At 72.5% G+C, this 42,312-nt stretch carries 25 protein-coding genes and 3 tRNA genes (1 of these 28 running past the window's edge); 16 read left to right on the forward strand and 12 right to left on the reverse strand.

Annotated elements, in window-relative coordinates; genetic code table 11:
* The 6 genes from GVV75_RS05165 to GVV75_RS05190 all read right to left on the reverse strand — a co-directional run.
* Positions 1–382: the 5' end (the start) of an ABC transporter ATP-binding protein gene (locus GVV75_RS05165; protein ID WP_159717948.1), read on the reverse strand. 791 nt of this gene lie to the left of the window's left edge; only the first 382 of its 1,173 coding nucleotides appear in the window; the start codon lies at positions 380–382; its stop codon lies beyond the left edge, outside the window.
* A 70-nt stretch (positions 383–452) separates the two neighbouring features.
* Positions 453–2,225, reverse strand: a complete 1,773-nt coding sequence (locus GVV75_RS05170) for an ABC transporter permease (RefSeq protein WP_159717950.1) — start codon at positions 2,223–2,225, stop codon at positions 453–455.
* Positions 2,226–2,258: 33 nt separating this feature from the next.
* The gene (locus GVV75_RS05175; protein WP_159717952.1) at positions 2,259–3,311 is read right to left on the reverse strand and encodes an ABC transporter substrate-binding protein; all 1,053 of its coding nucleotides are present in this window, start codon (positions 3,309–3,311) and stop codon (positions 2,259–2,261) included.
* Between the two features lie 130 nt (positions 3,312–3,441).
* Entirely contained in the window at positions 3,442–4,152 is a 711-nt protein-coding gene (locus GVV75_RS05180; RefSeq protein WP_159717954.1) for a response regulator transcription factor, read from the reverse strand.
* Positions 4,149–4,991, reverse strand: a complete 843-nt coding sequence (locus tag GVV75_RS05185) for a sensor histidine kinase (RefSeq protein ID WP_159717956.1) — start codon at positions 4,989–4,991, stop codon at positions 4,149–4,151. Before GVV75_RS05185 ends, GVV75_RS05180 begins: the two co-directional genes overlap by 4 nt.
* A gap of 708 nt (positions 4,992–5,699) precedes the next feature.
* Positions 5,700–6,590 (reverse strand): fructose bisphosphate aldolase, encoded by an 891-nt coding sequence (locus tag GVV75_RS05190; RefSeq protein ID WP_159717958.1) that lies wholly within the window; start codon positions 6,588–6,590, stop codon positions 5,700–5,702.
* Between the two features lie 307 nt (positions 6,591–6,897).
* Between GVV75_RS05190 and GVV75_RS05195 the strand changes: the two genes are divergently transcribed.
* The 4 genes from GVV75_RS05195 to GVV75_RS05210 all read left to right on the forward strand — a co-directional run bounded on the left by GVV75_RS05195 (position 6,898) and on the right by GVV75_RS05210 (position 12,883).
* On the forward strand, positions 6,898–7,527 hold the full coding sequence (locus tag GVV75_RS05195; protein ID WP_159717960.1) for a hypothetical protein: 630 nt from the start codon (positions 6,898–6,900) through the stop codon (positions 7,525–7,527).
* 317 nt (positions 7,528–7,844) lie between these two features.
* A complete protein-coding gene (locus GVV75_RS05200; RefSeq protein WP_159813785.1) occupies positions 7,845–9,956 on the forward strand; it encodes a hypothetical protein in 2,112 nt (703 codons plus the stop codon).
* Positions 9,957–10,079: 123 nt separating this feature from the next.
* A complete protein-coding gene (locus tag GVV75_RS05205) occupies positions 10,080–11,618 on the forward strand; it encodes a hypothetical protein (protein ID WP_159813787.1) in 1,539 nt (512 codons plus the stop codon).
* Positions 11,619–12,040: 422 nt separating this feature from the next.
* Positions 12,041–12,883, forward strand: coding sequence for a glycosyltransferase (locus GVV75_RS05210; protein ID WP_159813789.1), 843 nt, complete (start codon positions 12,041–12,043; stop codon positions 12,881–12,883).
* On the opposite strand, the gene GVV75_RS05215 is transcribed toward GVV75_RS05210, so the two are convergent.
* Both GVV75_RS05215 and GVV75_RS05220 read right to left on the reverse strand, forming a co-directional pair.
* A complete protein-coding gene (locus GVV75_RS05215; protein WP_159813791.1) occupies positions 12,834–15,056 on the reverse strand; it encodes a hypothetical protein in 2,223 nt (740 codons plus the stop codon). The genes GVV75_RS05210 and GVV75_RS05215 overlap by 50 nt on opposite strands.
* Positions 15,057–15,221: 165 nt before the next feature.
* Positions 15,222–17,876: a hypothetical protein gene (locus tag GVV75_RS05220; RefSeq protein WP_159813793.1), complete on the reverse strand. Its 2,655-nt coding sequence runs from the start codon at positions 17,874–17,876 to the stop codon at positions 15,222–15,224.
* A 206-nt stretch (positions 17,877–18,082) separates the two neighbouring features.
* Here GVV75_RS05220 and pheA point away from each other — a divergent pair, with 206 nt between their 5' ends.
* Complete coding sequence (gene pheA / locus GVV75_RS05225) at positions 18,083–19,018, forward strand: prephenate dehydratase (protein ID WP_159717970.1); 936 nt, start codon at positions 18,083–18,085, stop codon at positions 19,016–19,018.
* A gap of 22 nt (positions 19,019–19,040) precedes the next feature.
* Here the strand turns inward: pheA and GVV75_RS05230 are convergent, their stop codons facing one another.
* On the reverse strand, positions 19,041–20,009 hold the full coding sequence (locus GVV75_RS05230; protein ID WP_159813795.1) for a diacylglycerol/lipid kinase family protein: 969 nt from the start codon (positions 20,007–20,009) through the stop codon (positions 19,041–19,043).
* Positions 20,010–20,038: 29 nt separating this feature from the next.
* The gene (locus GVV75_RS05235; protein WP_159813797.1) at positions 20,039–20,986 is read right to left on the reverse strand and encodes a LysR substrate-binding domain-containing protein; all 948 of its coding nucleotides are present in this window, start codon (positions 20,984–20,986) and stop codon (positions 20,039–20,041) included.
* A gap of 321 nt (positions 20,987–21,307) precedes the next feature.
* Here GVV75_RS05235 and serS point away from each other — a divergent pair, with 321 nt between their 5' ends.
* The 8 genes from serS (at position 21,308) to GVV75_RS05275 (ending at position 30,820) form a co-directional block, all read left to right on the forward strand.
* Positions 21,308–22,585, forward strand: a complete 1,278-nt coding sequence (serS, locus tag GVV75_RS05240) for a serine--tRNA ligase (protein WP_159624389.1) — start codon at positions 21,308–21,310, stop codon at positions 22,583–22,585.
* On the forward strand, positions 22,582–23,772 hold the full coding sequence (locus GVV75_RS05245; protein WP_159813799.1) for an HAD family hydrolase: 1,191 nt from the start codon (positions 22,582–22,584) through the stop codon (positions 23,770–23,772). Before serS ends, GVV75_RS05245 begins: the two co-directional genes overlap by 4 nt.
* 134 nt (positions 23,773–23,906) lie before the next feature.
* Positions 23,907–25,301, forward strand: coding sequence for an ABC transporter substrate-binding protein (locus GVV75_RS05250; RefSeq protein ID WP_159813801.1), 1,395 nt, complete (start codon positions 23,907–23,909; stop codon positions 25,299–25,301).
* 116 nt (positions 25,302–25,417) lie between these two features.
* Entirely contained in the window at positions 25,418–26,773 is a 1,356-nt protein-coding gene (locus GVV75_RS05255; RefSeq protein ID WP_159813803.1) for an AGE family epimerase/isomerase, read from the forward strand.
* 180 nt (positions 26,774–26,953) lie between these two features.
* Positions 26,954–27,039 (forward strand) — tRNA-Ser (locus tag GVV75_RS05260).
* An 84-nt stretch (positions 27,040–27,123) separates the two neighbouring features.
* Positions 27,124–27,210, forward strand: a tRNA-Ser gene (locus GVV75_RS05265).
* A 1,569-nt stretch (positions 27,211–28,779) separates the two neighbouring features.
* Positions 28,780–28,855: transfer RNA gene (locus GVV75_RS05270), tRNA-Arg, on the forward strand.
* 519 nt (positions 28,856–29,374) lie between these two features.
* Positions 29,375–30,820: a GuaB1 family IMP dehydrogenase-related protein gene (locus tag GVV75_RS05275; protein ID WP_159624397.1), complete on the forward strand. Its 1,446-nt coding sequence runs from the start codon at positions 29,375–29,377 to the stop codon at positions 30,818–30,820.
* Positions 30,821–30,896: 76 nt separating this feature from the next.
* Here the strand turns inward: GVV75_RS05275 and GVV75_RS05280 are convergent, their stop codons facing one another.
* On the reverse strand, positions 30,897–32,147 hold the full coding sequence (locus GVV75_RS05280) for a PLP-dependent transferase (protein WP_159813805.1): 1,251 nt from the start codon (positions 32,145–32,147) through the stop codon (positions 30,897–30,899).
* A 439-nt stretch (positions 32,148–32,586) separates the two neighbouring features.
* On the opposite strand from GVV75_RS05280, the gene GVV75_RS05285 reads away from it, so the two are divergent.
* The 3 genes from GVV75_RS05285 (at position 32,587) to pulA (ending at position 41,662) form a co-directional block, all read left to right on the forward strand.
* Entirely contained in the window at positions 32,587–37,878 is a 5,292-nt protein-coding gene (locus GVV75_RS05285) for a S8 family serine peptidase (RefSeq protein WP_159813807.1), read from the forward strand.
* A gap of 100 nt (positions 37,879–37,978) precedes the next feature.
* A complete protein-coding gene (locus GVV75_RS05290) occupies positions 37,979–38,686 on the forward strand; it encodes an AAA family ATPase (protein WP_201288716.1) in 708 nt (235 codons plus the stop codon).
* Between the two features lie 126 nt (positions 38,687–38,812).
* Positions 38,813–41,662, forward strand: coding sequence for a pullulanase-type alpha-1,6-glucosidase (pulA, locus tag GVV75_RS05295; protein WP_159813809.1), 2,850 nt, complete (start codon positions 38,813–38,815; stop codon positions 41,660–41,662).
* A gap of 195 nt (positions 41,663–41,857) precedes the next feature.
* Here pulA and GVV75_RS05300 read toward each other — a convergent pair whose 3' ends face one another.
* Positions 41,858–42,031, reverse strand: coding sequence for a hypothetical protein (locus GVV75_RS05300; RefSeq protein ID WP_159624406.1), 174 nt, complete (start codon positions 42,029–42,031; stop codon positions 41,858–41,860).
* Between the last annotated feature and the right edge of the window lie 281 nt (positions 42,032–42,312).

The following is a 42,312-nucleotide window of genomic DNA, read 5'->3' on the forward strand; positions in this document are numbered from 1 at the left end:
TGGTCCGGCGCAGTTTGAGCCCGTAGGCGATGTTCTCGCGCACGCTCAGGTGGGGGAACAGGGCATAGGACTGGAAGACCATGGACATGGGCCGCTTGTTGGGCGGCAGGGACACCATGTTCTGGCCATCGAGGACCACCTGGCCGGAGGTGGTGTCCTCGAATCCGGCGATCATGCGCAGCGTCGTCGTCTTGCCGCAGCCCGAGGGCCCTAGCAGAGTGACGAACTCTCCGGGGGCGATGTCGAGGCTGACGCCGTGAACGGCGTAGACATCCTTGCCCCGGTTGGAGAAGACCTTGACGACGTCGCGCAACTCGAGGTGGCCGGTGGCGGCGGGGCCGCCCTTGGGGCCGGGCGCGGAGGGTGTGGACTGTGTGGGCATGGGGAGCCTCCTTGGCTCGATGTGCTCGTAGGGGATGCGGGGCGGGGCCGGTGCGGCCGCTTGGCCGGCTCTAGCCGGCGTCGCTGCGGGCCTGGCCAGCGCGGCCCCGCATGAGGAGGTTGAGGCCGCCGATGACGGTCATGACGATGACGATGAGGATCGTGCAGAAGGCGAAGGCGTTGCCGAAGCGTCCGGCGTCGACCTCCGCGAGGATCTGGGAGGTCATGATCTTCGTGTGCGGCGTCGTGATGAAGATGATCGGGGACAGCGTCGTCATCGAGCGCGCGAAGGCGTAGACCAGGCCGGTGAGGAACGCCGGCCGGATGAGCGGCAGGGTGACGCGTCGGAAGGTCTGCGCGCCCGAGGCGCCCAGCGACGTCGAGGCCTCGTCGATCGCCTTGTCGATCTGGTGGAGGGAGGCGATGCCGGAGCGCTGGCCCGCGGGCATGGAGCGCGCCGTGTACACCATGACGATCGCCAGGGCGCCGCCCATGACGGCCCCGCCCCCGGCCAGCGGCGGGATGATGTTGGCGCCGAACAACGCCACCGGCTTGTTGAAGGTGACGAGGTAGCCGATGCCGAGGACCGTGCCCGGAACGGCCAGTCCCAGCATTCCGAGGAAGTCGACGATCCCGGCGCCGCGACGCATGCGCACGACGACCAGCCAGGCCACCAGCATCCCCAGCAGTCCCGCCACCGGGGTGGCCAGGAGTGCCAGGATCGTGGTGTCGACGATGGCGTCATTGCCGATGCCCGAGAGCACGTAGTCGAAGTGCCGCATGGTGAAGGCGTTGTTGACCCCCAGGATCTCCACGAAGCCGCCGACGACGACCGCGGCGTAGATGGCCACCACGAGCGCCAGGATCATCCCGCTCACCGCCAGCAGCGGTACGCGGGCTGGCCCGCCCAGGAGCTTGAAGGAGCCGGCCGGCTTACCGGTCACTGTGACGGTGGAGGCGTGCTTGGACCAGTACCGCTGCACCAGGAAGACGAGCAGCGAGGGGACGAGCAGCGCGAGGGAGTAGGCGGCGCCGGCCGCGGTGTTGTACTCGCCGGTGATGGCGATGTAGGCCCGCGAGGCCAGCACCGTGAAGTCCCCACCGATCACCAGGGGGTTGGCCAGGTCCGCGATCGCCTCGGTGAACAGCAGAAGGAAGGACGCGCCCAGGCCCGGCACGAGCATCGGCAGGGTGACCGTGCGGAACACCGTCCAGCGTGAGGCGCCGAGGGATGCCGCCGCCTCCTCCATGGCCGGGTCGAGGCTGCGCAGCATCCCCGCCAGGTTCATGTAGGCCACCGGGAAGAAGGACAGCACGAGCACGAGCGTCAGGCCGTTCAAGCCGTAGATGTTCCAGTGCTGGCCGAGCATCTGGGTGGAGATGATGCCGTTGCGCCCGAACAGGGTGATGGCCGCCGTCGCCACCGCGAAGGGCGGGGAGACCACGGGCAGCAGGCAGATGAGGTGGAAGAGCCGCTTGCCGCGGAAGCGCACCCGAACCTGCACATAGGCCAGGAGGAAGCCCACGAGTGTCCCGACGGCGCCCACGACGACTCCCATCAGGAGCGTGTTGAGCACGGTGGTGCGATTCGCCGACGAGCTGACGATGACCCGCAGCACGGCCATGCCCTTGGCGGACACGGCCTCGCCGAGGATGCGGCTCAGCGGCAGGAGGACCAGGGCGATGAGGGCGGCCAGGACGACGACGAGGATCGCGATCGTCACGGGGTCCTGCTTGACGCGGGTGCGGGCCCGCCGCCCCGCCGATGCCTGGCCGCGGGAGGCAGGATCGGCTGGGGCCGCGGGAGCGGCGCCCCCGGGGGAGGGCAGAGTGATGGCAGTCATAGTGATGTCCTTATGCAGATGCTGACCGCGCCGTCACTCCTTGGGGGCGGCGGCGATCTCCTCGTCGAAGCGGGCGGTGAGCTTCGACTTCGCCTTGGCGGCCGCTGTGAAGTCGTAGTCGACGAGGCTGAGGGAGGCCAGATCCACGCTCTTGTCGCTCACGGTGGCCTCCGGGTTGGTCAGCGCCTGGTAGGAGCCCACGGTCTGCCCGATGTTCTGAGCCTTGGCGGAAATGGCCCAGTCGATGTACTTCTGCGCCGAGGTCTTGTGCTTCGAGCCCGCCACCAGGGCGACACCGCCGACCTCATAGCCCGTGCCCTCCTTGGGGAAGGAGACGACGAGGTCGCTCATGCCCTCTTCCTGGTACTTCACGCAGTCGTGGGAGAAGACCAGCCCGACGGCGACCTCCCCGCGCCCGGCGATCTGCCCGGGGGCGGTGCCCGACTTGGAGTACTGGAGGACGTTGTTGTGCATCTTCTTCATGTAGTCCATGCCGGCGTCCTCGCCGCCCAGGCGAGTGGCCTGCGTCCACAGGGTGGTGAACGCGGTGCCGGAGGTCGAGGGGTGGGCGGTGGAGATCTGGCCCTTGAGGGCGGGGTTGAGGAGGTCGTCCCAGGACTTGGGGACCCCCACCCCGAGCTTGTCGAGCTGGGTCTTGTTGGAGCAGAAGCCGAGCGCGCCGATGTACACGCCGGTCCAGTTGCCGTCGGCGTCCTTGTACCGGGCGGGGATCTTCTCGGCCTCGGGTGACTTGTAGGGCTCGATGAGCCCCTGGTTCACGGCCTCCCCGTAGCCGTCGACGGGGCCGCCATGCCACGCGTCGAACTCGGGGCTGTCCTTGGCCGAGGCCAGGCGGGCCACCGTTTCACCGGAGGACAGGCGCACATAGGTGGCCGGGATGCCGGTGTCGGCGGTGAAGGCCTTGGTCCAGGCCTGGCACAGGTCCTCCATGGCGCCGCAGGCGATGGTGATGGGGCCATCGCCGTCGCCGCCCGAGGCTGAGTCGGTGGTGCCCGCGCATCCGGCAAGGCTGAGGCTCGCGGTCAAGAGAGCAGCGGTGGTCGCGCGGCGGAGAGGGAAGCGCATGGGGTTGCCTTTCTGTTGTCAGCGGCGCCTCATTGCGCCGATCGGATTCATCATGCTCCGTGAGCGCAATCACGATCCATGCCTTGACGATCACGGATGGTGACAGTGCTGTCATGCGCGCCGCCATGCCTCACGCGTCGTCGAGCCGGGGCATGAGGTAGCCGCGCCCGCGCGCGGAGATGACGATCTCCGGGCTGATGCCCCGGGCCTGGAGGTGACGGCGCAGGCGGTAGACGGTGGTGCGCACCATCTCCCTGCCCCCGGAGTCGTCGCTCGTGTCCCAGACCTCACCGAGTAACTCCTGCCAGGTGACGACCGTGTCATGGTGGCGGGCCAGCGCCGCCAGCAGCCTGGCCTCGGTGTCCGGCAGTGGGATGGAGCGCCCCGCCCAGGAGACCCGGCCGGTGAGCGTGGAGACCCGCAGGGGCCCGTTCTCGATCGCCTCCGGGCCCGCCCCTGTGCGCCGGGTGACCGCCCGGGCCCGGAGGGCGAGTTCCCGGGGGGAGAAGGGCTTGGTCACGTAGTCATCGGCTCCAGCCTCTAGCCCGGCGATCCGGTGGGGCTCGTCGCCCAGCGCCGTCAGGAGGATGACGGGCGCTCCGATCCCCGCTGCCCGGATGCGGCGGCACAGCTCCACGCCGCTAGCGCCGGGGAGCATGACGTCGAGGATGACGAGGTCGATGGCCTGATTGGACAGGATCGCCCAGGCCTCCTCGGCGCTGGAGGCGCTCAGGCAGCTGAAGCCCTGGGTCTCCAGCGCGAAGGTGATGATGTAGACCATCTGCGGCTCGTCGTCGACGATCAGCGCGGTGAGCGATGGCGGGGTCGGGTGCGAGGTCACGACGGCTGGCCCTCCTTCGGTGGTGCGTCGCGGCGCAGGGGGAGCGAGAGGTAGACGGTGGTGCCCTTGGCCATGATCGTGTCGATGAGGACGCCGCCCTCGTGCGCCTCCATGATGCGCTGGGTGACGAGCATGCCCAGGCCCGCGCCTCGGCTCGCCGGGGCAGCCAGGGGGTTGGTTGTGGCGTACGGCTCGAAGGCCTGGCTGCGCTCGTGGGGGGTCATGCCCGGGCCGTCATCCATGACGGTGATGAGCGCGTCCTCGGCCTCGGCGCTGACGCGCACCGTCACGGTGGTGCCTTCAGGGGAGTGGCGCAGGGCGTTGGTGACGGTGTTGGCGATGGCCTGGCGCAGGAGGCGGTGGTCGGCGTGCGCGCGGATGGGGCGGCCCCGCTCCTCCAGTCGGATCGGGTTGCTCGCCGTGCGGCGCATCTCCTGGATGAGCTCGCGCACGAGGCCGCGCAGCTCCACGTCCGCCAGGCGCAGGGAGAACAGCTCGTGGCCCAGGCGGGCCTCGGTGAGGAAGTCCTCGGCCATCTGCTGGGCCTGGCGGGCGTTGTCCTGGATCGTGTGGACGAAGCGCCGCTGCACCTCGTTGAGTTCTCCAGGGGTCTCCTCGGCGAGGAGTTCGGCGGAGGCGCCGATGAGGGCCAGTGGCGTGCGGATCTCGTGCGCCAGGACGTCGCGCGGGGTCGCTCGGTCCTGGGCGGTGGCGCGCAGGCGCGCGTTGTCCAGGCGCACCAGACGCAGGAGGTGGCGCTGCCGGGCGGTGATGCCGCAGGCCGCGGCGAGGACGAGGCACAGGGCTGCCAGAAGCGCGGGGGTCCAGGCGCAGGGCATGGGGTCATTGTGCCGCCTCGCGCCGACAGGCGCGCCCGCGCCGAGAGGTGGCGAGGTGGCGAGGCGCGCCCGCGTGGCGGGGTGGCGGGGTGCGCGGTGTGGGGTGCGTCCGCGTGGTGGGGTGCGCCCGCGGTGTGGGGTGCGTCCGCGCCGAGAGGTGCTGATTGCACCGAGTGGTGCGTTCTGCCTGCTCCTCTCGGTGTTGGTGGCACCTGTCGGGGGGAAGGGTGCCAGTCGGTGCGGGGTGTGGGGCGGCGGGGTGTGCATTGTGGGGCGCGCGGTGTGGGGTGGTGGGGTGCGCCCGCGGTGTGGGGTGCGTCCGCGCCGAGAGGTGCCGATAGCACCGAGTGGTGCGTTCTGCCTGCTCCTCTCGGTGTTGGTGGCACCTGTCGGGGGGAAGGGCGCCAGTCGGTGCGGTGCGGGGTGTGCGCGCGGTGTGGGGTGTGCCCGCGGTGTGCGGTGGTGGGGTGTGCCCGCGTGGTGGGGTGTGCGGTGTGGGGTGCGTCCGCGCTGAGAGGTGCCGATAGCACCGAGTGGTGCGTTCTGCCTGCTCCTCTCGGTGTTGGTGGCACCTGTCGGGGGGAAGGGCGCCAGTCGGTGTTGGGTGCGCGGTGGTGGGGTGTGGGGCGCGCGGTGGGTGTCGCGGCGCGCAGTGCGAGGAGCGGCGCGGCGCGGATCAACCCCGCGCCGCGCCGGCCTTGAGCGCGTTCAGGCGATGGAGGCCCGGTAGACGCCGTCGATCGTGGTAGCGAGGGTCGTATCGAACTCCTCCTGGGACTGGCCGTCGCTCAGTCCCTCCAGCAGGGCGCGGGAGAAGGAGGCGATGAGGCCGGGGTTGCGCGACAGGCGCTCGTTGGCCTCCTCGCGCGGGTAGCCACCAGACAGGGCCACGACGCGCGCCACCCTGGGGTGGGCCATGAGCGGGCTGTAGAAGCCATCCTCGGAGGGGATCGTCAGTTTGAGCATGACGACGGCGTCCTCGGGCAGAGCGTCCAGGCCCGCCGTGAGGGCGTCGCGCAGCAGCGCCTCGGCCTCGGCCTTATCCGGGGCGCTGATGGAGACCTCGGGCTCGATGATCGGCACGAGCCCCTTGTCCAGGACTCGCCGGGCCACCTCGAACTGCTGGTCCACCACGGCGGCGACCCCTGCGGGATCGGCGCCGTGGATGACCGAGCGCTCCTTGGTGCCGAAGATGCCCTGGGCGACGGCGCGGTCGAGTAGGGAGTCGAGCTCGGGCATGGGCTTCATCACCTGGGCGCCGTGGGTGCGCTCGGCCAGGCCCTTGTCGATCTTGAGGAAGGGGACGATTCCCTTGACGTCCCACAGGTACTCGGCGGTGGGTCGGTTCTCGATGGCGCCGTCCATCGTGCGCTCGAAGAGGATGGCGCCGATGATGCGCTCCGAGGTGAATGCGGGAGAGGTGATGACACGGGTCCGCATGGCGTGGACGAGGTCGAACATCTCGGCGTCGTCGCCGTAGCGGTCGGCGCCGATGCCATAGGCGGCCAGGGCCTTGGGGGTGGAGCCGCCGGACTGGTCGAGGGCGGCGATGAAGCCGGGCGCGGTGCGGATGCGGGCGAGCTGGTCGGGGTTGGGCATGATGCTTCCTCGTAAGGGATCGGATCGGATGCGTGACATCCTAGCCGAGAACCGTTATCATTAACAGGTCGGCTCCAGTGGTGCGGAGCTTCAGGTGGCCGCCGTCGGAGGGCTCTCAACCCCCGACGGCGGCCACCACTCCCCGCTGGCGCGAGACCGGTCGAAAACAGCGACGAGACCGGTTCGGAACCGCTCGTCACGCCGCTTGGCGCGCTCCGTCACGCCGCGTCGCGCCCCGTCCTGGCCTACGCTGATTCCCGCGGCGCCCGGCCGTCCTGAGCGCCCCGGCCCTGAAGGAGCGATGCCCATGCCCGCTGCCGACACCTCCTCCCCGCAGCCGATGTCCCCCGCCGTCGCCCGGCTCGTCGCCGGCGAACTCGACGAGGACCGGACCCGCTCGGCCCAGGAGCAGTGCGATCAGGCTGCCGAGCTCGTCGACCACGCCGCCCTGGGGCGCGCGGATCTGGCCGCCATCGTCGACGCCGTCTGGCTGGGGGAGTGGGCGGCCACCATCCCCACATTCACCGACACCCCTGCCCCCGCCGTCGCCGCCCGCCGCGCCTGGAAGGCGGGCCTCGACGGCGCCGGCCACCTCCTCCTCCACTCCGGCTGGCTGACCCACCTCGAGACCGACGACGAGCTCGTCGTCCGGCTGCGCGCCCAGCATCCCGCCCCGACCGGGCAGGCCTGGCAACGGCGCGCCGCGGTGTACACGCTGGTCACCGCCCTGCGCTCCGGGCTGGGGGAGTGGGGGGACGCCGGCATGGCGCTCGACGCCGCCCGGCAGGGCTGGGGGCGCCGGTCCGGCACCGCTCAGGCGATGGCGGCCATGATCGTGGAGGACCTGCCCGCCGCTCAGCAGATCCTCATCGAGGCCGGGCGCCGTGCGGACCGCGCGGCGGAATGGGAGCGCGTCATGAACGGCGGCCTCCTCTAACCTCCCCCGGTCGCTGCCCGCGGTCCGGCGGCCCCCGCCCGAAGGCGGCATCCCGCCATCCCCGCGCCACGGGCCTGGGCGCCGGTGGGCTGGACCGTCCTCGACGGCGTCGCACGAGCGCCCGGGGCGCGAAAACCAGCACTTATCCGGCCAAACGCTGTGATGGTACCGTTATCTTCAGCGCCGCCTCATGGGTGGTGCTGCCTCGTCCGAGGATCGAGGACAGCGGCGTCCCCTGCCGCCGCCTTCCCTCTCAGGGACGGCGCGCTCCCGGGCGCCTCCTCCTCCCTGACGCATCCCCCAAGAAGGACACCGCCATGCAGAAGATGACCCCCGACCTCCTGGGCATGGCCTTCACCCACCCGGTCATCCAGGCGGAGGTCGACTCCGCCGGAGTCATCACCATCAACGGCCGGGAAGTGACGCCCGTGAATGGGCAGGCGCCCGCGGTCACCTGCATCAGCGCGGCCGTGTGGCTTGTGGGCACCCAGTACGGCGACGGGGTCCTCGCCCCCATGCACGTGCGGGACGGCCAGGACTCCCTCTGGTACGTCCTCAAGGGCGACATCACCGGGGCGATCCTGCGCGGTCCCAACGACGCCAACTTCAGCCCCATCGACCCGCTCGACGCGATGGCCTTCGCCTCCGACGACCAGTGGGAGGCGCTCGGCGCGGATGCCCGCAGGACGTGGGCCAGCGCGGGAGCCCCGGCCGGGGTGGGCATCGACCCCGATGAGGCCCTCGCCGTCAGCGGGCCCCCCTCGATGGCCGGCGCCGCGGGCCCGGGTGGAGCGGACGACGCCGAGCCGGCGGGCGGTGGGGCTGCGCCCGCCGCGGATCCCGGGCAGGTCCTCCGACTCCCCCCGGAGCGGCAAGCGCCGCGATCCCCGATGCTCCCGCAGGCGCCGTCGGCCCCGCAGGAGCCCCAGGTTCCGGACACCCGCAGGTACCCGACGGCGTCCTCCGCGCCCGTCGCCAACGGTTCCTACGGGGTGATGCCGGCGCCCCTCGCGGCAGTACCCCCAGTGCCCCCCGCGCCTCCTATTCCTCCCGCGCCGCCCATGCCCCCCGCCCCTGCGGCGGCCCCCGCCGCGCCTGCGGCGGAGCCCATCGCCCCCGCCGCGCCCGCCGTGGAGCCCATGCCCATCGCCCCCGCCGCACCGCAGGACGGGGACCAGCGGATGGGCGGCCTGGGGGCGCCCGCGCCATCGCGCCGCGACGCCCCCAGGGACATGCCGTCGATCGAGGACGAGGGCGCCGCCGGCGAGGCGCCGGGACGCGGCGGCAGCCGGGTGTCCCGGCGCGCCGTCCTCGGGGCGGTCGGGGCCGTCGGTGCCGTCGGGGCAGCGGGCGCCGTCGCGGTACTCGCCAAGATGCTGACGGGGTCCTCGGCATCCCCGGCCGGTTCCGCGTCGACCACTCCGCGACCGAGCGGGACGATCGCGCTGCCCTCCCACTCCGCGCCGTCGCCGCTGAGCCCCAAGGCGGTCTGGGAGGCCGAGATCAAGCCGCAGACGAGCCCTCTGGCACTGCCCGATGGCGTCGCCATCCTCACGCCGGGCTCGACCCTCGACATCCTCGACGTCAACGGCGCACCGGCGAGCAGCCAGGCCGCGCCGGCCGACGCCCAGGCCCTCGTGCTGGGAACGATGGATGGCGCCGCGGCCATCTGGGCGGTCACCCCGACCGGGATGTCCTGGTACCCGCTGACCGGCACCGTCCTGGGCACGCCCACGAGCGTCACCCCGCCGTCGGGCGCCACGGTGAGTTGGGTCGGGGGCAATCCGCTCTTCACCCTGCCCGACTCCTCGGCTGCCGGCGTCGACAGCCGGGGCGTCTACACCGTCACCGTGCCCAGCGGGCACACGGCCACCGCGGCCACGGACAGCCATGTCCTCATGGTGGACGGCAATGCCCACTACTCGCGGATCTCCCGTGCGGGCGCGGTGGGTGAGGGGACCCTGGTCGGCGACGGCGGGACCGGCGCCGCGCCGGCCTACATCTGCACGGTGAGCGCTTCGCTGGTGGCCGTGGGCTGGAGCGACGCGACCGGTGGCGCCTTGAGCCTGTTCGGCGTCGACGACGGCTCCCGCCTCGCCTCGATCACCGGCATCGACCTTAACTCCCTGCCGACCAGCGTCGTCGGCTTCCCGGAGAGGTCGATCCACGCGGTGGGCCGGCTGGTGATGGACGCTGGCGATCAACCCTCCATCACCCTGGCGGCCCTCGCCCCCGCGACCTGCGACGGCGTCTACTACTACGGTCAGACCGAATCCGAGCAGTGGCTCTACGCCCGGATGTCCGATCCGACGACGTCCCGGGCGATTGAGGCTGTCTCCCCGGCGATCCCGTGGGGCGGAGTCGGGGACTGCTCCCTCGTTGTGGACTCCGACGCCGATACCTGGAAGGTGTACGCCCTCCTGCACTGAACTTCTGGGAACCGTGCAGAACCGGACTGAACTGCGCTGAACTGCCCTGAACTGCCCTTCCGCCGATGCGGGGAGCCTGCTAGCCTCGTTATCAGCCCGTGACACTCCACTCTGGGAGATCCTGTGAAGCACCCCATCGCCGGGAACGGCGCTCTCGCTCTCGCCATCGCCGCCTCCATCGCGGTCATCAGTCCCTCGGCCACTGCCGATAAGACCCCCGAGCCGGGCGTTGGCGCCCCCGTCGACGCCGCTGACCGGGTGGGCGCGCGGGCCGAGGCCCGGCAGGAGGACCGGGTCGCCGACCAGGCCCGCCCTCAGGACGGCGAGAGGCGGGACCAGCCCCGAGCCGACCTTCAGGATCGGGGTGACCAGGCGGATCAGGCCGCTGGCGCCGAGGTCCGGGACGCCGAGGTCCGGGACGCGGCCGATCCGCGGGAACACGGGGATCTCCAGGACGATGAGCCCGCGGACACGGAACGGGAGCGGCGCGGCGAGGCGGGCGACCCCGAGGACCAGGACGGTCTCCCGCGGGCTGCTGACGAGGACGACCCCGGGGAGCGCAGCGCCCCCCGGCGCGATCGCAATGCCCTTCGCCCTCACGCTCCTCGGGACAAGGATGATGAGGGCGAAGCGGAGCCGAGCCCCGCCCCTGGGGCCCGCCCCGGTGAGGACGGGGCCCCTAAGACCGACCCGAACGCCGAGACCAGGGAGATCGTCAAAGGCCGGGCGGAGTTCACCGTCCCGGCGGGAGGCGATCTCAGCCCCCAGCACGAAGAGGGAGTCGGCACCTGGTCCATCGATGAGGACGGGAAGGTCGTCTTCACCCCGGGCCCCGACTTCAAGGACAAGGCCTCCGCGACCTATATCGGCGCCGATGGCATCCTCCGCACGCTCACGGCGACCTCCCCCGCGTCGGCCCCGGGCGCTCCCGAGGCCCCGGCGCCTCGGCCTCAGGAGCCGGCCCCCTCGCCGAAGGACCCCGGCGGTGATCAGGATGGCGGCCACGGCGGTGGTGGTGGCCATGACGGTGGCGGCGGCCATGATGGCGACGGCGCACCCAGGAGCCCCGCGCCAGGCGCTCCGGGGGCTCCCGCCCCGGAGGCCCCAGAGGCTCCCCCCGCCCCGCGGGCTCCAGAGGCCCCCTCCGCCCCGGAGATCGCAGCGCCCGCCGCCCCGGCTCCGCAGGAGCCCGCCCCCCAGGCCGACCCTGGCGCCGCGCCCCGGGAATCGCTCCCCCTGCCCGCACTGCCGGGAACCACGAACCCCGGCAGCGTCGTCGGCCCCGCGTCGCCCAACCCGGTCCCAGCCGGTCGCGACAGCTCGGCCAGCGCCGTCGGCCAGGTCCTGCGCGACGCCACCAACCCCTCTCTGGGCAGCGCGCCCAGCCCGCTGGCCTCAAGTGAGGCCCCCAACCCCGTCCCGCAGGGCGCCACCGGCCCGAGCCCGACCCGGACGCCGCGGTCGACCTCGACGACCAACCCCAGTGGCAAGCCGTCGTCGGACCCCGGCTCCCAGCAGGCGGCCCCCGCCACCCAGGCGGCGGCGAGCGAGAGGGGCAGTGACGGATTGGACATGCTCCCCTGGATCCTCACCCCGGCCGCCCTGGTCGGCGTGGGAGGAGCGGCCTGGTGGTTCATGGCGGGCAGGCGCTCCGCCTCCTGAGCGGCGCGCCCCCGTCGCCACGCCCGCGAACGGCGGGGCCCCGAGGCATTGACCCGGGGCCCCGCCGTCCCGTCTCGCGATCGCCCCACCCCATGCTGAGGCCCCGGGCGGTGACTGCCCGGGGCCTCAGCGGCTAGGGGCGCGACCGGGTTCAGTCCCGACGGCGCTGCTGGGCGGGCGCCCATGCGGCCCGTTGAGAGGGGTGGCGAGGGGAAAGACGGGGGCCCGTCGCCGTTGACGGGTCCCGGCGCCCAGGCTTCCACGCTCCGGCGACGGTTTCCACCGTCCTTAGAAGCCACCTGGGCAAATGCGTTCAATCCGCAAGCTTTCAGCAACACGGCCGCCCCCGTTGCCGAGCTGAGACCCGAGGAGGTGGTCATCCGATCCCACACGGGAGCCCCGATCATGACTAGGCTTAGCCTGTGAGTCCGTCCTCAGCGCCACGGGCCGATCAACGAGTCGCCGTGGTCATCCCCGCCAAGGACGAGGCCGACCGCATTGCGGCCACGGTTCGCGCCTGCCGCGCCATCCCGCGAGTCGACCTCGTCGTCGTCGTCGATGATGGATCCAGCGACTCCACTCAGAGCGCGGCGCGGTGCGCCGGCGCCGTCACCGTCCGCCACTCGGTGAGCCGGGGCAAGGCCTCCGCCATGGAGACCGGCGCGGGGGTCGTCGCCATGCGCGACTACGAGGACGGCCCCACCCGCCTCCTGCTCTTCCTCGACGGCGACCTCGGGGACTCCGCCGCCGCCTGCGCCGATCTGGTCCCGCCGGTGCTTGACGGCGCCGCGGACATGTCCATCGCCGTCCTGCCCAAGCAGGCGGGTGCCGGCGGGCGGGGCCGCGTCGTGCGCGCCGCTCGTCGCGCCATCGCCGCCACCACCGGCTGGGCGCCGATCGCGCCCCTGTCCGGCCAGCGCTGCCTGACCCGGGCCGCCTACGACGCCGCCCAGCCCTTCGCCGAGGGCTGGGGCGTGGAGGTCGGCATGACCATCGACGTGCTCGTCGCGGGCCTGACGGTCATCGAGGTTCCCTGCGACATCCAGCACCGCGCCTCCGGCAACGACATGGCTGGCAAGCTGCACCGCGCCGCCCAGTACCGCGCCGTCATGCACGCCATCGCCCGGCGCAAGCTCCGCGGCCAGCGCGTGCCGATTCATGCGCGGGATGAGGGCGCGATCCGCGCGCAGGCGCCCTTCATGGCGTTCCGGGCTGTCAAGCAGGCCGCTGCCCCGGGCGCGCCGCCAGCAGCGCCCGAAGGATGAGGGGCGCCGCCGTCGCGGCTGAGATCACGGCCATGGACGGCCCCGAGTCGTTGAGCAGCGTTTCGACGACGACGAGCACTCCCAGCCCCACCAGGGCTGATCCGACCCAGCGCGGAGCGGCGCGACCCGTGGCGAGCCACCGGTAGGCGGACCGCCCCTCGCGCCACGCCCGGTGCTCCCGGGCCCCCCACCAGGCCGCGCCGACGACGGTGACCAGCCCGGCCATCAGCGCCGTCAGGGCGAGCGCGCTGCTGAGGAAAGGGGCGATGAGCGCCCCGGCCTTGCGCCCCAGTGTGTCCCAGGCCGAGCCGTCGGCGAGGCCCGCCGCGAAGCGCCCCAGGTGGGTGCGCCGATCAGCCGGGCGCGCGAGGTCGAGGCCCGCCAGGACCGTCCCGACCACCAGCATTCCCGCGACGGCGCCCAGGCCGGCGCGCAGTCGGCCGCGTCGGCCCAACTCTGGGGCGGCGAGGGCGACGGCCAGCACCACGAGCACGGGCGCGAGCGTGAGCGCTCCTCCGAGGTCGGCGCCAAGCCAGGGTGCGCCGTCAAGCGCGAGGGCCCCACCGCCCATGAGCGCCACCAAGCCCAGGGCCCAGCCGCGGCCGGGAGGCGAGAGGGCTCGGAGCGCGGCGATCGCGATGATGAGCGCGGCGGCGGCGATCGCGAACCCCGTGTTCGACATGCCGTAGAAGCGGCCCGCGACGACGGCGTCCATGCCCAGGACCCCGTTGAAGGCCAGCGGCGCCCCGAGGGCGGCGTCGAGCAGCCAGGCCAGGGACGTGAGCCCCGCGACGAGCGCCACCCCTCCGCGAGGGCGCCCCACGGCCCGGGCAGCGAGGACGACGAGCCCGGCCAGGGCGCCGCCGATGAACAGGATCGCGGCGAGGGCGGCGGCCGCGGCGGCCCACGAGGGCTCGCCCGCCGACGCCCCGGCGCGCCACCAGGGAATGGCCCCGGACAGGAGCGCGGCGAGCGGCAGGCATGAGGCCGCCAGCGCGGCCCCGCGCAGAGCGATGAGCGCGCGCGGTCGAGGCGCGCCCCGCAGGGCGAGGGCGGCCGTGAGCGCGAGCGCCCCGGAGGCGGCGACGAGGAGCAGGATCGACGGGATCGTGGCCAGGTGGGAGGCGCGGGCGCGCAGGGCGCCGTCGGCGAGTTCCTCCACGGCGCGGGACCCCGCGGGATCGGTAGCGCCCGGCTCCGCGCTCGCGGCCGGGGGAGGGGAATCGGGCAGGGCGAGGGCGCTGCCGGTCATCCGCGCGGAGGCGCCGCCCGGGTGGGGGCTCCCGGTGAGTGCGGCGAGGATCGTGGGGGCCAGGTCGGTGAGCTGGATGAGTCCCGCCTGGTGGGTGGAGTCGCCGACGAGCAGGCCGCCGTCGCGGCCCCGCGGGGAGGTGGTGCCTGCGGGCAGGATGCCGATCTGCGGGCCGGGGCTCTCGGCGTCGGCCACGGAGACGATGACGATCCTCGCCCGCGGCATCGCGGCCAGGACCGCCTCGCGGGCCCGCGCCAGGGCCGTCACCCGCTGTTCGGCGGTGGTGGCCCCGGCGGCGGTGTCGACGAGGGTTAGCCCGCTGGGGCCGGAGGCCAGGAGCTCCTTGAGGCTGTCGCTGGTCGTGGCGGCCCCGCCCTCGGTGGCCAGCGCGAGGGAGGCGGCATCCCCGATGGCGGTGGCGGGCGCGCCGGCCTTGGCCAGGGCGGCGGCCAGCGCCCCGGGGCGGGCCTCGTAGCCGGAGCCTCTGGAGGCGGCCAGGGCGGATGCCGCGTCGGGGGCGTCCAGGCAGGCCGGGGCGCCCGGGGTGGACGCGGCGCCGGGGGGCAGGGCGCGGGCGCGGGACCCGGCGCCGAGGGTCAGCCAGCCGTCGGCCGGGCAGGTGGCCGGGTTCGCCGAGCGCACGACGACGTTGACGGGCTCGCCGCTGCTCGCGGCGTCGAGGAGGGAGCCGGCGTCGCCGGCGGCGGAAGAGGAGGAGCCCGCGATCTCGCGAAGGCCCCCCCAGGTCAGATCGCGGGTGCCCAGCACGATGACGGGCGCGCGCCCCGCCGTGTCCTGGGTGGAGGCCGCGGAGGACGCGCTGATCATCGCGAGGATCATCCCGAGGACGGTGAGCAGGATGATGCCGTAGACCACTGCGCGCGCGAAGCGCTGCTGGGGGTTCCGCCGTCGCCTGCTCACCCGAGAAGCCTACGGCCCCCCGCGAGACCGGTCGAAACCAGCATCGAGACCGGTCGTTATCAAGAGCGAGACCGGTCGAAATGAGGAGCGAGACCGGTTCGGAGGGGGGACGGCAGCAGTGCGGGGCCGCGCGCTGATCGCCCGGCCCCGGCGAAAGGGGCGGGGTCAGAAGGCGAGGGCGTGGGCCGCCCTGGTGACGGTCACCTCCGGGTCACCGCTGCCCGACAGATCGACCGTCCCGGAGAAGGTGTATCTCACCGTCTGGTCCTTCGGGTTCTTGTCCCACGTGGAGGGGATCCTCCGGTAGGTGAAGACGATCGTGCCGCTCTTGAAGGTGGAGGCGTCGTCCATGGTCACCGTGCTCGCCGGAGTCGTCACCGAGAGTGACGCCAGGTCCGTGCTCCGCAGCTCGATGGGGCAGGAGCTGTCGGTATTGGTCGGCGGCGTCACGCAGCTCGTGGCCTTCTCGTTGATCTTGGCCAGGACGTACCGCTTGAGCTCCTCGGTCGGCTCGCCCTCGACGGCGAGAACGGTCCCCGAGGCCGCGCTGTCGCCGGGCAGGACCGTGACCGAGGATTTATCAGTGGTGATATAAGCGGAGGTCGCCGACGCGCTGGCGATGGGGTAGATGCCGGGGTACATGTACTGGACGGCGGTCCCGCCGGCGCGCTCCGGGGGCTTCGGCCCCTTGGAACTCTTGCTCGGGTTCTCCAGAGCGACCTCGGTGCCGCCCACGCTGAGGCCCCCCAATGACTTGGAGGACAGTTGGACGGGCATGGCCAGCGAGGTCTTCACCTTCCAGTTGTTGAGCAGGCCGAAGGACTTGTCCTTGGAGGACACGGTGAAGATCCGGGTGAACTTCTCGCCATTGACGGACAGTGTGGCCTCGACCCGCTTCTCATCGTCTCCCTTCCCTTTCTCCTTCTCCTCGACGTCGACCACCGTGATCCGCGACGTCGCCGCGGACATGGCCGAGTCCGTCAGGAGTGCGCGCTGATCATTCGACACTCCTGGGTCCACCATGGCCGTGGCCTCGGAGGCCTTCCCGGCGGCCACGAGATCGAGGTACTTCTCGACCTCCTTCTCAGGCGTGCGCTGGGAGTTGAGCATCTCGACGGCGATGAAGAAGCCCATGAGGAGCGCGAGGCAGGCGACGACGGCGCCCGTGGCCAACTTGAGGCGACGGCGTGCCCGGGGGCTCATGGGGGCCGGGATGGCCGGCGCGGGGACCGTGCCGGCCACGGCGAGGGCCGCGCCAGCGGGGAATGATCCCGTGTCCGGGGCGCCCAGCGGGAAGGCGCCGGTGCCGGGCGCACCCAGCGGGAAGGCGCCGGTGCCGGGCGTGCCGAGCGGGAAGGCGCCGGTGCCGGGACTGGCCGCGGGCGCCCCCGGCGGCGGGGGCGCCGCCGCGGCGATGGGACTGGCTTGGGCGACGGGACCAGCGGAGGCGATCGGGCCGGTCGAGGTCACCGGCCCTGCCGCGAACTGGCCGGACACCATCGGGAGCGCTCCGGTGGCCGGCAGGCCCGCGACCCAGCGGTCGACGGCGGCGCCACCACCGATGAGGCGCAGCAGCGAGGCCGCATTGGCGTGGAGCAGGCCGGGGACGTACTCGGCGAGCACGGAGATCACCAGCAGGATGAGCGCGAGTGTGAGGGAGGACCACCACGACGGGACGAGGGAGAGGCCCGCGCTGTGGGAGCCCAAGCGCGCGACGGAGACGCCGATATGAACCCTCAGGGGAATCAGCAGGTGGAGAGCCACGATGGCCAGGACGAGGCCCACGGCCGGCATCTGCCAGACGCGCTCGAAGGAGGGCGCGGCCAGGCGCTGGCGACGCGTGCCGATGCGCGCCGCGGCCACCACCAGGAGCACCAGGATCGCCAGGAACAGGAGGGCCGACCAGCCGCCCAGCGCATCCCAGGCCAGGCTCGTCGTCGTCCCGGCGTCGACCGGGATGTCGGCGAAGACGCCGAAGGCGTCGCGCTGGCTCGCGGAGAGTGACGCTCCGCCGAGCGTGCCCAGGCTGAGCGCGTAGATGAGCAGGTTGCCGAGGTAGACGGGGATGACGGGGATCGCGTGGGCGGCGTCGTTGAGCGCGGCGCCGACGATGGCGCCCAGCACGACGACGGGGCCGAGGATGACGCCGACGCCCCAGGCGAGCCCGCCGAGCTCGTGGACCACCCGCTGGATAGCCCCGGGGGCGCGCGCCAGCAAGGCGCTACCAGCGCGTGCGGCTGTCAGCGCGCCGAAGACGAGGACCCAGACGCTGAGGAGGATCCATCCCGGCGAGGCGTGGATCTCGCCCTTGTCGAGGTCGGGGCTCATCCCGTCGCCGGACACGGAGACGATGCCGGTCAGGAGGCAGGCGACGACGGCGATGGCCAGTGCTTCCAGGGCCGCGCGCAGGGCGACGGCGCCGAACGGCGCCCAGGACTCGTCCTGGCGCGCGCGGCGGCGCGCGAGGAGGTGGACCGCCGTCGCCACCGCCGCGAGCGTGCCCAGGGGGAGCATGGACGCCCCGATGGACACCGATCCAACCGAGCCCTCGTCGATGCCGCCGGTCAGGTGCCCGCCCAGGCTGTAGCCCATGGCGACGAGGAGCGGCGAGATTCCCGACGGCGCCTTGTCCACGGAGGGCGCGATGGCCACGAGGATGAGGATCGCGGAGATGAGCGCCGTGCCGAGCACCGCCGCGAGGGTCAGCAGGAAGGAGATCTGCGCGGGCGCGCGCCCCAGCGGCGATAGCGCCTGGGACACGACGCTCGGCGGCGCCTGAAAGGCCGGCTGATCAGCTGAGACCGTGGATTCATCACTCATGAGGCGCCTTTGAGGTCGAGGGTGAGGTAGATCGCATCATCGCATGAGTCAACCCCTGACGTGCGATGAGTCCGCATTATGGGGATGCGCCCGCCTTCTCCGCGAGACCGGTCGAAAACAGGAGCGAAACCGGTCGAAAATAGGAGCGAGACCGGTCGCGCGGACGGCGGCGACGCGTCGCGACGGGCGCGGATACCCTCGGGCCCATGAGCGCTCCTGTCTGGTCCTTCCTCGGTCCCGCCGGCACTTTCAGCGAGATGGCCCTGCGTGCCGTCGCGCCCGCGGCCGTCGACGTCGAGCCCTGCCCCGATGTGCCCACCGCCCTGGACCGGGTGCGCGAGCGCGAGGCCGCCTCCGCCGTCGTCCCCATCGAGAACTCGGTCGAGGGCGGGGTCAACGCCACGATCGACAACCTCATCGCCTCTTCCCCGCTGGTCATCACCGCCGAGGTGGCCATCCCCATCACCTTCGTGCTTGCCGGTCGCGCCGGCACCCGCCTGGAGGACGTGCGGGCCGTCTCCACCCACCCCCACGCCTGGGCGCAGTGCCGCGGCTGGGCCCACGCCAACCTCCCGGACGCCGTCTACGTGGCCGGCACCTCCACCTCCGCCCCCGCCAAGGCGCTGGCCGAGGGCGCCGAGGCCGGCTTCCAGGCGGTCCTGTGCAACCCGCTGGCCGCCCAGCAGTACGGCCTGGACGTCATCGCCGGCGGCGTGGCGGACAATCCCGACGCCGTGACCCGCTTCGTCGTGATCTCCCGGCCCGGGCGGGTCTGCGAGCCGACCGGCGCGGATAAGACGACGCTCATGGTCCAACTCCCGCACGACCGCGCCGGCGCCCTGCTCGACATGCTTGAGCAGTTCAGCGCCCGCGGGGTCAACCTCTCGCGCATCGAGTCCCGCCCCGTGGGTGATTCCCTGGGCCGCTACCGCTTCAGCATCGACATCGAGGGGCACATCCGCGAGGAGCGCGTCCAGGCCGCCTTCATCGGCCTGCACCGGACCTGTCCCATGGTCCGCTTCCTCGGCTCCTACCCCCGGCTCGACGGCCGCCCCGTGGTGGTCAGCGCCGGCACGAGCGACAAGGACTTCACCGTGGCGCGCGCCTGGGTGGCCGACGTTCTCGCTGGCCGCACGCTGTAGCCGGACCCGGGCTCACCCGCGCTCACCCCGTCCGCGGCACCCGGACGGCGACGGCGCCGGGCTCGACGTGCACGCGCGCCCACCTGGCCGGGGCTAGGACCTCGCCGTCGATCTCCAGCGGGGCGGGCTCGCCCAGGTCCACCACCGCCTCGCGTCCGCGGGCCAACCGCACGTCCGCCAGTCCCCGCCCCGGCGGTGTGTAGCGGGCGGGCGCGGGCGGCAGGACCTGGCGGGCGAGCGAGGCCCAGCCGACCAGGCCGCGCCTGACGTCGAGCGCGGCCACGTCGAGCGCGCCGTCGTCCATGCGGGCGTCTGGCAGCAGTCGGATCCCGGCGGGCAGCCGGCCTGAGTTCGCGATGAGCAGGCAGCGGGCACGCGCCTCCTCCCGGGCCCCGCCGTCGACGGCGATGCGCATCGGCAGGCGCGGCGACCCCAGGCTCCGCACGGCGGCGATCGCGTAGGCCCCCCAGCCGGCGTGGCGCTTGAGTCCGGCGCGGGTGGCGGCCACGAGCCGGGCGTCGAACCCGATCCCGGTGACCACCAGGCAGGGCTCCGGGGGCGCCCCGGCGGCCTCCAGCGCGTCCGTGCTCACCCGCAGCAGGTCGATCAGCGCCACCCGGTGCGCCGCCGTGCCCGCCGCCAGGCGCAGCGCCGGCCAGCGGCGCAGCGGGATGCCGAGGCCCCGGGCCGCGAGGTTCGCCGTGCCGAGCGGGACGATGCCGAACTCCACCCCTGCGCGAGGGCCACTGGCCCGGGCGACTCCGTCGGCCACGGCGCGCGCGGTCCCATCCCCGCCGGCGGCGATGACGAGTTCCGCGCCGGCCTCCACGGCCCTGGCGGCCTGGCGCGCCCCGTGCTGATCGGGGGTCGTGGCCGCCCAGTCGACGCGCGCCCACCCCGCGGCGCGCAGCTCAGCGGCGAGGGCGGCCCGCAGGCGCGGCGTCGCCCCCCGCTTGGAGGGGTTGATGATGACGCAGGCCAGCCCGCCCATACGGCCGTGCTCAGCTCGGCGCGGCCGACTCAGGCGGTCTCGGCGCTCGCCGTCGGCTCCAGGACCGGTAGCCCGGTGGACCGCATGAGATCGGTGCAGATCTCGGCGAGCTGGGCGAAATCCTCGGTTCGCGAGGAGGAGGCGCGGTGGACCAGGGCGATGCGGCGCACCGGCGTGGGAGCGGCGAAGCGGGCCACGCCGTGGGCGTCCGCGCTGGAGAGCATGCTCAGCGCGCCCTCGGGGATGACGGTGATGCCCACCCCGTGCGCCACCATCCGCATGACCGTCGACAGCGTGGTCGCCACCGCGACCGGCGGGCGGTTGCCGTAGCGCTGGCACAGGGCGAGGGTCTGGTCGCGCAGGCAGTTGCCCTCGTCGAGGAGCAGGAGGTTCTCGTCGTCGAGATCCTCGGGGGCGACGTCCTCGCGGCCCGCCCAGGGATGGTCGGTGGCGGTGAGGATGATGAGCGGCTCATCGAACATCGGCACCGCGGTGATGCGGGGGATCTCGGACTCGACGGCGATGATGGCGGCGTCGAGGCGGCCCTGGCCCAGCATGTCCAGGATGTCCCCGGTGACCATCTCGCGCATCCCGGGCTGGAGCTGCGGGTGGCTCTCGCGCAGGCCGTCGAGCAGGACGGGCGCGACATAGGGGGCGAGGGTCGGGATGATCCCCAGCCGCAGCGCCCCGGTCAGGGCCGCTCCCTGATTCGTGACGGCGTCGGAGAAGGCCTCCGCCGCGAGGACCGCCTCACGGGCGTAGGACAGCAGGGTCTCACCGAGGGGGGTGACGAGCACGCGTCGCGTGGTGCGCTCCACGAGCTCCCCGCCCACGCGCTTCTCCAGGGCGGTGATCGCCTGCGAGAGGCTGGGCTGGGAGACGCCGAGGGCGGCAGCGGCCTCACCGAAGTGCTGGTGGTCGCACAGCGCGACGAAGGCGCGCAACTGCGAGAAGGATGGCAGTGAGGAGGAGGGCATAGCGATTCCTGGGGTGAGGATGGGGCATGTATCGGGTTGGGAGGCTGGAGGGATGCGGGACACGCTCGTCCGCGCAGGTACGGGCCGCGTGAGGGGTCGGGCGGCCCAGGGAAGCCGCATTGGTCAGGTGAGCTCGCAGGTGGAGCCGCTATTGACCTCACTATAGGCGCTTATCCAATGAATGCAGAAGTTTTCTAAGGAGCTCCGGAGTGTCCGCTCACTCAGTGGTCATTCAGTAGGTGACTGATACCGCCGCCGGCCCTCTGCCGCGCGCGGGATCGACGGCGCGCCCCGGCCCGGCCGCTGGCTACACTCGGCCTTATGATCGATCTGCGCGAGCTCCGTGAGAACCCAGAGCCGTACCGCGCCAGCCAGCGCGCCCGCGGCGCCGACGTCGGCCTTGTCGACCGCATCATCGCCGCTGACGAGTCCCGCCGCTCCCTCCTGGGCGCCTTCGAGGCCCTGCGGGCCGAGCAGAAGAGCGTGTCCAAGTCGATCGGCAAGGCCGCCCCGGGGGCCGAGCGCGATGCCGCTCTGGCCAGTGCCAAGGAGCTCGCCGAGCGGGTCAAGGCCGCCGAGGCGGCCGCCAATGGCGCCGCCGCCGAGCTCGACGATCTCGCCCGCCAGTTCCCCAACCTCATCGCCGGCGCCCCCACCGGAGGCGAGGAGGACTACGTCGTCCTGCGGCACGAGGGCGGCGAGCCGCGCGACTTCGCCGCCGAGGGCTTCACCCCCGCCGACCACCTCGCCCTGGGCGAGGGCCTGGACATCATCGACACGCGCCGCGGCGCGAAGGTCTCCGGCGCCCGCTTCTACTACCTCAAGGGCGCCGGCATGCGCCTGGAGCTCGCGCTGATGACCGCCGCCCTGGACCTGGCCGGCCGCCACGGCTTCACCCCCATGACGACGCCGACCCTCGTGTCCCCCGCCATCATGGGCGGCACCGGGTTCCTCGGCGCCCACAGCGACGAGATCTACTACCTCCCGGCGGACGACCTCTACCTCACCGGCACCTCCGAGGTGGCCCTGGCCGGCTACCACACCGATGAGATCCTCGACCTGGCCGCCGGCCCCAAGCGCTACCTCGGCTGGTCCACCTGCTACCGGCGCGAGGCCGGCGCCGCCGGCAAGGACACCCGTGGCATCATCCGCGTCCACCAGTTCAACAAGGCCGAGATGTTCTCCTACTGCCGCCCCGAGGACGCCGAGGCCGAGCACGCCCGCCTCCTGGCCATGGAGGAGGAGATGCTGGCCCTGGTCGGCCTGCCCTACCGGGTCATCGACACCGCCGCCGGGGACCTGGGCAGTTCGGCCGCCCGAAAGTTCGACTGCGAGGCCTGGCTGCCCACCCAGGAGCGCTGGATGGAGGTCACCTCCACCTCGAACTGCACCACCTTCCAGGCCCGGCGCCTTGGCACCCGCGAGCGCCGCGAGGGCGGCACCGCGCCGGTGGCCACGCTCAACGGGACCCTGGCCACCACCCGCTGGATGGTGGCGATCCTGGAGAACCAGCAGCGCGCCGACGGCGCCGTCGTCGTCCCTGAGGGCCTGCGCCCCTACATGGGCGGCCTTGAGGTCATCGAGCCCGTCGAGCGATGAGCCTGGACCGGTCGCGTCGCCCCGAGGAGGGGGCGGCAGGGGGGCCCGGCCCGGGTGAGCGGTGGGGGGCGGCCGATGAGGTGCGCCCCTCGGGCGCGCCGCTGACGGACCTCGACCCCGACTCCGCCCCGGCCCTCAGCCTCGGGGGAGCCACCCATTACCCGGGCCCCCCCGGGGCCCGCCCCCTGGACGATGACGCCTACGCCCTCCTCGTGGCCAACCGGGCCGAGGCCATCGCCCCGATCCTCGACGCCGCTGGCCCGGGCGCCCAGGCCGGGCCCACCGCCCCGGCCGGGCCGGGCGGCCCGGGCGCCCAGACCGGGCCGGGCTTCCGCCCCGCCCTGGGGCCGGGGCTCATCGTCGCCCTCGACGTCGATGGCACCATCCTCGACCGCGACGGGCGCGTCTCCGACCGCCTCCACGCCGCGCTGTCCCGCCTGACCGCCACCGGCGCCCAGATCGTCGTGTCCACGGGGCGCAGCGTCTTCGCCTCACTGCCGGTGGCCCACCACATCGGCGTCCGCCACGGCTGGATGGTCTGCGCCAACGGCGCCCTCACGCTGCGCCTGGACCCCGGCCTGGAGCGCGGGCACGAGGTCATCGACTCGGTGACCTTCGACCCCGCGCACGTCATCTCCACATTGCGCCAGGCCATCCCGGAGGGCATCTTCGCCGTCGAGGTCCCCGATGAAGGCTTCCTCGTCACCCGGCTCTTCCCCGACGGCGAGCTCATCGAGGACCAGCGCGTCGTCAGCCACGAGGAGATCATCTCCCGGCCGGTCAACCGCGTGGTGCTGCGCGCGCCGGCCATGGGCCTGGAGGAGTTCAGCGCCCTCGTGCGCTCCACGGGCTCCTCGACCGTCGAGGAGTACTCGATCGGCTGGACCTCCTGGCTCGACGTCGCCCCCGAGGGCGTCTCGAAGGCGACGGCGCTCGCGGGCCTGGCCGCCCGCCTGGGTACCGACGCCTCCCAGGTGGTGGCCGTGGGGGACGGCACCAATGACATCGAGATGCTCCGCTGGGCGGGCCTCGGCGTGGCCATGGGCTCGGCTCCCGAGTCCGTCAAGGCCAGTGCCGACATCATCACCGAGTCCGTCTGGCACGATGGATGCGCCGCGGTCCTCGACGCCCTCGTCGATCTCCTGAGCACTCGATCCCTGCGGGCCGCCGAGAGAGAAGAGCTTTGATGAGCCCCATCATTCGCCGTCCCAGCCCCGCCCGGCGCGCCAGAGCCGCCGGCATCGTGAGCGGAGCCCCCTGCGCCCCCTGCGCCGCAGGCCCCGGCGGTGGCCCGGTTCCTCCCCGCCCCTCGCGTCGGGCCATGGGGGCGGCGCTTGCCCTGGCCGGCGCCGCCCTGGTCGGCTGCGCGCCCAAGGGCATCAGTGGCGCTCAGGCCAGTTCCGCGCCTGGCTGCAACGTGGATCCCACGCTGCGGGGCACCTCGCTCACGCTCACCTCGCCGCTGACGGGCGTTGAGGCGCAGCGCCTGGAGGCCTCCCTGGAGGCCTTCACCACCTGCACCGGCATCAGCGTCGTCCACACCGGCTCCGACATGCTCGAGGAGGACCTGCGTGCCGGGCGTCACGGCGATCTCGCGATCGTCCCCCAGGCGAGCATCATCTCCGAGCTGGTGTCCGATGGCCGGCTGGCGGCCCTGTCCAACCAGGTCGGGGCGAACGTGGAGCTCGGATGGGAGCGCACCTGGGGCGAGGCCGGGACCTACGACGGCACGCTCTACGCCGCGCCCCTCATGGCCTCCGTGAAGTCCTTCATCTGGTACTCGCCGTCGGCCTTCGCCAAGGCCGGTTACAAGGTGCCCACCACCTGGGCCGAACTGGAGTCCCTCACGAAGAGGATGGCCTCGGCGGGCGCCGCGGGCCAGGGGGCCACGGGGGCCACGGGAGGCCCGACGGCGAGCGCGAGCGCCAGTCCGGGTGGGGCGGCCACCGCGCAGGCCTCCCCTGGCGCCAGCCCCGGGGCCAGCGCCGAGAATCCGGCGCCCTGGTGCCTGCCGGTGGCCGACGGCCCCACGAGTGGGTGGACGGTCACGGACTGGCTGGAGGACGCGATCCTGGCCACCCAGGGGCCGGGCGCTTATGACGCCTGGGAGTCGCACAGGGTCCCGCTCAACGACCCCACCGCCGTGCGCGCCCTGGACTCGGTGGCCTCCCTCGTGCTCGCCGACGGGCACGCGCTCGGCGGACGGGCGGGCTCCTCGGCCATGACCCTGGAGGCCGCCGGCGCCGCCCTGGCCGAGGGCCGCTGCTACATGGTCCACGCCTCGAGTTCCTTCGAGACCGTCCTGCCCGACGGCGGCGCCGACCTCGACGCCTTCCTGGTGCCCAGCGCCTCGGATGATGAGACTCCCGTCCTCGTGGGCGGCGACTACCTCGTCTCCTTCTCCGACGGCCCGGGTGCGCAGGCGCTGGCCGAGTACATGACCAGCGCCGAGTGGGCGCGGGCGAGGGCCGCGCTCGGCGGGGTGGCCACCGCCAACCGGCGCGTGGACGCCTCCTCCATCAACTCGCGAGTGGGGCGGCGGGCCACGGAGATGCTCCAGTCGCGCCAGACCCTCATCCGCATGGATGCCTCTGATGGCATGCCCCCCGAGGTCGGCGCGCACACGATGTGGACGGCCCTGGCCTCCTGGGTTGCGGGCTCCTTGGACTCCGAGGGCGCCCTCGCCCAGGCGGAGAGGGCCTGGCCCACCAGTTGAGCCCGCCCGGTGGGTTCGCCCCGCCGGCTGGTAGCCTTGCGCTGCATCAGGCATGGGCGGCGACGGCGCTCCGCCGCGTCCGCTCCCGCCCATGCGCACCGGGTCGAGGAGGACTCATGGGACTGGGATGGTTCAGCGCGCCGGAGCACAACCGTTGGCTCGCCGAGGAGATGCACGCGCTCCTTCGTCTCGGGCGGGCCGCGCGGGTGCCCGCGGGCTTCGGTTGGATCGGGCCCGACGGCGCCGTGGACACCTCGCGCCCCGTCGAACTGTGGATCACCGGCCGCATGACCTTCGCCTTCTCCCTGGGAACGCTCCTGGGGATCCCCGGCTGCCGCCGCTACGCCGATCACGGCGTGCGGGCCCTGAACCGCGTGCTGCGCGACCACGCCCACGGGGGCTGGTACTCCGCCGTCGGCCATGAGCTGGACGCCGAGGGGCACGGCGTCCCCACTCGGGAGGCGGCTCGAAAGGAGTGCTACCAGCACGCCTTCGTCATGCTCGCCGCCGCTGCGGCGACGGCCGCGAACCGCCCCGGCGCCCATGAGCTGCTCGCCGAGGCCTGCCGCGTCGTCGAGGCGCGCTGGTGGGACGCCTCCTACGGGATGCCGATCGAGTCCTACGCCGTCGATTGGAGCGACCCGGAGGACTACCGGGGCCTCAACGCGGCGATGCACACGGTCGAGGCCTTCCTGGCCACCGCCGATGTCACCGGGGACTCGGCATGGCTGGAGCGCGCCGTCCAGATCATCGACTTCGCCGTCAACGTCCACGCCCGCGACCATGACTGGCGCCTCCCCGAGCACTACGACACCGCCTGGCGCCCGCGCCTGGACTACAACGAGGACGCCCCCGCCCACCCCTTCCGCCCCTACGGGGCCACGCCCGGGCACGGCCTTGAGTGGGCCCGCCTGACGGTCCAGGCCCGTGCCGCGCTCGTGGGCCGCCGCCTGCCCATGCCCGACTGGATGCTCGATGCCGCGGAGTCACTCTTCGACCGCGCCCGCACGGACGCCTGGAGGAGCGACGGCCGGCCGGGTTTCGTCTATACCACGGACTTCGAGGGCCGGCTCATCGTCCGTGAGCGCATGCACTGGGTGGTATGCGAGGGCATCTCCGCCGCCGCCGCGATCCGCCAAGCCCTGCTCGACGACGGCCGCGGCGAGATCGAGGTCGAGCTCTACGAGCACTGCTACCGCACGTGGCTCGACTACGCCGAGGAGTTCCTCATCGTCTCGCCCGGCGTGTGGTGGCACGAGCTCGACACCTCCAACGCGCCCTCCGCGCGGATCTGGGAAGGGCACCCGGACATCTACCACGCCCTCCAGGCCACGCTCATGCCCCGGCTGCCGGTGTGGCCCTCGATGGCGCAGGCCATCGCCGAGGGCCGCCTCGACCGGCCCTCCTCGGCGCCGCCCGCCGAGGAGTTGGGGAGGGGCTCGCGCCGTCGGGGGCTCTTCGGCCGCGGATGAGGCGAGCCGGCCGGCGCCGTGAGCGCCGGTGGGAGCGCCGGTGGGCCGTTGGGAACACGGCGGGAGCGCGGCGTCCGCTCGGGGTGCCCGGTGCCTGCCCGGGGTGCCCGGCGCTCGACTGGCATCCGGGCGGGCACGATGCTGTAGGGTCGGTCCTGCCTGGCGGTGGCGCCGGGCCATGGAGGAATGACAGAGTGGCCGAATGTGGCGGTCTTGAAAACCGCTGTGCGCCTCGCGCACCGGGGGTTCGAATCCCTCTTCCTCCGCGGCGGCTGCGGCTGCCCGGTGCTCGCGCCTCGCTTTGCGGGGTCGGGGCGCCCTGGGGTAGTCTCGCAGCGCGCTTCGCGTCTGGAGACGTCGCATAGTGGCCTAGTGCGCCTCCCTGCTAAGGAGGTTGGGGTGGAAGCCCCTCGGGGGTTCGAATCCCCCCGTCTCCGCCGGACAGCCCCGGGATCGCTCTCCCGGGGCTTCTCTGTGCTTGGTGGAGGGGAGGGCTTTCGTCTCGATGGAGTGACAGGGATGGAGCGTCGGGCCCGCTGCCGCGCGGGGTCGGGCCCCTGACGCTCCCGCCAAGATCACCGGCGCACGTCAGGCCCTCTGCGGCGCCGGGTCGGGCCACCAGAACAGGGCAGAAACGACGCGAGCAGTGTCAGGCCCGCTGCGGCGCGGGGTCGGGCGGTTCCGCACGTTCGGCCTTGGGACGCTAGTCGTCAGGCCCGCTGTGGCGCGGGATTGGGGTTCTCGTGGGTGCGCCCCGGGCACGGTGGGAATCGGGTGAGGACAGGCCCGGTCAAGAGAAGCCGCAACCAGCAGAAGGCGTCCTCTGTGCCGTCGGGAGCACCGGTGGGCCGTTGGGAGCACCGGTGGGCCGTTGGGAGCACCGCGGGGAGCGTCGCCCTGGATGGTCCAGTGCTGCTTTGGGCGGCCCGGCGCTGCCCTGGATGGCCCGGCGCCGCTTCGGATGGCCTAGCGTCATCCTGGATGACTGCCTTGAGTGCCCCGGCGTCGGGCCGCGAGTGCCCCGGCGTCGGGCCGCGAGTGCCCCGGCGTCGGGCCGCGAGTGCCCCGGCGTCGGGCCACGAGCGCCCCGGCGTCGGGCCACGAGCGCCCCGGCGTCGGATCACGAACTCCCCGCAGGATTTCCCAGGCGCTTCACAGTGAAGTCAAGGGTGTGCTCCCAGGTCCGCGGGGTTATATGGATGTCACCGCCGGGCGGAACGGATCGGGAGGGTTGGGGAACCCGCTGATCGGTTCGGGCCGAGGCTGGCGCAGGTTTTAGGGAGCCTGCTCCAGGCGATCCGGCGAAGGAGGTCAGCTCCTTCCTCGTCATGGGAACCGGGGGAGTTGAGCGGCCTCACGAACGAAGGGCCCGTGGACCCGGGTATCACCCGGGTCCACGGGCCCTGATCGTTCTAGAAATCATGACTGACCAGCAACGATGGTCGTGAGGCGCTGCTGACGGAGGTGGAGGGCCGGGTCTCGGGTGTTCTCACCAAGGATGGGGAACCGAGGAGTTCCTTCTCCTCGGTGGGTGATCTGATCGCCGGATCGCGCGGTCACTGAGAGTCACGGAGAACACTGCGAGAGCGCGTGTCCCGGATGCGCTTCAGGGGCCCGGGCGCTCCTCCTGCGCCGGGCTCATCGCCGGGCCCCGCCCTGAGAGCGATCACTCCCGCTCGGCCGGGAACCGCGTGGCGGCCCCGCGAAGAGCCTCGCCCTTCTCGGCCGGCATGGGCAGGCGGCGTCCTTGCCCTGCGCGGTCCGAGGATGAAGCGCTTCTCAACGATCGTGGTGAAGCCGACGTCGTTGCCGCCGATGATCAGCATGACCAGGTCAATGACCCCGGGTACGGCCGCCACCCGCTCGGCCAGGGGGCTGCTCGTCGGGGCGCCGTCCTCGCCTCGTGGGGGCTCCTCGGCCCACCTGGCCCTGTGCCGCGCTTCACGGTCTGGCGATTTGGCGAGCCCAGGGGCGCAGCGTAGAGTCCTGCCTGTCGGAAACGACATGCGCCAGTAGCTCAACGGATAGAGCAGCTGACTACGGATCAGCAGGTTGGGGGTTCGAATCCCTTCTGGCGCACCAACACCCCGTCATCGGCTGGATCGACAGTCGGAGCCGGGGTGTTTTCCATTACCGGGAAGCCGGGAGTTGCTTCACCGACGGGCGCCATCCGCACCCAGAGGCGCCATCCGCACCCGGAGGTGCCATCCGCACCCGGAGGTGCTATCCGCGCCCAGAGGTGCGGGCAGGACGCACTTCTCGGTGCGGACGGCACCGGTCAGTGTGGACGGCACCCGTCGGTGCGGAGAGCACCGGTCGGTGCGGAGAGCACCGGTCGGCGCGGACGCGCTTCTCGACGCGGAGGGCGCCGGTGGGTGGCGCGTGGGCGAGACGCTAAATGCCCTCGATGAAGGCGAGCGACGCCGCGATCATGGTCGACGTCGGAAGCGCGCGACACGCACGCGCCATGCGGGTGAGGGCGGAACGGCGCGAGTGGTCCGGCGGCCATCATCCGACCACCAGGTGGGGCGCGCTTTGAGCTGAGAGCGCGACCGGAGGATCGAGTCGGGGGCGGCCGCGCGACTCGGCTAGGCTCTGGGGGTGAAGTTTCTCAACGGGCTGGCCCCGTCCTTCGACCTGACCTACGACGACGTCTTCATGGCGCCCTCGCGCTCCTCCGTGGGCTCGCGCATGGGCGTGGACCTCGCCACCGACGACGGAACCGGCACGACGATCCCGCTCGTCGTGGCCAATATGACGGCCGTCGCCGGCAAGCGCATGGCTGAGACCGTGGCCCGTCGCGGCGGGCTGACGATCATCCCGCAGGACATCCCCGTCGACGTCGTCATGGACACGGTCGCTCAGGTCAAAGCCTCCCACCTCGTCTACGACACCCCCGTCACCGTCAAGCCCCACCACACCTGCGGCTACGTCATGGGCCTGATCCCCAAGCGCTCCCACGGCGCCGCCATCGTCGTCGACCCGGGGACCGACCGGCCCGTGGGCATCGTGGACCTCTCCGACGCCTCGGGCGTGGATCGCTTCACCCAGGTGCGCGCCGTCATGTCCACCGAGCTCGTCACCCTGCCCGAGGGCATCGACGCCCGAGAGGCCTTCGACCGCCTCAAGGCCGCCCGCCGCCGCATGGCGCCCGTGGTTGACGCCGAGGGCCGCCTCGTCGGCGTCCTCACCCGCGCCGGCGCCGTGCGCTCGACGATCTACCGCCCCGCCGTCGACGCCGAGGGCCGCCTGCGCATCGGCGCCGCCATCGGCATGAACGGGGACCCCGCCGGGCGCGCCGTCGAGCTCGTCGAGGCCGGGGTGGACGTCATCGTCGTCGACACCGCCCACGGCCACCAGGACCGGATGCTCGACGCCGTCGCCTCCGTGCGATCCGCCCTGCCCGCAGGGGCGCCGATCGCCGCCGGGAACGTCGTGACCGCCGCCGGCGTGCGCGATCTCGCCGAGGCCGGCGCCTCCATCATCAAGGTCGGGGTCGGCCCGGGCGCCATGTGCACCACCCGCATGCAGACCGGTGTGGGCCGGCCCCAGTTCTCCGCCGTCCTGGAATGCTCGCAGGCCGCCCACGACCTCGGCGCCTCCGTCTGGGCCGACGGCGGCGTGCGCCACCCCCGCGACGTCGCCCTCGCGCTCGCGGCCGGGGCCTCCAACGTCATGATCGGCTCCTGGTTCGCTGGAACCCACGAGTCCCCGGGCGACGCCCAGATCGACGCCGATGGGCGCGCCTACAAGGAGTCCTTCGGCATGGCCTCCATGCGCGCGGTCCTCGGGCGCACCGAGGGGGAGAACGCCTTCGACCGGGCCCGCAAGGCCCTGTTCGAGGAGGGCATCAGCGGCGGGCGCATGTACATTGACCCGGCCCGCCCCGGCGTCGAGGACCTCATCGACCAGATCATCTCCGGCGTGCGCTCCTCCTTCACCTACGCGGGCGCCGCCTCTATCGCCGAGTTCCGCGAGCGGGCGATCGTTGGCCTTCAGTCCGCCTCCGGCTACCGTGAGGGCGCCCCCGTCCCCGTCTCCTGGTGAGCGCGCGGGCGGTTCTCACAGTGGAACCGCCCGCCGACCGGCGCGAAGCGCAGTGGATTGAGAACGCCGTGAATGCTCAGAGCGCTCGCCCGGCCCCGGCCTCCAGGGCCTGGAGGAGGTCCCAGGTGAGATCCGCGGCGTCCTCGATGCCCACGCTCAGGCGCAGGAGGCGGTCGGACAGCCCGTAGGCGGCCCGCCGCTCCGGCGGGACATCGGCGTGGGTCTGCGCGCTCGGGTTGGTCACAAGGGACTCCACGCCGCCGAGGGACTCGGCGAAGGTGAAGACCCTCAGCGCGGCGAGCATCGCCGCGATGTCCACGCCCTCGGCCACCTCGAAGGACACCATCCCGCTGCGTCCCGGGTAGAGCACCCGATCCACCAGGGGGCTCGGCTCAAGGGCCGCGACAACGGCCCGCGCGTTGGCCTCATGGCGGTCCATGCGCACCCCCAGCGTCTTCAGGCCCCGCAGCAGCAGGAAGCAGTCGAAGGGGGACAGCGTCGCGCCGGTCGTGTTGAGCCGGTACTGGACGCGCTCGCCCGCCGCCTCATCGGCGACGACGATCGCCCCGGCCATGACGTCGTTGTGCCCGCTCAAGTACTTCGTCGCCGAGTACAGGACGATGTCGGCGCCCAGTTCCAGCGGTCGGCACAGGTACGGGGTGAGGAAGGTGTTGTCGACGGCGAGCAGCGCCCCCGCGCTGTGGGCCAGCCGGGCCGCAGCGGCCAGGTCGATGAGCGCCATCATCGGATTGGTCGGTGATTCCACCAGGACGAGCGAGGCGGGCCGGTCCGGCCCCAGGGCCTCGCGCAGGCCCTCGTCCCCCAGGACGAAGTCGACCTCGTAGGCGCCCTCGGAGGCGAGTACCTCCAGGAGCCGGTAGCTGCCGCCGTAGAGGTCCTCCAGGGCCACGATCCTCGATCCCGCCGGCACCAGGGATCGGATCGCCAGCTCGATCGCGGCCATCCCCGAGGACAGTGCGAAGCCGGCCGCGCCGCCGTCGAGCCGGGCCAGGGCGTCCTGGACGACGTCGCGGGTGGGAGAGGCGGTGCGCGTGTAGTCGTAGCCGGTGGACTCGCCCAGGCCGGGGTGCCCGAAGGCCGTGGACAGGTGGATCGGCGTCGTGATCGCGCCGGTGAGAGGGTCAGTGCGGGTGCCCGCCTGCGCGAGCAGCGTGCCGATCCGCAGGGAGGGGCCGGTCCCGCGGGGACAGGCGGTGGTGGCGTCCCATGTGGGGTGGCGGTGCACCGGCGAGGCGCGGACGGGGGAGCGGGGCGTGTCGGGGATTCTGGTGCGGTCGGTGCGGTTGGTGCTGGGGGTGCTGGTCATGGTGGGTCCTGGGGGGGCGCTGGTGCGGGGGGCGGGGGTGAACGCGTCCGGCCCCGGCGGGCAGGAGCGGAGTCGACGAGCGCCGCGAGCAGAGACGACCTCGGACTCTGACCGTGATTGGGGTACAGCGACGGCTGGCGCTGTCAGCGCATCAGCATTCGACGCATGCCGTGAGCGTGCAGACGCTGGGCGCGGGGCATGATCATCGAGGTGGTCATGGGAGGGACGGTAGCGCTATCACCGGCCGGCCGGTCAAGCACCGCCCGGTATCTGGGCCGGGCTTGATCCGCGGCGACACCGCGCTATCCGCCGCATTCCATCACACAGTGTTCACACAGCGCGGTACTCTCGCCCTGGTCAGGGGCATTCAGGGGGGTCTTGGGCCGGCTCCCCGCCCCGTTCCATCGTTGAGTCCTCTCGCTCCGCAAAGGAGAAGCTTGTGCGATTCCCGCTCTCCGCGCGCCTGCGCACCGCCATGGGAGCCGCCACGCTCTCGCTGCTGTTCATCATCCCCCAGGCGCTCCTGGGCCAGGCCTCTGGGGCGCCCGCAGCGCCTCCAGCGCCCGCAGCCCCCGCCGCGCCCCCGATCCTCCAGCGGGCCGTCGATGAGGCGGCGGGCCAGGCGCAGGCCGGCACCGCCGAGCGGGTCCGGGTTGTCGTCATGCTCAAGGACCAGCCCTCCTCGCCGTCCTCGGCGGCGGAGTCGGCCAACCTCGCCGCGCAGGACCCCCTCATCGCCGCCTGGAGCGGTGCCTACGACCTGCAGGTCGATGACCGATTCGGCTACCTCATCAACGGCATGACCGCCACCATGCCCGCGGACAGGATCGCCGCGCTCGCCCTTGAGCCCGCCGTGGCCTCGGTGCGCAAGGAGCGCGTCTACTACCCGAGCGAGTACTCGGCGCGCGATGAGGAGGGCGTGCCCGCGGCCCTGGCCAGCCACGGCGCGGACGGCACCGGCACGGTCATTTCCATCGTCGACACCGGTGTGGACCCCTCCCACCCCGACCTGCGCCTCGATGACTGCGGTGCCGCCAAGATCAAGGAGGCCAACCCCTCCGGGGGGCGGTTCACCTGCAAGGTCCCCAACGGGTACAACTACGCCGACGAGTCCTTCGAGATCCGCGACCTCACCGGCTCCCAGCACGGCCAGCACGTGGCCGGCATCGCCGCCGCCAATGGCTCGCAGGGAAGTGAGCCGGACTTCGCCACCTCGGGGCGCATCGACGGCGTCGCCCCCAACGCCCAGCTGCTGGCCATGAAGGTCGTCTCCAATGATCCCGCCAAGGCGGGAAAGGCCCTTGACGGGGACATCATCGCCGCGATCGAGGACTCGGTGAAGATGGGCGCCGACGTCATCAATATCTCCCTGGGAGGCCCCAATGGCGTGCCGGACTCCTCCGACGGCGCCAGGGCGGCCATCGAACAGGCCCGCCAGGCGGGGGTCCTCACCGTCGCCGCCGCTGGCAACGACGGCCTCAACTTCTCCACCGCGCAGGGGCCGGATGACGCGCTGGGCCGCTTCGACGACGGGACCGTGGCCAGTCCCGGCGTCCAGGGATCGGCTCTTACCGTCGCCTCCCTGAACAACTCCCAGTTCACGATCCCCAGCGGGTCCCTCGGCGAGGGCGACTCCGCCATCCCCTTCGGCTACGCTCGGCTCGGCGGCGCCGCGCCGAGCACGGCGTCGCGGGTGGTCGACGCGGGGCTCGGGCGAGCCCAGGACTACGCGGCAGGGGCCGACCTCTCCGGCGCCATCGTGCTGGTCGAGCACGGGGAGAACCCCTTCACGGACAAGCTCGCCAACGCGCAGGCCCACGGGGCCGCGGGCGTGCTCCTCTTCAACCCCCGGGCGGGCCAGGGGCAGCCCATCAACCCGGCCGGCGCCGAGGCCTACCCCCTGTTCTCCGCGATCATCCCACCCGGCCGGGCGCAGGCGATCCGCCAGGCCCTCGCCGAGGACCCGGGCCAGAGGATCCGCTTCGACGGGCCGCCGACGTCGGCCCCCTACCCGGGAGGCACGGCCCCCTCGCCTTTCTCCTCCTGGGGCGCCACCCAGAACCTCGATTTCGAGCCGGATATCGCCGGCATCGGCGGCGGCGTCTACTCCACGGTCGGCTCCGCCGGCTACGCCACCATGGAGGGCACCTCGATGGCGGCGCCGAATGTCGCGGCCATGGGGGCGCTCCTGCTCCACGACCTGGCCGCGCGCTTCCCGCAGACCCAGGGCGCCGAGAGGATCGACCTGGCCAGGACCCTGCTGATGAACACGGCCCGGGTCCCCTCGGCGGCCGACGGCTCGCCGGCCGCTCCGCGCCAGGTGGGCGCCGGGCTGGCGCGGATCGACAAGGCCCTGGCCTCGCCCGTCAGCGCCACCGTCGACGGCGCCCCGTCGGTGGCGCTGCGCGAGGTGAGCGCGCCCAGGGCCTTCACCGTCACCCTGACGAATCATTCCGGTGCCGACGCCTCCTACGCGCTGCCCGCCCAGGAGGTGCTCACGGAAGGCAACGTCGCCGGCGCGCAGACCACGGTGTCCGTGTCCGCCACTGAGAGCCTGACGCCGTCGAGCACCGAGGTGACCGTGCCCGCGGGCGGCACGGCCACCGTGGACCTCACCCTCGTCCCGGACACCGTCTCCTCCCACTTCATCGAGGGCTGGGTCCGCCTCACCTCCACCACCGGCGCGCCCGACCTCGTCGTCCCCTACATGGGATTCGTGGGCGACTGGAACGCCGAGCCCATCATCCAGCCCGAGGGCCAGGCCTGGGGCATCGCCGGTGGCGCCACGGATACCACCGGGCTCATCAGCAGGGTTGGCGCCTACACGGTGCCCGTCGCGGGGGCCGACGGCCAGCGCCGCGCACTGTCGCCCAATGGCGATGGCAAGATGGACGCCGCCCTGCCCTCGCTCGTCATGATGCGCAACGCGCGGGACATCCACTATGAGGTCCTCGACTCGGTGGGCAACCGGGTCGTTGATCTGGGAGATGAGCAGAACGTCCAGCGCTTGACGGGCCGGTACTTCGCCGACCCCGCCTACAGCGGCAGCCTCGGCCACGCGGGAGCGGCCTTTGACGGCACCGCCTGGAACGCCCAGGCGGGCGCCTTCCAGGCGCTGCCCGACGGCCAGTACACCTACCGGGTCTCCGCGCGCCTCAGCGAGGACTACGGCTGGCAGAGCCTCGACCTCCCCCTGACGATCGACACTACCGCGCCCACCGTCACGATCCTGGGGAAGAGCGAGTCCTCGGTGCGCTTCACCGTGGAGGACTCCGGCTCCGGGATCATGGGCGAGCCCATGGTGGTCCTCGCCGACGGCACGACCGCGCCCGTGGCCGAGCAGGCGGACGGCTCCTGGACGGCCACACTCGCCGGCACCACGCCGTACGTGACGATCAGCGCGATCGACGCCGGCTTCAACGTCACCGAGAAGCACGCGATCTACGCCTCCTCGGGGATGTTCGTCGCCGTCGATGGCCATCTGGGCGTCGCCAGCGTCATCCTCGGCGCCGACGAGACCCGCGACATCCCCATCACCGGCTTCGTCACCCCTGACATCACGCGGGTGACCGTCGACGGCGCCGACGCCCCCCTCGCGGGCAGCGAGTTCGCCGCCACCCTGACCGGCGACCACCCTGCCGGCACGGTCATGGTGCGCGGCCACGGCGCTGACGGGGCCCTCATCGACGAGTTCGCCGTCGTCGTCATCCGCGACACGATCCCGCCCACCGTCACCCTCACCGGGGGCGTCGACGAGACCGGGCAGGTGATCGCCGGCGCCGACGGCGCGATCAGCCTGACCGGCACCGTCTCGGACGACCGCGCCGAGCCGGCGGATATGACCCTGACCATCAACGGCCGGGGCGTGACGATCAAAGAGGACGGCACCTTCAGGCTCGCCACGACCCTCGACCCCTCCACGACCTCCCTCGGCATAGCGCTCAACGATGGTGCCAACACCTCCGCGCTCACCGTCCCGATCGCCGGCCGGGCTCGGGCGCCCGAGGCCGCCGCCATCACACTGACCAACGGCGAGTGCTACCGGAGCATGATCTGCGAGGCCTCCTCCAGTTCGCCCGATCGCGGAGCCGACGGCGCCTTCACCCTGCGCGGCACGACCAGCGGGGGCGTGGCGAGTCTCCAGTTCACACGCGGCTCGCGCGCGGGGGATGACGGCGGGATCGGTGAGAACGCGCCCATCGCGGTGACCGTGGCGGCGGACGGCTCCTTCAGCGCGCCCGTGCCCGCGCCGTCGGGCCTCACCCAGTACCGGGTGGTGGGCCGCGATGCGGCGGGAACGATCCTCACCGAGGGCGTCGTCAGCCTGTACGTGGATGTCACGCCTCCTTCAGCCGACTTCACCGAGCCGCCCCTCCATGGCGGTGAGCTCTACACCAACCAGGACTCGGTGGCCTTCAAGGGCACAGTTTCCGATGACCAGTGGGGCTACAGCCTGCGCCTCAACAATGAGATCGCGGCGGGCTTCTTCCGCAGAGACAACCCCGGCGCGAACGTGAATAAGCGGGACTTCTCCGAGTCCCTCGCCGTCAAGGACGGTGACACGCTGTACGTCGGGGCGGTGGACAGGCTGGGCAACTCGCTTGAGGCCCGCATCCCCGTTCATGTGGACAAGGAGGCCCCCGGCGCTGCCCTCGACGCCAAGGATGGCGAGGTCATCCGCGACAAGCGCGAGCTGACGGCCACCGCCACCGACCCCCATATGGCTGGCCTGTCGGTGAGCGTGGACGGCAAGGCGGTGGACTCGGTGTCCACCTCCCGCGCCAAGCGGCGCACCGACGTCGAGGGTGTCCTCGCACCAGTGGGCCGCGCGGCGGCCGGCGACGGCGCGGCCGGCGGCGCTGGTGGCGACGGCGCGGTCCCTGGGGGACCGGGTGGGCTCGTTGCCGAGCGGACCGGCTCGGTAGACGCGGGTGCCCTCAGCATCGCCGTGCCCACGGCCGACATGGCGGCCGGGACTCATGTCATCACTATGATCGCCACGGATCTCGCCGGCAATACGACCACGCTGTCCAGGGCCGTGGTCGTGGATGCCGACGCCGTCATCAACGGGCCGGACTCGGCCACGGTGACCGTCGAGCCCGGGGGCCTCGCCGATCAGCCCGCCGTGGCCGCGAAGGTCCTCGCGCTCTACTCCGTGACCGACGACGGCTCGGCCACGGCCGCCGGTGACACCGCGCTGTCGCTGGCGCCGAGCACCGTGCTCGCGCCGGGGGGCAACACCGTGACCCTCGTGGCCACGGACGCCGCCGGCCGGATCGTGACCCGCCAGGTCGCTATCACGATCTGCTCCCCGGAGCGGCCCTCGCCCGGGGGCGGCGGTGCGGGCGGCGGCTCCGTTGGGACTGATGGTGCGGCTGGCGGCTCCGGGAGCACTGGAGCGCAAGGGGCCGCGGAGGCTCCGCGCACCCAGGCCAACCGGCCCAGCCAGGCCAACCGGCCCAGCCAGGCCAGCCAGGCTGGCCAGGCCACGCGGCCGACCCGGCCCAGCCAGCCCGGTGAGCTGCCCGCCGCGCCTCCCCGGCCGGGTCAGGAGGTCGATGCCGGGGGCCAGCCCTCCGGGCGCCCCCCGATGAACGCGGGGGCCATGGCCAGCACCGGCGCCAACGCGACGGCCGCGCTGGGCTTGGCGGCCGTGGCAATCCTCACCGGGGGCGCGGTTATCTGGCGCCGCCGTCGGAGCGCGGAGCCGTCGAGCGCTGCCGCTGACTGAGCCTCAGGAGCGCTGAGCGCTCACGGAGCGGGTGTCGTGAGCGGAGATCCGCTCCCGCGTTGAGCGCCTTCAGGGTGAGGACGTCGAGCTCCCTGATCAGTTGCTCCCCCAGCTCGGTCATTCCCTGGTCTTCATCCATCGCGGACCCGACGGCGCCGAGTGTCGCCTAGGACTCGGCGCTCAGAGTGAGGGCACTCTCACCTGGCTCGCCACCGCCGGTCCGGCCATCCAGGCCTTGCGTCGGGGCGGTGTGCTCGTCGTCGATGAGCTCGATGCGAGCCTCCACCCCCATCTCGCCGCCGCGCTCATTGAGATGTTCCAGGACCCGGATCTCAATACGGCCGGCGCCCAGATCATCGCCACCACGCATGACGCATCGCTGCTGGGCAACACGCCGACTCCCAGGCTCGAGGCCGCTGAGGCGTGGTTCTGCGAGAAGGATGATGACAGCTCCTCAAGCATCTACTCGCTTGCTGATTTCACGGATCTTCGCCGGGCCAGCAACAAGAAGAATCGCCCGGTCCACGGCGTCGTCTCAGTCCCCTGCTTCGAGGTGTGGCTCACCGCGCACTACTGTCAGGTCCACAACTACGAGGACCAGCATGACGCTCAGGACCACTACGCGCAGATCGCTCCGGTGCGCGGGGGTGAGGAGAAGTCCCTTCCCAAGGACTTCCCGTGGGATGCCGTGGCGGACGCGGCCCAACGATGCCGGCTCGCGGGCGCCCTTGAGCCGGGGCTGGACACGCAGGGTCCCTGTCCTTCAACGACCATGCCTCACCTCATGCGCGCCCTCGGCCTCCTCTGAGGGGAACCGGTTTCGCTCCTATTTTCGACCGGTCTCGCTCTTGATTTCGACCGGTCTCGCTCGTATTTTCGACCGGTCTCGGCGGGTGGGGTGGATCACAGGGGCGGGGCATGGGAGGGTGAGCCCATGAAGGACGCGAAGGGGCGTCGGCGCACCGCGCCCAGTGCCCACCACGAGGCACCGGTCAAGCACGAGGTCCCCGGGGCGGGCGAGTCCCGCGCCTACTGGCTCGACGCCACCACCCTCGCCTGGCCCACGAGCCTCCTGCCCGCCGGCGTGCTCCCATCCGAGTTGGGGTCGAGCGCCCGCCCGCCGGTCTCATTCGACCTCATCGCCAGCCCGCGCGGTGGCACCGCGGTCGTGGAGGGCCTGCTCACCCTCGGCGACGGCGCCCTCGTCGTTCCACTCGTCGTCGCCGGGATCATCGACGAGGTCCTTCCCGGGGCGCTCGCCACGCACCCGCCACTCGCCGGATATCTGGCTCTGAGCACGCAGGATGCCATCGCCGGGCCCCGATTGCCCGTCGACGCCGTGGAGGCGGCGCTTACCGGTCAACTGACGATCGTGCAGCGCACAGTGGACTCCGACGCCGTCGGCCACTGGATCACCGCTTGCACCGGCGTTCAGATCTGGCCGATCCTCGACCTCCTCCACGGCGGCGCCGCCAACCGCGACGGCTCCGCTCCCCTCGGCCCGACGTGGGGTGGCGACGGCCCTCGCCAGGAAGGGGAGGGCCCCGCCTTCGCCCTCTGGGCGCCCACCGCCGTCGAGGTCGCCCTGCTGAGCTGGGCCACCGGTGACCCCACCGGCTCGGTCCCCCTCGTCGACGGCGAGCCCCTGCGCTCCCCTGCCCGGCGCCTGTCGGACGGGCGCTGGGAGGTGCCCGCGAGCCCCCGCATCAGCACTGGGGATCAGTACCTGTGGGAGGTCCGGGTCTACGTCCCCGCCACCGGGCGCATCGAGACGAACCTCGTCACCGACCCGTACTCCACCGCTCTGACGATGGACTCGCGCCGCAGTGTCGCCGTCGACCTCGCCGATCCCGCGCTCGCCCCCGCCGCCTGGGCGAGCCAGGCCGCCCCCGCCGCGGGAAGCGAGCTCGGGGGAGATGCCGCCCGGGCCATCTACGAGCTCCACGTGCGTGACTTCTCCGCCGCGGACCCGACCTGCCCGGCCGAGTCGCGCGGGACCTACGCCGCCTTCACCGTTGACAGCGCGGGAACCCGCAGCCTGCGCGAGCTCTCCGAGGCCGGCATCGACACGCTCCACCTCATGCCGACCTTCGATATCGCCTCCATCCCGGAGGACCGGGCCGCCCAGGCCGTTCCCGACATCCCCGACGGCGCCCACCCGGCCTCGCGCCGCGCCCAGGCGGCGATCGCCGCCGTCGCCGACGACGACGCCTACAACTGGGGCTACGACCCCTACCACTGGGGCGTCCCCGAGGGCTCCTACGCGCGCGCCGGGCACCAGGATGGCGGGGCCCGGATCATCGAGATGCGGGAGATGATCGGCGCCCTGCACGCCATGGGCCTCCAGGTGGTGCTCGACCAGGTCTACAACCACACCGCGGCCAGCGGGCAGGACTCGCGCTCCGTGCTGGACCGGATCGTGCCCGGCTACTACCACCGCCTCGACGCCACCGGAGCCATCGAGGACTCCACGTGCGCGAACAACATCGCCACCGAGCGGTCCATGGCGGAGCGCCTCATGATCGACATGTGCGTGCGCTGGGCGCGCGACTACCAGGCGGACGGCTTCCGATTCGACCTCATGGGGCACCACTCCGCGGCCACGATGCGCGGCGTGCGCGAGGCCCTGCGCGCGGAGGCGTCCGAGGTGATCGGCCACGACCCCTTCCTCTACGGGGAGGGATGGAACTTCGGGGAGGTGCGGGACAACAGGCTCTTCGTCCAGGCCGTGCAGGGCCGCTTGACGGGGACCGGGATCGGCTGCTTCAACGACCGCCTGCGCGATGCCCTGCGCGGCGGGAGCGTCGCCGATCCGGAGCCGAGGGAGATCCAGGGGCTTGGGACGGGCTTGGCGCAGGCGCCCTCGCCCTTCGACACTCGTGGTGCGGATGTCCGGCGGGCGGATCTCGTCTGGCGCGGCGATCTCATTCGTATCGCTCTGGCGGGCAACCTGCGCGACGTGGCGCTGCACTCCGGCCATGGCCGCTGGGTGCGGGGCGACGAGTTGCGCTACGGCGCGGATCCGGCCGCATTCGCCTCCGAGCCCGTGGAGTCCATCAACTATGTGGACGCCCATGATGACGAGACTCTCTTCGACATCCTCGCCTACAAGCTCGACCCGGACGAGCCGATGGAGGCCCGCGCGCGCATGGCGGCGCTGTGCCTGGGCGTGGTCGCGCTCGGGCAGTCGCCGGCGTTCTGGGCGGCCGGCGCGGAGATGCTGCGCTCGAAGTCCCTGGACCGCGATTCCTACAACTCCGGGGACCACTTCAACGCCCTCGACTGGTCATGCGCGGACAACGGTTGGGGACGGGGCCTGCCCCCCGCCGAGCGCAACTTCGACCGGTGGCTCATGCAATCCGTGCTCCTCACCCGCCCCGGGCTGCGGCCCACCGCCGAGCGCATCGCTGCGACCCGCGCCCAGTGCCTCGACTTCCTGCGCCTGCGGCGATCCACCCCGTTGCTGGCGCTGGGCAGCGCCGAGCTCATCCGGGAGCGGGTCTCCTTCCCGGTCACAGGCGATCCTGGCGTCATCGTCATGGTGATCGACGACGGCGCCGGGCCCGCTGATCTCGACCCGACCCTCGACGGCGTCGCCGTGGTCATCAACGCGCGAGCCCAGGAATCAGTGGTGCGCCCGGGCTCCATGATGGGGCGCAGATTCCTCCTCAGCCCGATTCAGGCCGGGGGCGCGGACGGCGTCGTCAAGGGCACCGCCTTCAATCCGACCACGGGCGAGCTGCGCGTCCCAGCGCGCACGGTGGCGGTGCTCATCGAGCCCTGAGCGAGTCGGTGGGACTTCCTGTGCGCACCCGCTTATCCGCGGCGTCACCGCGTTACCAGGGGGCGCGGGCGAGTCTCGCGCGGGGATGACGTGGGGGATGAGAACGAAGGAATGCCGAGAAACAGCCCGGGCCCGTCTCGAAGAGACGGGCCCGGGCTCCGCACAGGAAGGTGAACGAATATGGGGAGCGTTAACTCAGCAGAGCCAGCCCCAGAAGTGAGCGCAACGGATGTGCCAGTAGTACGGGACTGCTTCGGTCTTGGCCTGGTCGAACTGGGAGTTCGCCTCAGCGGCCGAGGCGGCCGGGGCGACCGCGGTCAGAAGAGAAGCAGCGAGGAGTGCGCCTGCCAGGGTGCGACGACGAGTCACGATTGATCTCCTAGGTTGGGGTCAGGGAGCCTCTGTATTGACTCCAGTCTTACGGGTTCATGGGACACCGCCATCGCCCCTAGGGTCAAGGGTTCTCATTCTTTTGTAGGACTGATTTGTCTCGGGAAGGTCTCAGGAGGATCCGAGGCAGGACCTAAGGGCAGGGTGAGTGTGAGGGTCCAGTGGTGGTCGGTGGTGGTGTGGGTGAGGGTTCCGTCGAGGGCTTGGGCGCGTTCGTGTAGTCCGATGAGTCCGAGTCCTGAGGTTAGGGCGGGGTGGGT

The sequence above is a fragment of the Actinomyces sp. zg328 genome (genome assembly GCF_009829635.1).
Taxonomy (GTDB): Bacteria; Actinomycetota; Actinomycetes; order Actinomycetales; family Actinomycetaceae; genus Actinomyces; species Actinomyces marmotae.

Bases quoted from the DNA above. Each gene is read 5' to 3' on its own strand.
- GVV75_RS05280 (WP_159813805.1), bottom strand. From the start codon at position 32,147: ATGACCAGCACCCCCAGCACCAACCGCACCGACCGCACCAGAATCCCC.
- GVV75_RS05255 (WP_159813803.1), top strand. From the start codon at position 25,418: ATGGGACTGGGATGGTTCAGCGCGCCGGAGCACAACCGTTGGCTCGCC.
- GVV75_RS05235 (WP_159813797.1), bottom strand. From the start codon at position 20,986: ATGCCCTCCTCCTCACTGCCATCCTTCTCGCAGTTGCGCGCCTTCGTC.
- GVV75_RS05190 (WP_159717958.1), bottom strand. From the start codon at position 6,590: ATGCCCAACCCCGACCAGCTCGCCCGCATCCGCACCGCGCCCGGCTTC.
- GVV75_RS05230 (WP_159813795.1), bottom strand. From the start codon at position 20,009: ATGGGCGGGCTGGCCTGCGTCATCATCAACCCCTCCAAGCGGGGGGCG.
- GVV75_RS05170 (WP_159717950.1), bottom strand. From the start codon at position 2,225: ATGACTGCCATCACTCTGCCCTCCCCCGGGGGCGCCGCTCCCGCGGCC.
- GVV75_RS05220 (WP_159813793.1), bottom strand. From the start codon at position 17,876: ATGAGTGATGAATCCACGGTCTCAGCTGATCAGCCGGCCTTTCAGGCG.
- GVV75_RS05245 (WP_159813799.1), top strand. From the start codon at position 22,582: ATGAGCCTGGACCGGTCGCGTCGCCCCGAGGAGGGGGCGGCAGGGGGG.
- GVV75_RS05195 (WP_159717960.1), top strand. From the start codon at position 6,898: ATGCCCGCTGCCGACACCTCCTCCCCGCAGCCGATGTCCCCCGCCGTC.
- GVV75_RS05250 (WP_159813801.1), top strand. From the start codon at position 23,907: ATGGGGGCGGCGCTTGCCCTGGCCGGCGCCGCCCTGGTCGGCTGCGCG.
- GVV75_RS05200 (WP_159813785.1), top strand. From the start codon at position 7,845: ATGCAGAAGATGACCCCCGACCTCCTGGGCATGGCCTTCACCCACCCG.
- GVV75_RS05175 (WP_159717952.1), bottom strand. From the start codon at position 3,311: ATGCGCTTCCCTCTCCGCCGCGCGACCACCGCTGCTCTCTTGACCGCG.
- pheA (WP_159717970.1), top strand. From the start codon at position 18,083: ATGAGCGCTCCTGTCTGGTCCTTCCTCGGTCCCGCCGGCACTTTCAGC.
- GVV75_RS05185 (WP_159717956.1), bottom strand. From the start codon at position 4,991: ATGCCCTGCGCCTGGACCCCCGCGCTTCTGGCAGCCCTGTGCCTCGTC.
- serS (WP_159624389.1), top strand. From the start codon at position 21,308: ATGATCGATCTGCGCGAGCTCCGTGAGAACCCAGAGCCGTACCGCGCC.
- pulA (WP_159813809.1), top strand. From the start codon at position 38,813: ATGAAGGACGCGAAGGGGCGTCGGCGCACCGCGCCCAGTGCCCACCAC.